52 protein-coding genes and 1 tRNA gene (1 of these 53 running past the window's edge) are annotated in these 54,963 nt (G+C 72.0%); 23 read left to right on the top strand and 30 right to left on the bottom strand.

Going from position 1 to position 54,963, the window contains the following annotated elements:
- The first annotated feature begins 95 nt into the window (after nt 1–95).
- A complete protein-coding gene (locus J3A75_RS13120; RefSeq protein ID WP_012318722.1) occupies nt 96–578 on the top strand; it encodes a GNAT family N-acetyltransferase in 483 nt (160 codons plus the stop codon).
- A 12-nt stretch (nt 579–590) separates the two neighbouring features.
- On the opposite strand, the gene J3A75_RS13115 is transcribed toward J3A75_RS13120, so the two are convergent.
- Nucleotides 591–2,225, bottom strand: coding sequence for an alpha-D-glucose phosphate-specific phosphoglucomutase (locus tag J3A75_RS13115; protein ID WP_012318721.1), 1,635 nt, complete (start codon nt 2,223–2,225; stop codon nt 591–593).
- A gap of 217 nt (nt 2,226–2,442) precedes the next feature.
- Here J3A75_RS13115 and J3A75_RS13110 point away from each other — a divergent pair, with 217 nt between their 5' ends.
- Complete coding sequence (locus tag J3A75_RS13110) at nt 2,443–3,564, top strand: alpha/beta hydrolase (RefSeq protein ID WP_012318720.1); 1,122 nt, start codon at nt 2,443–2,445, stop codon at nt 3,562–3,564.
- A 205-nt stretch (nt 3,565–3,769) separates the two neighbouring features.
- On the opposite strand, the gene scpA is transcribed toward J3A75_RS13110, so the two are convergent.
- The 9 genes from scpA to J3A75_RS13065 form a co-directional block, all read right to left on the bottom strand.
- Nucleotides 3,770–5,935 (bottom strand): methylmalonyl-CoA mutase, encoded by a 2,166-nt coding sequence (gene scpA, locus J3A75_RS13105; RefSeq protein ID WP_063111919.1) that lies wholly within the window; start codon nt 5,933–5,935, stop codon nt 3,770–3,772.
- Between the two features lie 102 nt (nt 5,936–6,037).
- Complete coding sequence (locus J3A75_RS13100) at nt 6,038–6,823, bottom strand: SURF1 family protein (RefSeq protein WP_083461133.1); 786 nt, start codon at nt 6,821–6,823, stop codon at nt 6,038–6,040.
- A 14-nt stretch (nt 6,824–6,837) separates the two neighbouring features.
- Nucleotides 6,838–7,242, bottom strand: a complete 405-nt coding sequence (gene cyoD, locus J3A75_RS13095; RefSeq protein ID WP_043073575.1) for a cytochrome o ubiquinol oxidase subunit IV — start codon at nt 7,240–7,242, stop codon at nt 6,838–6,840.
- On the bottom strand, nt 7,239–7,871 hold the full coding sequence (gene cyoC / locus J3A75_RS13090) for a cytochrome o ubiquinol oxidase subunit III (protein WP_012318716.1): 633 nt from the start codon (nt 7,869–7,871) through the stop codon (nt 7,239–7,241). The genes cyoD and cyoC overlap by 4 nt, the downstream gene beginning before the upstream one ends.
- Nucleotides 7,872–7,875: 4 nt before the next feature.
- Entirely contained in the window at nt 7,876–9,876 is a 2,001-nt protein-coding gene (gene cyoB, locus J3A75_RS13085; RefSeq protein WP_029359356.1) for a cytochrome o ubiquinol oxidase subunit I, read from the bottom strand.
- A 75-nt stretch (nt 9,877–9,951) separates the two neighbouring features.
- The gene (gene cyoA / locus J3A75_RS13080; RefSeq protein ID WP_012318714.1) at nt 9,952–11,181 is read right to left on the bottom strand and encodes a ubiquinol oxidase subunit II; all 1,230 of its coding nucleotides are present in this window, start codon (nt 11,179–11,181) and stop codon (nt 9,952–9,954) included.
- 132 nt (nt 11,182–11,313) lie between these two features.
- Nucleotides 11,314–12,645, bottom strand: a complete 1,332-nt coding sequence (locus J3A75_RS13075) for an MFS transporter (RefSeq protein WP_012318713.1) — start codon at nt 12,643–12,645, stop codon at nt 11,314–11,316.
- Between the two features lie 167 nt (nt 12,646–12,812).
- A complete protein-coding gene (locus J3A75_RS13070; RefSeq protein ID WP_012318712.1) occupies nt 12,813–14,999 on the bottom strand; it encodes a glycosyltransferase family 2 protein in 2,187 nt (728 codons plus the stop codon).
- Nucleotides 14,999–16,042: a hypothetical protein gene (locus J3A75_RS13065; protein WP_024830392.1), complete on the bottom strand. Its 1,044-nt coding sequence runs from the start codon at nt 16,040–16,042 to the stop codon at nt 14,999–15,001. Before J3A75_RS13065 ends, J3A75_RS13070 begins: the two co-directional genes overlap by 1 nt.
- Nucleotides 16,043–16,519: 477 nt before the next feature.
- Here J3A75_RS13065 and J3A75_RS13060 point away from each other — a divergent pair.
- Nucleotides 16,520–16,594, top strand: a tRNA-Val gene (locus tag J3A75_RS13060).
- Between the two features lie 761 nt (nt 16,595–17,355).
- On the opposite strand, the gene J3A75_RS13055 is transcribed toward J3A75_RS13060, so the two are convergent.
- Nucleotides 17,356–17,574 carry a hypothetical protein gene (locus tag J3A75_RS13055; RefSeq protein WP_012318710.1) on the bottom strand — a complete coding sequence of 73 codons (219 nt, stop codon included), beginning with the start codon at nt 17,572–17,574 and terminating at the stop codon, nt 17,356–17,358.
- 61 nt (nt 17,575–17,635) lie between these two features.
- On the bottom strand, nt 17,636–18,001 hold the full coding sequence (locus tag J3A75_RS13050; RefSeq protein WP_063110275.1) for a hypothetical protein: 366 nt from the start codon (nt 17,999–18,001) through the stop codon (nt 17,636–17,638).
- Nucleotides 18,002–18,294: 293 nt separating this feature from the next.
- Between J3A75_RS13050 and J3A75_RS13045 the strand changes: the two genes are divergently transcribed.
- The 7 genes from J3A75_RS13045 to J3A75_RS13015 all read left to right on the top strand — a co-directional run bounded on the left by J3A75_RS13045 (nt 18,295) and on the right by J3A75_RS13015 (nt 23,780).
- Nucleotides 18,295–18,804: a hypothetical protein gene (locus tag J3A75_RS13045; RefSeq protein WP_024830395.1), complete on the top strand. Its 510-nt coding sequence runs from the start codon at nt 18,295–18,297 to the stop codon at nt 18,802–18,804.
- Nucleotides 18,801–19,292 (top strand): hypothetical protein, encoded by a 492-nt coding sequence (locus J3A75_RS13040; RefSeq protein WP_029359354.1) that lies wholly within the window; start codon nt 18,801–18,803, stop codon nt 19,290–19,292. The genes J3A75_RS13045 and J3A75_RS13040 overlap by 4 nt, the downstream gene beginning before the upstream one ends.
- Nucleotides 19,293–19,592: 300 nt before the next feature.
- On the top strand, nt 19,593–19,730 hold the full coding sequence (locus J3A75_RS13035; protein WP_012318706.1) for a hypothetical protein: 138 nt from the start codon (nt 19,593–19,595) through the stop codon (nt 19,728–19,730).
- A 214-nt stretch (nt 19,731–19,944) separates the two neighbouring features.
- Nucleotides 19,945–20,724, top strand: a complete 780-nt coding sequence (locus tag J3A75_RS13030; RefSeq protein ID WP_012318705.1) for an SDR family oxidoreductase — start codon at nt 19,945–19,947, stop codon at nt 20,722–20,724.
- Between the two features lie 57 nt (nt 20,725–20,781).
- A complete protein-coding gene (locus tag J3A75_RS13025; RefSeq protein WP_116655523.1) occupies nt 20,782–22,065 on the top strand; it encodes an amidase in 1,284 nt (427 codons plus the stop codon).
- A 407-nt stretch (nt 22,066–22,472) separates the two neighbouring features.
- Nucleotides 22,473–22,727, top strand: a complete 255-nt coding sequence (locus J3A75_RS13020; protein ID WP_012318703.1) for a hypothetical protein — start codon at nt 22,473–22,475, stop codon at nt 22,725–22,727.
- A gap of 249 nt (nt 22,728–22,976) precedes the next feature.
- Complete coding sequence (locus J3A75_RS13015) at nt 22,977–23,780, top strand: class II aldolase/adducin family protein (RefSeq protein ID WP_012318702.1); 804 nt, start codon at nt 22,977–22,979, stop codon at nt 23,778–23,780.
- Between the two features lie 223 nt (nt 23,781–24,003).
- Here J3A75_RS13015 and J3A75_RS13010 read toward each other — a convergent pair whose 3' ends face one another.
- Nucleotides 24,004–24,903, bottom strand: a complete 900-nt coding sequence (locus tag J3A75_RS13010; protein WP_012318701.1) for a LysR family transcriptional regulator — start codon at nt 24,901–24,903, stop codon at nt 24,004–24,006.
- A gap of 142 nt (nt 24,904–25,045) precedes the next feature.
- Here J3A75_RS13010 and J3A75_RS13005 point away from each other — a divergent pair, with 142 nt between their 5' ends.
- On the top strand, nt 25,046–27,208 hold the full coding sequence (locus J3A75_RS13005; protein ID WP_070999271.1) for a malate synthase G: 2,163 nt from the start codon (nt 25,046–25,048) through the stop codon (nt 27,206–27,208).
- Nucleotides 27,209–27,485: 277 nt separating this feature from the next.
- Here J3A75_RS13005 and flhB read toward each other — a convergent pair whose 3' ends face one another.
- The 3 genes from flhB to fliN form a co-directional block, all read right to left on the bottom strand.
- Nucleotides 27,486–28,547, bottom strand: a complete 1,062-nt coding sequence (flhB, locus tag J3A75_RS13000; protein ID WP_024830398.1) for a flagellar biosynthesis protein FlhB — start codon at nt 28,545–28,547, stop codon at nt 27,486–27,488.
- 104 nt (nt 28,548–28,651) lie between these two features.
- Nucleotides 28,652–29,680, bottom strand: a complete 1,029-nt coding sequence (locus tag J3A75_RS12995; RefSeq protein ID WP_012318698.1) for a flagellar motor switch protein FliG — start codon at nt 29,678–29,680, stop codon at nt 28,652–28,654.
- Nucleotides 29,681–29,693: 13 nt separating this feature from the next.
- A complete protein-coding gene (gene fliN, locus J3A75_RS12990) occupies nt 29,694–30,086 on the bottom strand; it encodes a flagellar motor switch protein FliN (RefSeq protein WP_012318697.1) in 393 nt (130 codons plus the stop codon).
- A 12-nt stretch (nt 30,087–30,098) separates the two neighbouring features.
- On the opposite strand from fliN, the gene J3A75_RS12985 reads away from it, so the two are divergent.
- From J3A75_RS12985 to J3A75_RS12970, 4 genes are read left to right on the top strand one after another with little or no spacing between them, the layout of a single operon-like run.
- The gene (locus J3A75_RS12985) at nt 30,099–30,239 is read left to right on the top strand and encodes a hypothetical protein (RefSeq protein ID WP_164891281.1); all 141 of its coding nucleotides are present in this window, start codon (nt 30,099–30,101) and stop codon (nt 30,237–30,239) included.
- A complete protein-coding gene (locus J3A75_RS12980; protein ID WP_012318661.1) occupies nt 30,236–31,483 on the top strand; it encodes a chemotaxis protein in 1,248 nt (415 codons plus the stop codon). Before J3A75_RS12985 ends, J3A75_RS12980 begins: the two co-directional genes overlap by 4 nt.
- On the top strand, nt 31,480–32,946 hold the full coding sequence (locus J3A75_RS12975; protein ID WP_012318660.1) for a flagellar hook-length control protein FliK: 1,467 nt from the start codon (nt 31,480–31,482) through the stop codon (nt 32,944–32,946). Before J3A75_RS12980 ends, J3A75_RS12975 begins: the two co-directional genes overlap by 4 nt.
- Nucleotides 32,906–33,451 carry a transglycosylase SLT domain-containing protein gene (locus tag J3A75_RS12970; protein ID WP_012318659.1) on the top strand — a complete coding sequence of 182 codons (546 nt, stop codon included), beginning with the start codon at nt 32,906–32,908 and terminating at the stop codon, nt 33,449–33,451. Before J3A75_RS12975 ends, J3A75_RS12970 begins: the two co-directional genes overlap by 41 nt.
- Nucleotides 33,452–33,727: 276 nt before the next feature.
- Here the strand turns inward: J3A75_RS12970 and J3A75_RS12965 are convergent, their stop codons facing one another.
- Nucleotides 33,728–34,135: a hypothetical protein gene (locus tag J3A75_RS12965; RefSeq protein WP_012318657.1), complete on the bottom strand. Its 408-nt coding sequence runs from the start codon at nt 34,133–34,135 to the stop codon at nt 33,728–33,730.
- Between the two features lie 198 nt (nt 34,136–34,333).
- Entirely contained in the window at nt 34,334–34,525 is a 192-nt protein-coding gene (locus J3A75_RS12960) for a hypothetical protein (protein WP_012318656.1), read from the bottom strand.
- Between the two features lie 87 nt (nt 34,526–34,612).
- On the opposite strand from J3A75_RS12960, the gene J3A75_RS12955 reads away from it, so the two are divergent.
- Nucleotides 34,613–34,885, top strand: a complete 273-nt coding sequence (locus J3A75_RS12955) for a hypothetical protein (RefSeq protein ID WP_209650275.1) — start codon at nt 34,613–34,615, stop codon at nt 34,883–34,885.
- A gap of 54 nt (nt 34,886–34,939) precedes the next feature.
- Here the strand turns inward: J3A75_RS12955 and J3A75_RS12950 are convergent, their stop codons facing one another.
- Together J3A75_RS12950 and J3A75_RS12945 are read right to left on the bottom strand one after the other, a co-directional pair.
- Nucleotides 34,940–35,566 (bottom strand): cell wall hydrolase, encoded by a 627-nt coding sequence (locus J3A75_RS12950; RefSeq protein ID WP_012318654.1) that lies wholly within the window; start codon nt 35,564–35,566, stop codon nt 34,940–34,942.
- Between the two features lie 135 nt (nt 35,567–35,701).
- The gene (locus tag J3A75_RS12945) at nt 35,702–36,028 is read right to left on the bottom strand and encodes a DMT family transporter (RefSeq protein ID WP_012318653.1); all 327 of its coding nucleotides are present in this window, start codon (nt 36,026–36,028) and stop codon (nt 35,702–35,704) included.
- Between the two features lie 337 nt (nt 36,029–36,365).
- On the opposite strand from J3A75_RS12945, the gene J3A75_RS12940 reads away from it, so the two are divergent.
- Entirely contained in the window at nt 36,366–37,598 is a 1,233-nt protein-coding gene (locus J3A75_RS12940; protein ID WP_070999253.1) for a serine hydrolase domain-containing protein, read from the top strand.
- Nucleotides 37,599–37,692: 94 nt separating this feature from the next.
- Here J3A75_RS12940 and J3A75_RS12935 read toward each other — a convergent pair whose 3' ends face one another.
- On the bottom strand, nt 37,693–39,114 hold the full coding sequence (locus J3A75_RS12935; RefSeq protein WP_012318651.1) for a DUF4105 domain-containing protein: 1,422 nt from the start codon (nt 39,112–39,114) through the stop codon (nt 37,693–37,695).
- Between the two features lie 616 nt (nt 39,115–39,730).
- On the opposite strand from J3A75_RS12935, the gene J3A75_RS12930 reads away from it, so the two are divergent.
- On the top strand, nt 39,731–40,159 hold the full coding sequence (locus J3A75_RS12930; protein WP_012318650.1) for a MucR family transcriptional regulator: 429 nt from the start codon (nt 39,731–39,733) through the stop codon (nt 40,157–40,159).
- 213 nt (nt 40,160–40,372) lie between these two features.
- Here the strand turns inward: J3A75_RS12930 and J3A75_RS12925 are convergent, their stop codons facing one another.
- On the bottom strand, nt 40,373–41,326 hold the full coding sequence (locus J3A75_RS12925) for a PAS domain-containing protein (protein WP_274852333.1): 954 nt from the start codon (nt 41,324–41,326) through the stop codon (nt 40,373–40,375).
- Nucleotides 41,327–42,084: 758 nt separating this feature from the next.
- On the opposite strand from J3A75_RS12925, the gene J3A75_RS12920 reads away from it, so the two are divergent.
- Nucleotides 42,085–43,020, top strand: coding sequence for a sugar kinase (locus J3A75_RS12920; RefSeq protein ID WP_012318648.1), 936 nt, complete (start codon nt 42,085–42,087; stop codon nt 43,018–43,020).
- A 110-nt stretch (nt 43,021–43,130) separates the two neighbouring features.
- Nucleotides 43,131–43,928: a DUF502 domain-containing protein gene (locus J3A75_RS12915; RefSeq protein WP_012318647.1), complete on the top strand. Its 798-nt coding sequence runs from the start codon at nt 43,131–43,133 to the stop codon at nt 43,926–43,928.
- Between the two features lie 131 nt (nt 43,929–44,059).
- On the opposite strand, the gene J3A75_RS12910 is transcribed toward J3A75_RS12915, so the two are convergent.
- Nucleotides 44,060–44,383, bottom strand: coding sequence for a hypothetical protein (locus J3A75_RS12910; protein ID WP_012318646.1), 324 nt, complete (start codon nt 44,381–44,383; stop codon nt 44,060–44,062).
- A gap of 297 nt (nt 44,384–44,680) precedes the next feature.
- Nucleotides 44,681–46,894, bottom strand: a complete 2,214-nt coding sequence (gene recG, locus J3A75_RS12905; RefSeq protein WP_024830419.1) for an ATP-dependent DNA helicase RecG — start codon at nt 46,892–46,894, stop codon at nt 44,681–44,683.
- A gap of 98 nt (nt 46,895–46,992) precedes the next feature.
- Between recG and J3A75_RS12900 the strand changes: the two genes are divergently transcribed.
- Together J3A75_RS12900 and J3A75_RS12895 are read left to right on the top strand one after the other, a co-directional pair.
- Entirely contained in the window at nt 46,993–47,877 is an 885-nt protein-coding gene (locus tag J3A75_RS12900) for an alpha/beta fold hydrolase (protein ID WP_024830420.1), read from the top strand.
- 298 nt (nt 47,878–48,175) lie between these two features.
- Nucleotides 48,176–49,405, top strand: coding sequence for a UbiH/UbiF family hydroxylase (locus tag J3A75_RS12895; RefSeq protein ID WP_209650274.1), 1,230 nt, complete (start codon nt 48,176–48,178; stop codon nt 49,403–49,405).
- Nucleotides 49,406–49,738: 333 nt separating this feature from the next.
- Here the strand turns inward: J3A75_RS12895 and J3A75_RS12890 are convergent, their stop codons facing one another.
- Together J3A75_RS12890 and J3A75_RS12885 are read right to left on the bottom strand one after the other, a co-directional pair.
- Nucleotides 49,739–50,083: a hypothetical protein gene (locus tag J3A75_RS12890; protein WP_012318642.1), complete on the bottom strand. Its 345-nt coding sequence runs from the start codon at nt 50,081–50,083 to the stop codon at nt 49,739–49,741.
- Between the two features lie 161 nt (nt 50,084–50,244).
- The gene (locus J3A75_RS12885; RefSeq protein ID WP_245364325.1) at nt 50,245–51,558 is read right to left on the bottom strand and encodes an AMP-binding protein; all 1,314 of its coding nucleotides are present in this window, start codon (nt 51,556–51,558) and stop codon (nt 50,245–50,247) included.
- 465 nt (nt 51,559–52,023) lie between these two features.
- Here J3A75_RS12885 and J3A75_RS12880 point away from each other — a divergent pair, with 465 nt between their 5' ends.
- Nucleotides 52,024–52,797: an invasion associated locus B family protein gene (locus J3A75_RS12880; RefSeq protein ID WP_024830423.1), complete on the top strand. Its 774-nt coding sequence runs from the start codon at nt 52,024–52,026 to the stop codon at nt 52,795–52,797.
- A 96-nt stretch (nt 52,798–52,893) separates the two neighbouring features.
- Here J3A75_RS12880 and J3A75_RS12875 read toward each other — a convergent pair whose 3' ends face one another.
- From J3A75_RS12875 to J3A75_RS12860, 4 genes are all read right to left on the bottom strand, one after another.
- Complete coding sequence (locus tag J3A75_RS12875; RefSeq protein WP_209650273.1) at nt 52,894–53,889, bottom strand: DUF4424 domain-containing protein; 996 nt, start codon at nt 53,887–53,889, stop codon at nt 52,894–52,896.
- Between the two features lie 83 nt (nt 53,890–53,972).
- Nucleotides 53,973–54,311, bottom strand: a complete 339-nt coding sequence (hspQ, locus tag J3A75_RS12870) for a heat shock protein HspQ (RefSeq protein WP_012318638.1) — start codon at nt 54,309–54,311, stop codon at nt 53,973–53,975.
- 47 nt (nt 54,312–54,358) lie between these two features.
- Nucleotides 54,359–54,757 carry a nuclear transport factor 2 family protein gene (locus J3A75_RS12865; protein ID WP_024830425.1) on the bottom strand — a complete coding sequence of 133 codons (399 nt, stop codon included), beginning with the start codon at nt 54,755–54,757 and terminating at the stop codon, nt 54,359–54,361.
- A 9-nt stretch (nt 54,758–54,766) separates the two neighbouring features.
- Nucleotides 54,767–54,963, bottom strand: the 3' portion of a protein-coding gene (locus J3A75_RS12860; protein ID WP_012318636.1) for a DJ-1/PfpI family protein. The gene runs 526 nt beyond the window's last position; only the last 197 of its 723 coding nucleotides appear in the window; its start codon lies beyond the right edge, outside the window; the stop codon is at nt 54,767–54,769.

Raw genomic sequence — 54,963 nt, 5'->3', positions numbered from 1 at the left:
GTGCGCGTGAAAACGCGACGGGGCCCCGTGCGGGGCCCCATCGACGGGCGGGTCTTTAGGGGACGGAGACGCCGCGGTCAACCGTGAGAGGTCAGATGAACGAGTCAGTCGCGCTCCGGCGCGGTGCGCAGGCGGACGCGGAGGCGGTCCGGGCGCTGGTGGAGGCGGCCTACACCAAGTGGATCCCGGTGATCGGCCGCCTGCCGATCCCCATGCAGGCGGACTACGCGCAGGCTTTGCGCGACCACCGCTTCGACCTGCTGCTGGCCGGCCCGGATCTCGCCGGCCTGATCGAGACGCGGGCCGAGGCCGATCACCTGCTGGTCGTCAACGTCGCGGTGCACCCGGCCTTCCAGGGCCGGGGCTTCGGCAGCCGGCTGATGGGACGGGCCGACGCGGTCGCGGCCGAGGCCGGGCTCGCGCGGCTGCGCCTCTACACCAACAAGAAGTACACGGCGAACCTGCGCCTCTACGGCGCGCTCGGCTACCGGGTGGAGCGGGAGGAGCTCTACGACGGACCGGGCCGGACCCGCGACGACGACGTCACCGTGCACATGGTGAAGGACCTCGCGGCGTGACGCCCCGCTCCCTCAGGTCACCACGCTCGGCTCGGCTCGGCCGGTGCGCGGCGCGATCTCGGCGATCGCGCGGGCCGCGGCCGCGACCGGGGCCAGCATTTCGGCAACGGCCAAGTCGAGCCGGTCCGGCGCGTTCTCGTAGCGCTCCAGGTAGACCCGCAGCGTCGCCCCGGCGGTGCCGGTGCCCGAGAGCCGGAACACCGCCCGCGCGTCCTCGGCGAAGCCGATCCGGATGCCCTGGCGCTCGGTGAGCGAGCCGTCCACCGGGTCGCGGTAGGCGAACTCGTCGGCCGTCGACACCGTGAGCTCGCCGATCCGCGTGCCCGGCAGCCCGGCGAGCTTCCCGCGGAGCGCGTCCATCAGGCCGTTGGCGGCGTCCGAATCCACCTCCTCGTAGTCGTGGCGGGCGTAGTAGTCCCGCCCGTAGGTGCGCCAATGCGCCCGCACCAGCGCGTCGGCGCGCTCGCCGGTGGCCGCCAGGATGTTGAGCCAGAGCAGCACCGCCCAGAGCCCGTCCTTCTCGCGCACGTGGTTCGAGCCGGTGCCGGCGCTCTCCTCGCCGCACAGGGTGATGAGGCCCGCGTCGAGGAGATTCCCGAAGAACTTCCAGCCGGTGGGGGTCTCGTAGGCCTCGATGCCGAGGGCGGCCGCGACCCGGTCGGCGGCGCGGCTCGTGGGCATCGACCGGGCGACGCCCGCGAGCCCGCCCGCGTAGCCCGGCGCCCGGTGGGCGTGGGCGGCGAGCAGCGCGAGGCTGTCGCTCGGCGTCACGAACAGGCCCGGCGCCACGATCATGTTGCGGTCGCCGTCGCCGTCCGAGGCGGCGCCGAAATCCGGCGCGTCCGGGCCCTGCATCAGGTCGAACAGGTCGTGGCAGTGGACCGGGTTCGGGTCCGGGTGGTGGCCGCCGAAATCCTCCTTCGGGACGGCGTTGACCACCGTGCCTGCGGGGGCGCCGAGCATCCCCTCCAGGATCGCCGTCGCGTAGGGGCCGGTCACCGCGCTCATGGCGTCGAAGCGCATGCGGAAGCCGGAGGCGAACAGGCGCGACACCGCGTCGAAGTCGATCAGCGTGCGCATCAGTTCGGCGTAGTCGGCCACCGGGTCGATCACCGTGACCGTCATGGCACCGAGGCGGGTGTCGCCGAGCGTGTCGAGGTCGAGGTCCGGAGCCTCGACGAGGCGATAGTCCGTGATCGCCCTGGCGCGCGCGAAGATCGCGTCTGTGACCGACTCGGGCGCCGGGCCGCCGTTGGCGGCGTTGAACTTGATGCCGAAATCGCCCTCCGGCCCGCCGGGATTGTGGCTCGCCGAGAGGACGATGCCGCCGAGCGCCTTGGCCTTCCGGATCACGCAGGAGGCGGCGGGCGTCGAGAGCAGGCCGCCGCGCCCGACCAGGACCCGGCCGAACCCGTTGCCGGCGGCGAGGCGCAGCGTCTTCTGCACCACTTCGCGGTTGAGGAACCGGCCGTCGCCGCCGAGAACCAGGGTGGCGCCGGCCTTGTCGGGGAGGGTGTCGAAGATCGCCTGGACGAAGTTCTCGACGTAGTTCGGCTGCCGGAACACGGGCACCTTCTTGCGCAGGCCGGAGGTGCCCGGCTTCTGGTCGGGGAAGGGCGTGGTCGCGACGGTCGTCGGGGTCGTCATAAGCGGGCGTCTCCCGGGCTCTCCCGCCTCAATGCCCGCGCGGAGGCGCGGCGTCACCAGCCCCGGCGACAGGGACGGGCTTTTTTCACGCTGTTTCGCCGGATCGGGCGACGGAATCCGCCGCCTGTCCGGCCGCCCGCGCCGCCGGGCGTTGCACCGGTCGACACCCGTGGGTTGAATGACCGGAGCCGCCAGACAAGGCGGGCCGGAGGAAACCATGGCGGACAGACGCGCGCAGACAGATCCGAACCGGGCGCCCCCGGGCAAGGATCCGCCCCGGGGCCTGGCCCGGCGCCATCTGGTCGGAGCCCTCGCCGTCGGTGCGGCGGTCGCGGCGACGCCGGCGCGGGCGGCCGCCCCGCCGGGCCGGCTGGCGACGGAGGAGTTCCGCCTGCCCTGGAGCGAGCCCGGGGTCGACATCTACGTGCGCAACAAGCGCCCGGCCGGCACCGACACGTTCCCGGGCGACCGGATCCTGCTCTACGTGCACGGCTCGACCTACCCGTCCTCCACGGCGTTCGATCTGCCCCTCGGCGGGATGTCGGCCATGGACTACCTCGCGGGCCTCGGCTTCGACGTCTACTGCGTGGACCTGCCCGGCTACGGCCTGTCCGGGCGCCCGGCCGCCATGGACGCGCCGCCGGACGACAACCCGCCGCTGATGCGCACGCCCGACGCCGCCAAGGTCGTGGGACAGGTCGTCGACTTCATCAAGAAGCGGCGCAGCGTCGAGAAGATCGACCTGATGGGCTGGTCCTGGGGGACCTCCACCATGGGGCTCTACACCAGCACCCACAACGACAGCGTCAACCGTCTCGTCCTCTACGCGCCGCAATGGCTCGCGCGCACGCCGGGCCTGATCGGCGGCGGCGGCAAGGTGGGTGCCTACCGCACCGTCAGCCGGGACAGCGCCCGGGCCCGCTGGCTGACCGGGGTGCCCGAGGACAAGAAGGCCGACCTGATCCCGGCGGGCTGGTTCGACCAGTGGGCCGACGCGACCTTCGCGACCGACGCGGCCGGCGCGAAGCGGTCGCCGCCGGTCCTGCGCGCACCGAACGGCACGGTCGCCGACAAGGACGCCTACTGGGCGGCCGGCAAGCCGCTCTACGACCCGGGCGAGATCCGCGTGCCGGTGCTGATCATCCACGCCGAGTGGGACGCCGACCTGCCGAGCTATCAGGCGCAGGAGTACTTCACCAAGCTCACCCACGCCCCCTACAAGCGCTTCGTCGAGCTGGGGGAGGGCACCCACACGGTGATGATGGAGAAGAACCGCATGCAGTTCCTCCACGCCGTCGGGGCGTTCCTCACGGAGGCGGACCCGCAGGCGCTGAACTGAGCGCCCCATCCCCGGGGCCGGCCGATCCCATGCCACCGCCTCATTCTGCGGTGCCCGCGCCAGGGAGCCTCCGAGGAGGGGTCAGGGATCGCGCGACTGGCCGGAGGCCTCCTTCGAGACCTCCGCTGCGCTCCGGCATCTCCGGTTGAGGGCGGGGGCGGGAAGGATCGGGGCGGCCAAGCCCGGCCACCGCGGGAGGCTCGCCCTACTCCGCCGCCTGCCGGGCCGCGTAGCCCAGCCGCTCGTTCAGCGCGCGGATCAGCTTGGCGGCCGCCTCGGCGATCACCGTGCCGGGCGGGAAGATCGCCGCCGCGCCGGCCGCCGTCAGCGCCTCGTAGTCGCCCGGCGGGATGACGCCGCCGATGGCGATCATCACGTCGTCGCGGCCCTGCTCGGTGAGCGCCGCCTTCAGCTCCGGCACCAGGGTCAGGTGGCCGGCCGCCAGCGACGAGACGCCGACGATGTGGACGTCGTTCTCCACCGCTTGGCGGGCGGCCTCCGCCGGCGTGGCGAAGAGCGGCCCGATATCCACGTCGAAGCCGAGATCCGCGAAGGCCGAGGCGATCACCTTCTGGCCGCGGTCGTGCCCGTCCTGGCCCATCTTGGCGACCAGGATGCGCGGCCGGCGGCCGTCATTCTCCTCGAACGCCTCGACCAGCGCCCGGACTTCCTCGACCACAGGCGACATGCCCCCCACCTCGCGCTTGTAGACGCCGGAGATCGAGCGGATCTCGGCGCGGTGCCGGCCCCAGGCCTTCTCCAGGGCCTCGGAAATCTCGCCCACCGTCGCCTTGGCGCGGGCCGCGTCGACGGCGAGTTCCAGCAGGTTGCCGGCGCCGTCGGCGGCCTTCGTGAGCGCGTCGAGCCGGTCCGCGACCGTCGCCTCGTCGCGCTCGGCGCGCAGGCGCTTGAGCTTGTCGATCTGGAGCCGGCGGACGTTGCCGTTGTCGACCCGCAGCAGCTCGATCGCCATCTCGTCGTCGGCCCGGAACTTGTTCACGCCCACGATAGTCTGGCGGCCGGAATCGATCCGCGCCTGCGCCCGCGCGGCGGCCTCCTCGATGCGCAGCTTCGGGATGCCGGCCTCGATCGCCTTGGCCATGCCGCCGAGCCCGTCGACCTCGCGGATGTGCTCCCAGGCCCGGGCGACCATGTCGGCGGTGAGCTTCTCCACGTAGTAGGAGCCGCCCCAGGGATCGACGATCCGGGTGGTGCCGCTCTCCTGCTGGAGGAACAGCTGGGTGTTGCGGGCGATCCGGGCCGAGAAGTCGGTCGGCAGCGCCAGCGCCTCGTCGAGCGCGTTGGTGTGGAGCGACTGCGTGCCGCCCTGCGTCGCCGCCATCGCCTCGATGTTGGTGCGGGTGACGTTGTTGAACACGTCCTGGGCGGTGAGCGACCAGCCCGACGTCTGCGAGTGGGTGCGCAGCGCCAGCGACTTCTCCGACTTCGGATCGAAGCCCTTCACGAGCTTCGCCCAGATCAGGCGCGCGGCCCGCATCTTGGCGACCTCCATGAAGAAGTTGGTCGAGATCGCCCAGAAGAACGACAGGCGCGGGGCGAACTGGTCGATGGTCAGCCCCGCCGCCAGCCCCGCCTTGATGTACTCGACGCCGTCGGCGAGCGTGTAGGCGAGCTCCAGGTCGTTCGTGGCGCCCGCCTCCTGCATGTGGTAGCCGGAGATCGAGATCGAGTTGAACTTCGGCATATTCTTGGACGTATATGCGAAGATATCGGAGATGATCCGCATCGATCCCTTGGGGGGATAGATGTAGGTGTTGCGGACCATGAATTCTTTTAGAATGTCATTTTGAATGGTGCCCGCGAGCTTCTGCGGCGGCACGCCCTGCTCCTCGGCGGCGACGATGTAGAGGGCGAGGATCGGCAGCACGGCGCCGTTCATCGTCATCGACACGGTCATCTCGTCGAGGGGAATCCCCGAGAACAGCGTGCGCATGTCGTAGATCGAGTCGATCGCCACGCCCGCCATGCCGACATCGCCCGAGACGCGGGGATGGTCGGAATCGTAGCCGCGGTGCGTGGCGAGGTCGAAGGCCACCGACAGGCCCTTCTGTCCGGCCGCGAGGTTGCGGCGGTAGAAGGCGTTCGAATCCTCGGCCGTGGAGAAGCCGGCGTACTGCCGGATCGTCCAGGGCTGGGTGACGTACATGGTCGGGTAGGGGCCGCGCAGGAACGGCGCGAGACCCGGATAGGTGTCGAGGAACTCGATGCCCTCCCGGTCCTCCGGCCCGTAGCGGCCCTTCACCAGGATGCCCTCCGGCGTCATCCAGGGCTCGCCGAGCGCCGGGGCCGCGATCGCGAGTGATTCGCCGGCGAGCGGGATTTCGGCGAAGTTCGGGATGCGCGAGGTCATGGCGTTGACTCGTTGTGGCGTTTGTCACGCCATTATAGGGACCCGCTCGGAGCGGGCTACTCCCCTATCGGTCAAGCTTCCGCGGAGGCGCCTGAGCGCAGCTCAGCGCAGCTCGGAGTCCCGGTCGCCCGGGCCGCGCCGCAGGAGGTAGACCACGGCGCCGGCCAGCATCAGCGCCATCCCGTACCACGTGATCGCGTAGACGAGATGGTTGTTGGGGAAGGCGATCACCGTCAGCCCGCCCACCGGGAGGCCGCCGGGATTGGGCGTCGCGTCGGCGTCCACGAAGTAGGGCGCGACGTCGCCCAGGCCACGCGCGGCCGCGATGGCGGCGACGTCCCGGGAGTACCAGCGGTCATCCTTGGGATCGTTGGCGCGCAGGAACGCGCCCTTCGGTTCGGTCAGCCGCAGGAGGCCGGTCACCGTCGCCGCGCCCGCGAGCTGCCCGGCCGCCCGGGTCGCCGGATCGCGCCGGGCGCCGGGCACGAAGCCGCGATTGACCAGCACGAGGGTGCCGTCCGGACGCCGCAGGGGCGTCAGCACCCAGAAGCCGCCGCCGAGTTCCGTGACGGCCTGAACCAGGGTCTCGCGATCGTTCAGGAAGGTGCCGGAGAGCCGGACGTGCCGGTAGGCGTCGTCGGGGCCGACGCGCGGCCAGTCGGCGGGGCCGGGGGCCGGCACGGGCGGGGCGTGGACCCGAGCATCGACCCGGGCGATCAGGTCGAGCTTCCAGGCCCGCCGCTCCACCTGCCACGTGCCGAGGCCGAGCAGGACCAGGAAGACGATTCCCGCGCCGACGCCGAACACGGCGCGCCGCAGCAACGAGAGCGGGGCCGGGGAGGGGGCCGGTCCCGGATCAGCCCCCCCTCCCGGCCCCGCGGGCCTCATCTCCGGACGCGCGCTCAGCGGGCGTTGTTCATGACGTCGTGGGCATCCATCGGCATCATGTTGTGGTTGAGGTGGTACATCACCCACACCGAGCCGGCGAGCATGATCACCACCAGCGTGATGGTGAAGATCAGCGCCATGAAGGTCCAGCCGCCCTCCGACTTCGTGCTCATGTGCAGGAAGTAGATGACGTGCACGACCATCTGGACGCCGCCGAGCGCCAGGATGACCAGGGTGGTGACGAGGCTGTTGTCGAGGACGTTGCCCATCACCAGCCAGAACGGGATCACCGTCAGGATCACCGACAGGACGAAGCCCGTCATGTAGCTCTGGAAGGTACCGTGGCCGCCCTCGCTGTGGGCGTGGGCGTCGTGCGTGTCCTGACCGTGACCGGTGAGGTGGTGTGCGTCGGCGCTCATTCGAGCACTCCCATCAGGTAGACGACGGTGAAGACGCCGATCCAGATCAGGTCGAGGAAGTGCCAGAACATCGACAGGCACATCAGCCGGCGCTTGTTCTCGACGATCAGGCCGCGCTTGCCCACCTGCACCATCAGCACGACGAGCCACAGGATGCCCATCGAGACGTGCAGGCCGTGGGTCGACACCAGCGTGTAGAAGGAGGACAGGAACGCGCTGCGCCAGGGCGGCGCGCCCTCGTGGAACAGGTGGACGAACTCCCGGATCTCCAGCGCCACGAAGGCCGCGCCGAACAGGCCGGTCACCGCCAGCCAGATCTGCGTCTGCTTCACCCGGTCCCGGTCCATCTCCAGCATGGCGAAGCCGTAGGTGATGGACGAGAACAGCAGCATGGCGGTGTTCACCGCGATGCCCGGCAGGTCGAACAGCTCCTTCGGGGTGGGGCCGGCCGCGTAGCTGCGCCCGAGCACCCCGTAGGTCGCGAACAGGGTCGCGAAGATGAGGCAGTCGCTCATCAGGTAGAGCCAGAACCCGAGCATGGTCGAGCCCTCGGAATGATGGCCCTCCTCGTCGATCTGGTAGAAGACCGGCGCCGCGGCGCCGGGGGGTGCAGTCTCCGCGTGCATCATCGGATCACGCCATCTCCAGTTCGCGCGTCCGCTGACCTTCCGTCCGACTGACGACGTCGGCGGGAATGTAGTAGTCGCGATTGTAATTGAAGGTGTGGGCGATCGCCACGACGAAGATCGCCACGAAGCTGAGGATCGCCAGCCACCAGACGTACCAGACCATGGCCAGGCCGAAGATGAGGTTCAGGGCCGCCAGGATCGCGCCGGCCGCGGTGTTCTTGGGCATGTGGATCGGCTTGTAGCCCTTGAGCGGACGGTCGAAGCCGCGGTTCTTCATGTCCCACCACGCGTCGGAATCGTGGACCACCGGCGTGAAGGCGAAGTTGTAGTCCGGCGGCGGCGAGGAGGTGGACCATTCCAGCGTCCGGCCGCCCCACGGGTCGCCGCTCAGGTCGCGCAGCTTGTCGCGGTTGCGGATCGAGACCACGAACATGACGATCTGCGAGGCGATGCCGCAGGCGATGAGCGCCGCGCCGATGGCGGCGATCACGAACCAGATCTGCAGCGACGGGTCGTCGAAGTGCTGCATGCGCCGGGTCACGCCCATCAGGCCGAGCACGTAGAGCGGCATGAAGGCGACGTAGAACCCGGTCACCCAGAACCCGAGGGCCATCTTCCCCCAGAACTCGTCGAGCTTGAAGCCGAAGGCCTTGGGGAACCAGAAGGTCACGCCGGCGAACATGCCGAACAGCACGCCGCCGATGATCACGTTGTGGAAGTGCGCGATCAGGAACAGCGAGTTGTGCAGGACGAAGTCGGCCGGGGGCACCGCCAGGAGGACGCCGGTCATGCCGCCGATCACGAAGGTGACGATGAACGCCACCACCCACAGCATCGGCACCTCGAACCGGATCCGGCCGCGGTACATCGTGAACATCCAGTTGAAGATCTTCGCGCCCGTCGGGATCGAGATGATCATGGTCGTGATCCCGAAGAACGAGTTCACGTCCGCGCCCGAGCCCATCGTGAAGAAGTGGTGCAGCCACACGAGGTAGGCGAGGATGGTGATGACCACCAGCGCGTAGACCATCGAGGTGTAGCCGAACAGGCGCTTGCCGCAGAAGGTCGAGGTGATCTCCGAGAACACCCCGAAGGCGGGCAGGATCAGGATGTAGACCTCCGGGTGACCCCAGATCCAGATCAGGTTGAAGTACAGCATGGCGTTGCCGCCGAGGTCGTTCGTGAAGAAGTGCGTGCCGACGTAGCGGTCGAGCGACAGCATCGCGAGAACGGCCGTGAGGATCGGGAAGGCGGCCACGATCAGGATGTTGGTGCACAGCGCCGACCAGACGAAGATCGGCAGCTTCATCATGGTCATGCCGGGCGCCCGCATCTTCACGATGGTGGCGACCAGGTTGATGCCCGAGAGCAGCGTCCCGATACCGGCGATCTGCAGCGCCCAGATGTAGTAGTCGACGCCGACGCCGGGGCTCATCGCCGCCCCGGAGAGGGGCGGGTAGGCGAGCCAGGTGGCGCGGGAGAACTCGCCGACGAACAGCGAGACCATCACCAGCAGGCCGCCGGCGACCGTCATCCAGAAACTGAAGTTGTTCAGGAACGGGAAGGCGACGTCGCGGGCGCCGATCTGCAGCGGCACGGCGAAGTTCATGAGCCCCGTGACGAACGGCATCGCCACGAAGAAGATCATGATCATGCCGTGGGCGGTGAAGATCTGGTCGTAGTGGTGCGGCGGCAGGAAGCCCTGCTGATCGCCGAAGGCGACCGCCTGCTGGGAGCGCATCAGGATCGCGTCGGCGAAGCCGCGCAGCAGCATGATGCCCGCGAAGATGCAGTACATGATGCCGATCTTCTTGTGGTCGATCGACGTGATCCAGTCACGCCACATCGGCCCCCAGAAGCGGTAGTAGGTGATGACGCCCAGCACGGTGAGGCCGACGACGGCCACGCCGGCGAACGTCGCCTGCAGGATCGGCTCGTGATAGGGGATCTGCTCGATCGTAAATCGCCCGACGAGCAGCTGCTGTAGGTCCAGGTTTGCGAACATGGGATCGGCCCGTTCAGTGGGTTCGACGGCGACCGCCGGTTGTGTGTGTGGAGTCCGCTGTCAGCACGCGCGGCCTCACTGGTTCAGCTGCTTGGGGGCGATCTGGCCGCCCTCGCTCTGGCCCTCGCCGGAGCCCTTGCCCTGGCTGTCGGGCGACTTCTGGCCCCGGACGTCCGGGTTGCCCATGTCGGGCCGCGGCTTCATGCCCTGCGGCTGCGTCTGGCCGTGGGGCAGGGTCTCCGAGGCCGGCGCCGTCGCGCCGGGCCCCTCGACGCCGCGCTCCGCGAGGCGGTTGTCGTACTGCAGGCGCTTGTAGTTCTCGGCGGCCTCCGCGCCGTGGGCCCCGCCCTGCGCGTCGATCTTCACCATCTCGCCGACGCACATCTGGTCGGGCCGCGGGCACATGCCGATGATCCGGTCGTAGAGGCCCTTCATGTACGCCTTGTAGAACCGCGCCGGCTCGGCCTCGCTCGGCTCCTCGAGCTTCAGGTAGGCCTCCTGGGTGAGCTCGCCGCCCTCGGCCTTGGCCTTGGCGATCCACTTGTCGAAGCCCTCGTTGGTGAGGCCGTGGAACTTGAAGAACATGTTGGAGAAGCCGGCGCCGCTGTAGTGCGCCGAGCGGCCCTCGTAGGCGCCCTCGCGGTTGATCACCGCGTGGAGCTGGGTCTGCATGCCGGGCATCGCGTAGACCATGCCGGCGAGCGTGGGCACGTAGAACGTGTTCATCACGTCGGTGGCGGTGATCTTGAAGCGGATCGGCCGGTCCACCGGCGCGGCGAGCTCGTTGACCGTGGCGATCCCGTATTGCGGGTAGAGGAACAGCCACTTCCAATCCATGGCCACCGCCTCGACCTCCAGCGGCACGGTACCGGCCGGGACGTCGCGCTTCGGGTCGATCTTGCTGAGCGGCCGGAACGGATCGAGGGTGTGGGTCCCGATCCAGGTCAGGGCGCCGAGCGCGATGATGATCATCAGCGGCGCCGTCCAGATCAGCACCTCGAGCTGGGTCGAGTGGTGCCATTCGGGATCGTAGACCGCGTCCTCGTTGGTCGCGCGGTAGCGCCACGCGAAGATCAGCGTGAAGGCGATCACCGGGACGATGATCAGGAGCATCAGCCCGGTCGCCGCCAGCACGAGGTTGCGCTGCTGCTCGGCCACGTAGCCGGCCGGGTGCAGGACCACGAAGTTGCAGCCGCCGAGCAGGGTCAGGAGCGGCAGGGCGAGGAGCGGCAGGAGGCGCCGCCCGCGGCCGCCTCGGCGGGTCGCGGCGTCGGTCCTGTCCGGTCGATGGATCGTGGAGGTCACAGCACGCGTCTCGTCATCCCAGGCCGCTCGCGCGGCGCTTCTGCCATGCCGCTGCCGCGGCGCTTCAGCCGTGCCGCGCGAGGCGGCGTTCCCGTCAGCTCACGGGCGGGCCGGGCGGCCCGCGCCGCCGACTCACATCTGGCGCAGTTCCGACCGGTCGGTGAACAGGGCCACGAGGCTGCAGACGGCGCCGGAGAGGAGGTAGACGCCGATCATCGCCAGGCCGTAGCGCTGCGACAGGAACAGGGCCACCAGGGGGGCGAAACCGGCCCCGAGCAGCCACGCGAAGTCGGAGGTGAGCGCGGCGCCGGTGTAGCGGTAGTGGTTGCCGAGGCGGGCGCTCACCGCACCCGCGGTCTGGCCGTAGGCGAGGCCGAGCAGCATGAAGCCGATCGTGACGTAGATGGTCTGGCCGATGGCGCTCTCGCCGAACAGGAGCGGCGCGATGATGCTGCCGACGGCGAAGAAGGCGATCAGCGAAGAGCTCATGATCAGGCAGTTGCGGCGGCCGATCTGGTCGGCGATCAGCCCCGAGGCGGCCACCGCGCCGGCGCAGACGATGGCGCCGGAGAACTGCACGATCAGGAACTCGCCCGGCGAGCGGGTGGTGCTGTTCAGCGCGAGCCACGCGATCGGGAAGATCGTCACGAGGTGGAACAGCGCGAAGGCGGCGAGCGGCACGAAGGCGCCGCGGACCACGTCGCCGGCGTGGTGACGGAACAGCTCCAGGGCCGGGACCGGGCGCAGCCGGTCGAGGTCCATCATCCGGGCGAACTCGTCGGTGGCGACGAGGCGCAGCCGGGCGAACAGCGCGACCACGTTGATGGTGAAGGCGCAGTAGAACGGGAAGCGCCAGCCCCAGTCGATGAAGTCGGCCTCGTCGAGGTTGACGAGGAAGAACGCGAACAGGGCGCTCGCCACCATGAAGCCCAGCGGCGCGCCGAGCTGCGGGATCATCGCGTACCAGCCGCGGCGCTCGCGCGGCGCGTTCATGGCGAGCAGGGAGGCGAGACCGTCCCAGGCGCCCCCGAGGGCGAGGCCCTGCAGGATCCGCAGGCCGGCCAGGATGTAGACCGCCGAGATGCCGATGCTGTCGTAGCGCGGCAGGAAGCTCACCGCCGCCGTCGACCCGCCGAGCAGGAACAGGGCGGTGGTCAGCTTGACGCTGCGCCCGTGGCGCCGGTCGATCGCCATGAAGATCACGGTGCCGACCGGGCGGGCGATGAAGGCGAGGGCGAAGATCGAGAAGGCGTAGAGGGTGCCCTTCAGCGGGTCGACGAAGGGGAAGAACACCTTCGGGAAGACCAGCACGCAGGCGATGCCGAACACGAAGAAGTCGAAGTATTCGGACGCGCGTCCGATCACCACGCCGATGGCGATCTCGTTGGGATGGACCTTGTGGTCTCCCATCGCCTGCTGGGCGTCGCGCTCCAGGCCCGTGACCGTAGGGGTGTTCGCACTCATCTCTGATTGTCGCCCTCGCCGCGCGCCCGTGGGGGCGCCTTGGCCGGAACTGCCTCTTGCGGCATGTCCAGAGGTACCGCAACCGGCTCCGGACGCAAGTTCACCCACTGACGCACGCATAGCACCGCGTGGCCGCAGCCACCGGCGGCGTCAGGGGCGCGGACCGCTCACACGCGGTAATGCGCCGAATTCCGTGACAGGTTGATGTTGTAATAGGGGTCGGCGCGCAGCTCCGGGCCCCAGCGGTCGAGCATGGTCAGCACCTCGCCCTCGAATCGCTTCTGCTTCTCCGGCGTGTCCTCGGCCCCGCGGCTCTTCGACTCGTGATGAATCAATTTCGCGAAGGGCGTCCAGACGATCCGGTAGCCGGCCCGGCGGATCTTCAGGCAGAGATCCACGTCGTTGAAGGCGACCTTCAGGGCCTGCGCGTCGAAGCCCCCGACCTCCGCGAACACGTCCGCCCGCATGGCCAGGCACGCGCCGGTGACCGCCGAGACCTCGTGGGCGATGACCATGCGGCAGAAATAGCCCGGATCCGCGTCGGCGACGCCGAGATGGCTGTGGCCGGCCACGCCCCCGATCCCGAGGACGATGCCGCCGTGCTGGATCGTGCGGTCCGGATAGAGGAGCTTGGCCCCGACGGCCCCGATCTCCGGCCGCACCGCGTGGCGGACCAGCTCGGCGAGCCAGCCGGGCTCGAGCACCTCGATGTCGTTGTTGAGGAACAGGAGCACCGCGCCGGTGGCCGCGGCGGCGCCGCGATTCGACAGATCCGAGAAATTGAATGCCCCCGGCACCGGCACGACGCGCACCCGCGGATCGTCCCGGTAGCGGGCGAACAGGGCGGCGGTCTCGGGCTCGCGGCTGTCGTTGTCGACGATCACCACCTCGATGTCGGGGTAGTCGGTCGCGCCGAGCAGCCCGTCGAGGGTCACCGACAGGATCTCGGCCCGGTCCCGGGTCGGGATGACCGCGGAGACCCGCGGCGGCCGCGCCGGCAGCGGCCGGACCAGGCGGTTGAAGCCGCCGGGACCGCGCTCCGCCCGGCCGCCCCAGGGTGCCACGACCTCCTCCAGGGCGCGCAGGCGCGCGGCCTCCGCCCGGGCGAGTGCCCGGTCCGAGAAGGTGCCGGAGCCCTGCGCGGCGCGCCAGTGATAGAGCACCCGCGGGATGTGGCGGATGCGGGCGGGGTCGAGCCCGTCGGTCAGCCGCAGCAGCAGGTCGTGGTCCTGGCTGCCCTCGAAGCCGGGGCGCAGGCCGCCGACGGCGCGCAGCGCCTCGGTGCGCACGACCGTGAGGTGGTTGATGTAGTTCTGAGCGTAGAGCAGCTCGCGGTCGAAGCAGGACTTGAAGTGCGGGTCGAACCGCCGGCCGCGCCCGTCGATCTTGTCCTCGTCGCTGTAGATCAGCACGAGGCCCGGGTCGCGGCGGAGCGCCCGGGCGACCTCGTAGAGGGCGTCCTCGGTGAGCGCGTCGTCGTGGTCCATGAAGGCGCAGACCGCGCCCCGGGCCATGCCCAGCGCGTCGTTGGTCGCCCGGGCGATGTGGCCGTTCTCGGTCCGGGCCAGGACGCGGATGCGCGGGTCGGCCTCGGCCGCCCGGCTCAGGATCCGCGGGATCTCGGGGCGCGTGGAGGCGTCGTCGACGGCGCACAGTTCCCAGTGGGGGTAGAGCTGCGCGCGCAGCGACGCCAGGGCCGCCCGCAGCACCTTCGGATCCGGATCGTGGACCGGCATCAGCACGGAGATCAGCGGCGGATCGGTCCAGGCGGCGATCTCGGCGGCGATCCCGTCCCGCTCCGCGCGGCGCAGGGTGTGGGTGCCCAGCCAGGCCTCGTAGCCGCTCACGCGCCGGTGGCGCAGCGCCCGGCCGAGGAAGCCCCGCGCGCGCACCTTCTTGCCGAGGATCCGCCAGGTGAAGGCCTGCACGGTCAGGCCGGGATCGCGCAGGAGCCCGCGGGCGGCCAGGACCGGCCGGGCGAGGCGGCGCACGGCGATCCGGCGCAGCCGGACCGGCACCCGCCCCGCCGGATCGGCCACGCGCAGCTCGACGACGTCCTCGGGCAGGCAGCCGATCCACGCGAAGGCACCGCCGCCCCGGGCCTCCTGGGGCAGCAGCGTGCCCGGCCGCCCGTCGGGACCGACGAAGCTGATGTCGGGGAGGGTGTCGCGGGCCTCGGCCGGGTCGTTGGACAGGATGATCTCGACCCAGCGGCCCGCGAGATCCGGCAGCGCGACGCGCAGCCCGTCGGCGCCCGCCCGCGCCGGGAGGGCGCGCCGCTTGCCCCAGAGCCCCGCGACCTGCGCCGTCGGGAGGCGGAGTTCGGGCACCGCCGGCCCGGTCGAACGCACCATCAACTCCAGCTCTTGTCGACCGAGGCCTTCACGGCATCCGACATGGCCACGTCGAACACGATCATGTCCTCGACCGCCTTGACGCTCTTCAGGCGCTCGGCCAGCGCCAGCGTCTCGGCCGGCACCGGCGGCAGGGTCGGGATCGGCGTTCCGATCCCGAGGCGGTCGAACAGCGTCGACGCGAAGGCGGAGAACCGGGTCTTGTGGCCGACGATCCCGACCCGGGCGAGAATCTCGATCGCCGCGATCGAGTTGCCCGGATGCAGCCGGTCGTCCGGCATGCGGGTCCCGAGCTGGCGGGTCAGCGGGTTGTAGAGCAGCCGGTAGGCGGGCTCGGGCAGCATGCGGAAGAAGCGCTTGAGGCTCTTCACGTCGGAGAAGTCGTAGTCGTCCGCGAAGGCGGCGGCCTCGGCCAGCGGCCCCAGGCGCCAGCTGCGCCCGGGATCGGCGGCATCCGCGGCCCGGGCCTTCAGCCAGCGCATCCGGGCCGCCATCTCGATCTGCGGTTCCTGGAGCAGGATGGCCGTGACCATCAGGTCCGGCGTCATGAAGTTCTCGTAGCGCGGGATGGTCACGGCGCCCGACAGGAAGGCCGACGGCGCGGCCGGGCCGGCCAGCACGCAGCTCAGGATCTCGTCCGGCAGCTTGTGGATGCCGAAATAGCAGTGCTGGAAATACGGGAAGAGCGCCGTCTGGAGCACGATCTCGGGCTCGATGCCGGTGTTGACCAGCATCACCCGCTGCCGGATCTGCCCCTCGGCCGGCATGCGCCGGTAGACCAGCACGTTGGTGTCGGCATCGTAGAGTTCGAGCCGCGGGATGTCGGACAGGCCCGGCACCTCGGCCTCGCTGACCACGAAGGTGCATTGCCCCGTGGCGTGCCAGCCGTTGCGCTTGAAGGCCTCGTCGATGACGCTGGCCGGGACCTCGGCCACGCGTCGTCCGTCGACCGCGACCACGACCCGGCTGATGGCGAGGGGATTGTCCGGCACGATCCAGCCGCGGATCGAATCGCCCTGATCGTGGTCGATGAAGTAGCGCATGTCCTGAAGCGTGAGGCGGCGGCATGCCGGCGCCAAGTGTCCGCCATGTGTCGCGGCGCGGCCGGATGCCGAGCGGCAGGGCCATAGCGCATTTTTCCGTCGGCGTGCACCATGGCGCGTTCGGACCGGGGACGGATCCCGGCGGGTCGACCCCACCGGCTCTATGTAACCGTCTCTAAGCCACTGATGCCGAACGCGCTATCCGACCGCGGCGCGATGCGATCGGATCGGCGCGTGCCCGGGACGGACCGGCGGGGGACGCGATCGATCGGCCTCGGCATGCAGGTTCCGCTTGCGCCCTCGCCGGGCAGCCGCTATAGGCCCCGCCCACCGGAGCCCGAACGGCGCCGGGCCGGGCGCGTAGCTCAGCGGGAGGGCACTACCTTGACAGGGTGGTCGACACTCCTCATAAGCTACTGACCGATATGGACTATCTCGATGGCGTCCAGGTTCGGTGAACCTGATCGTGATCGATGAGGAGACGTAGCACAGCGGTAGTGCATTCCCTTGACATGGGAAAGGTCACAGGTTCGATCCCTGTCGTCTCCACCACTCGACGCCGTGAAGTGTCCGGCTTTCTTCAGAGCACGCGCCTCGAACGGATCCCTCGCGGGATCACCGACCCCGAAGGGGTCTGCCGAACCTGACGCGGCCTTTGGCGGCGCGCTTGCCCGCCTATCCCACAGTCGCTCGGCGGCCCGCCCCGCGCGGCGAGACGATCAGGCTCGCCCGTGCGCGTCATCGGCGCGATGGCGCCCCCTCGTCCGGGGTGAGGAGCCGCACGGGGACCCGTGAGACCCGGACCAGCCGCGCGCGACCGCGTCGGACAGGGACGGGAAGCCGCCGCGCAGGTCGACGGACGCGATCCGGTATCGGTGGTCGCCGACGAACCCGGTTCAACCGCGCCACGCGCCGCGTGCGCCTCGCCCGGCAGGGACGCGGCGATCCGCGGATCGACCTCGAAGGCGATCATGCGCCGACGCCGGATCTGCACCGTCGCGATGCCGCGCGCCGCCGTCCAGGGGATCCAGTCGGTGGAGAGCCGCCGGTCGAGGATCTCGCCCGGTCCGACCGACACCACCGGGCCGCGCCGGAGCAGCGTGCGGAGGACGCGCGCCGCGCACAGCCCGGCCGCCCTCCCGGGCGAGCGATGGATCTCGACGACGGTCAGGGCGATGCGCTCCCGGCTGCCTCCGGCCCCGCGCACGGGCACGCGGTCTCAACAGCGACGGCGCACCGGGGCGGCACCCCGCCGAAGCGGCCTCGGCCGCACTGTCCCGCGGCTACGCCGCGCCGCCGGCGAGACCGGAGTCCTACGGTGTCGCGGCGCGGGCGAGGGCCGCGCGGCGCAGCCGGCAGACGGCCTCCGAGACGCGGCGCGCCCGGTCCCGTCCCGCGTCCGGCCGCGGGCGGTCGCAGGCCTCCGCCACCGCGTCCAGCACGGCCGAGGCCGCCGCCATGACGGCCAGCGCCGTCGCCGAACCGGCCGAGACCAGGAAGAAGATCGTTGCGATGACTTGCGGGGCGGTCATGGCGCACCTCCTCGGGTGCTCCGCGGCGGTTTCGCGGTGGTTTCGCGGTGATGAGGAAGACTTATGACCGCTCCGGCGGGAATCGCGTGCGGCCGAGCACGGGCCGCGTCGCGTCGGGCGCATCGCGTGCGGGACCGGCGCCCGTCCCCGCGGCCGTCGCGCCGGCGGGCTCCGGAGGCGCGGAGAACCTCAGCTCGATCGTCCGGCCCGCGCGCGCGACGACCTCGCAGGCCTGGTTCAGCATCAGGGCGATCGAGACGAGCCGGACGGTGCGCGGCGGCACCGCCTCCGGCCGGACCTCGATCCGCGCGCCGGATGTCCGGAGCTCCCAGATGAGGCAGTCACAGCATTCCTGAGGGTGCCCGAAGAAAATCTGTCCGGTCTTGAAGGCCGGCCTCCAAGTCTCGTCCGAGCGGTACCCGGCCATCGCGATCTCCCGAACGACAAACATTTCAACCCGTAACGACGGACTGAATACACGGTCATTCGAGGCGCGAATTCTGTATCAAACAACACGTCCTGCGAGCGCGCCGGCGAACCCGCCGCCGGCAGGTGCCGGCGATCCGGCGCCTGCCGAGGGGCCGCCGCCCGTGGCCACCGCGCGCGCGCGATCCGCGGCGTTAACAGTCCGACACCTCATCGCCCGCCGTTTAATCCTTCGTTAACCATTCTAAACAGTTTAGTCGGATCAGAATTGCGTCCACAGGGAGCAGGGGATCCGTGAGCGAGCTGCAGAGGCTTCTGAGCGATCCTCGGTTTCGCTCCGCGGACAAGGTCAAGCGCGGCGCCGGTGCCGCGCCCGAGCCCGACCTCGGCAACGTCCTGCGCGCCGTCGCGTCGTTGCAAGCGCGGACCGAGTCCCCGACACCGCCGGCCGCGCCGCGGGACTGGGACGCGCTCATCAACCGGGTGCAGACCGCCGCGCGCCAGGCGCGCGTGATCGAGGCCCAGGCGCGCGAGCGGGAGGCGCGGATCGAGCAGGTGCTGGATCAGGTCCGGGAGGAGATCCACGCCTCCAACGAGCGTGCCCGGATGGCCGAGATGCAGGCGCGCGAGGTCCAGCTGCGCGCCGAGGCGCAGGTCGCCGCCGCCGAGGAGCGCGCCAAGGCGGCCGAGGCCCGCGCCCGCACCGCCGAGGATCGGGCCCGGCAGGCCGAGGAATGGCTGGACCGCGTCCAGCAGGCGATCCTGTCCGAGTTCTCGGACCTCACCGAGCAGGCCGCGGCATGAGCGCCGCCCGCGCGTGGGACGGGCCGACGGAGCCCCATCCCCTGTCCGACCCGGCCTCGCCGCGCGACGGCCGCGCCGACCCGGTCGACCGGGTCGTGGCGCTGTTCTCCGGCGCCGCCTCGGCCGCGCCGGCTTTTTCCGCGGCCGAGGATGACTGGTCGACGTCCCTGACCGCCGTGCGCGGCGCCGCGGCGCGGTTGCGCGCCCTGCAGGCGAGCGCCCGCGATTCCGTCCGGGAGGCCCAGAGTTCCGTGCGCGCGGCCGAGACGGCGCGCCGCGCCGCGGAGGAGCGGGCCCGCCACGCCGAGGCGCTCCTCGCGGCGGCGCTCGCCCGGGCCGAGCAGGCCGAGGCGCAGGCCCGCGCGTCGGACGAGCGGGCCGAACGGGCGGAGGCCCAGCGGGCGGAGGCGCGAGCGTGGCTGCGCCGGATGCACGAGTGCATGGTCAACGAGTTCGGCGCCCTGTCCGGAGCGGCGGATCGGCCCTGAGCCGGGGCGCGCCGGCCCCGGTCGGGCAAACGTCCGGCCCGGATCGCGCGGCCCGCTCCCCTTGATCCAGGAACGCGGGTATCCGGCCTATCGCCGCGCTGACCCGCCGCGCGTCGGCCCCCGCCGAGCGCGCGACGCAGCCGGCAGGGCGCACGGTGGCCGCGCCGGCGCGAGGGGCGCCGTGCAGATTTCCCCGAGCTCCCGCAATTGCGAGCACTCGCCTTAAGCCGGCGAAAACAATTCTCAGGCCATAGAATTCTGATCTCGTCGTCTCGACGCCGTCCGCTTGGCAGGATCGCCGTGACCCTCAGCCTCGTCCTCAGCACGTCCCTTCCGCTCCTCACCGGGGCGGTGGCGCTGCTGTGGGCGGGGTTCGTCGCTCCGGAGCGGGAGGAGCGTCCGGACGTGCCCGACGCCCGCGACCTGCGCACGTGGTGAGCGCCGGAAGCCGGCCGGGCGTCCGCGCCCGGTGGCGGCGCCAGCGGCACGGATCCCGGTTCCGGCCGTAAGGCATCCTCCGCCGGACGGCTCCCCACTGACGTCACCCCGGGACGCCCCGCGCCCTGTCCCGGGCCGCTTCCGGGGACGGCCCCCGGCGCGCTATGACGCGCCGGGCGCCCTCGCGGCGAGGGCCGGCTCACGGAGGCTTCCCATGGATCTCGGCTTGAGCGGGCGCCGGGCGCTCGTCTGCGCGGCGAGCAAGGGGCTCGGCAAGGGCTGCGCCCTGGCGCTCGCCCGGGAGGGCGTCGCGGTGACGATCACGGCCCGCACCGCGGAGACGCTGGAGCGGACCGCGGACGAGATCCGCGCCGCGACAGGTGCCACCGTGACCACCGTCGCGGGCGACATCGCCACCGAGGCCGGCCGGGCCGCCGCGCTCGCCGCCTGCCCCGAGCCCGACATCCTGGTCAACAATGCCGGCGGCCCGCCCCCCGGCGATTTCCGCGAGTGGGACCGCGACGCCTGGATCCGGGCGCTCGACGCCAACATGCTGGCGCCGATCGCGCTCATCAAGGCGACGGTCGACGGGATGATCGGCCGCGGGTTCGGCCGGATCGTCAACATCACCTCCGGCGCCGTGAAGGCGCCGATCGAGCATCTCGGCCTGTCGAACGGCGCCCGCTCGGGGCTGACGGGCTTCGTGGCCGGGCTCGCGCGGACGACCGTGCGGCACGGCGTGACGATCAACAACCTGCTGCCCGGCCCCTTCGACACCGACCGGATCCGCAGCAACGCGGCGGCGGGGGCCGCCAAGGCCGGCACCACCGTGGAGGCGTTCCTGGAGGCGCGGGCGCGCGACAACCCCGCCGGCCGCTTCGGCCACCCCGACGAGTTCGGCGCCGCCTGCGCGTTCCTGTGCAGCCAGCAGGCGGGCTTCATCACCGGGCAGAACCTGCTGATGGATGGCGGCGCCTATCCCGGCACGTTCTGACGCGGACCGGCCCTCCGTTTGCAGGGGCGGGCCGGATCACATCGTGCGGTGAGGACCATGAGCGTACGCGAGACCGTCGAGGAGCGTCTGGCCCGGATCGCCGAGGGGGACCCGGCGGTCTTCACCCGCCTGTACGCGGAACAGGCCCGCGCGGCGGCGGACGCCGCCGATGCGCGCCGCCGGGACGGGATCTCCCTCGGCCCCCTCGACGGCGCGATGGTCTCGATCAAGGACCTGTTCGACGTGGCGGGCGAGACGACGCGCGCCGGCTCGATCCTGCTCGCCGACGCGGCGCCCGCGCGGGCCGACGCCCCGGTGGTCGCCCGGCTGCGCCGGGCCGGCGCGGTGATCCTGGGCAAGACCAACATGTCCGAGTTCGCCTTCTCGGGGCTCGGCCTCAACCCGCATTACGGCACCCCCGGCAACGCCGCCGATCCGGCGCGCATCCCCGGGGGCTCGTCCTCCGGCGCCGGGGTCTCGGTGGGGCAGGGGACGAGCGACATCGCGATCGGGTCCGACACGGGCGGCTCCGTCCGGATCCCGGCCTCGCTGAACGGCGTCGTCGGCTTCAAGCCGACCGCAAGCCGCGTGCCGCTGGAGGGAGCGTTCCCGCTGTCCTACGCCCTCGATTCCCTGGGGCCCCTCGCCCGGACGGTCGCGGATTGCGCGGCCGCCGACGCCGTGATGGCGGGCGAGGAGCCCGCGCCGCTGGAGGCGCTCGCCGTCGCCGGCCTGCGCATCGGCGTGCCGCGGGGCCTGCTGTTCACCGAGACGGAAGGGCCTGTCGCCGAGGCCTTCGAGCGGGTGCTGTCGCGCCTGTCCCGGGCCGGCGCCCGGATCGCCGATCACCCGATCGACGACCACCTCGCCGCCATGGACGCGGCGCTCCCGGACGGCTCCCTCGCGGCGATCGAGGCCGCGGCGATCCACGCCGACTGGCTGGACAGCGCGGCCGACCGCTACGACCCGCGGGTCCATCGCCGCATCGTGGCCGGCCGGGGCGCGACGGCCGCGGGCTACATCCGGACGATGCGCCGGCGGGCCGCGCTGATCGCCGCCTTCGACCGGTACCTCGCCCCGCTCGACGTGCTGGCGCTCCCGGCGACCGCCACGACGGCGCCGCTCACCGCCCCGCTGGCGGCGGACGACGCGGCCTTCCTGGCGGCCAACCGCCTGATGCTGCGCAACACCGCGTTCGGCAACTTCTTCGATCTCACCGGCCTGTCCCTGCCGATGCCGGACCTGCCCCGGCCGGCGGGCCTGATGCTGCTGGCCCGGCACGGTCAGGATCGCCGGCTCCTGGCGATCGGGGCCGGGGTCGAGGCCGCGCTGGCGGAGTGAGCGATCATCCATCCGCCGGCGCGCCGCCTGTGCAGGTTGCGCGGGACTGCGCCGCGAGCAGTGATGGAGGGGAATACACGACGAACCTCGCGCGATGCGCGAATGCCGCCGCGCGAACGATGCAGTCATTCGTTGAATGCGCGCCATTGACATCAATCTTCGTTCATAAGCAGCGTGCCACAGGATCGGGGCGCGAAGGACGCGTCGCTCGCGGGAGGGACACGCCGCGCGCCTCATGCGGGTGATGCGGGTCGTGACCCTCGGGTTGAGCGGCCCGGACTCGGCGGGTGCCGCACGGGCGGCGGTCTAGACGGCCCGGTCCGGGCCCCCGTGCTGTCCATCTCGTGGCCCATCCGCGGCCGGCAAAGCGGCTGCCGGCCCAAGGCCGTATCCGGAGACCTGTGACAATGCGCCCCCTCATCACCCCCCTCGCCATCGTGATCGCCCTGACGACGGGGGCGGCGGCGCAATCCGTTCCGGAGCCGCCCATTCAGAGCCCGCAGGACGCCGCCTGCCGCGAGCAGGCGCGGGCCCAGATCTTCAGCTATCCCAACCCGAACAACCTCAGCCTCTACGACCTCGGCTCGCAGATCTGGCACCTGTGCATGGCGTCCTATCATAGCCGCGGCCCCAACCCCGGCCGCACCGATCAGCGCTTCTAGGAGCGCGCCGGACCGACGCGAGACCGTCGACGGCAGGGTCGGCCCCGCGCCACCGGCGCTCGCCGCCCCGACTCGGCCGCGTCCGCGCACGCGCGGCCCGGTGCATTGCCGGGCCGCGCGCCGTGGTGCACCCTGCCGGCGATTCCCGGGCCCGGTCCTCGTCCCGGACCGCCTCAGGAATCGCGGGACCGCCTGCGCCGGGCGGCGATCCCGGAGGGCCGACAGGGCCGACCGGCAGGGAGCCGTCGCATGAGCGCAGCCACACCGTCGATCGTCGCGGACCGGGATACGGACCCCGCCGATCACGCCGCGACCCGCGCGATGCGCGTCGACCTCGCGGCCGCCTACCGGCTGATCCATCGGCTGGGCCTCGACGACAGCATCTACACCCACATCTCGGCGCGGCTGCCGGGCGGCGGGCACCGGTTCCTGATCAACCCCTACGGGATGCGCTTCGAGGAGGTGACGCCGGAGAACCTCGTCACCGTCGACATCGACGGGAAGGTGCTCGAGGACCCGATGGGGCTCGGCATCAACCCGGCCGGGTTCACGATCCACAGCGCCATCCACGCCGCGCGCCACGACGCGATCTGCGTGCTGCACACCCACACGGTGGCGGGCGTCGCGGTCTCCTGCCAGGAGGAGGGGCTCCTGCCCCTGAACCAGTGGTCGATGCAGTTCACGGGGCGCGTCGCCTACCACGCCTACGAGGGCATCGCCCTCGACCTCGACGAGCGGCAGCGGCTGGTGGCCGATCTCGGCGACAAGCCCGTGATGGTGCTGCGCAATCACGGCCTGCTGACCTGCGGCCGCACGGTCGGCGAGGCGTTCCGGCTGATGCACAACATGGAGCGCTCGTGCCGGGCGCAGCTGGCGATCCAGGCGGCGGGCGCGCCGGTGATCCGGCCCTCCTCCGCCATCGCCACCAAGACCGCCGGGCAGTACGCTGCCGGCTACGACCGCGTCGTGGTCCAGGGAGCGCCCGACAACGAGTGGGCGGCGTTCAAGCGGATGCTGGCGCGGACGGATCCGGATTTCTTCGCGAATGGGTGAGGGCGGAACGGTCGCCGGCTGACCAGTTCGGTCGATGCGCCGCTCTCCGTCATCGCGAGCGCAGTGAAGTGACCCCGGGCAGCGCGATTCCGGCCAGCCGGCGCTGCTGGATTGCTTCGCTCCGCTCGCAAGGACGGCGGTGCCGCTCTCATCGACCGGAGAGGGTAGGAGACGCCTATCGGGTGCTCCCTCTCTGCAGGAGCGAGACGCCGCAGCACGCGCCTCACCCCTCCGCCCAGGCCCCGCTCGACCGGTAGGCCTGCTTGAGGAACGCGATGAAGGCCCGCGTCTTGGCCGGCACGAAGGCCCGGCTCGGGTAGACCGCGAAGATGCCCGCCGAGGCCGCCGCCGCGTAGGCCGGCAGCACCACCTCCAGCAGGCCGTCGCGGAGCTCCGCGTGCACGTCCCAGGTGGAGCGCAGCGCGATCCCGAGGCCGCCGATCACGGCCTCGCGCACCACTTCGTTGGAATGGGTGCGCAGCGGCCCCGACGCGCCGACCGTGCAGGGGCCCTCCGGCCCGACCAGCCGCCAGGGATTCTGGTTCTCGGTGGCGAGGCAGACATGGCCGCGCAGGTCCTCGAGGCTCTGCGGCCGCCCGGCCGCGTCGAGGTAGCTCGGCCGCGCGCAGAGGACCCGCTGCACCGGCGCGAGGCGCACCGCCGTCAGCCCGGAACTCTCCAGCGCGCCGACCCGGATCGCGAGATCGTAGCCGCGCTCGACGATCGACTCGAAATCGTCGCTCAGCTCCAGGTTCAGCACGATGCCGGGATGGAGGGCGAAGAAGGCCCTCAGGTGCGGGACGATGTGCAGGCGCCCGAAGGAGCTCGGCGCCGTGACCCGGAGCGTCCCCCGGGCCCGCGTCGCCGTCTGCGACACGAGGCTCTCGGCCTCCGCGATGGCGTCGACGATCGGGGCGATCCGCTCGAAGAAGGCCGCCCCGACATCCGTCGGCGCCACGCGCCGCGTGGTGCGATGCAGCAGACGCACGGCGAGGCGTTCCTCCAGCCGCTTCAGCCGCTTCGAGACCACCGCAACCGACAGGCCGAGTTCCGAACCGGCCTGAGTGAGGCTGCCGGTGCGGACCACCCGGGCAAAGATCTCGAGGTCGCTCTGGTCGCGCATTCTCAACGCTGCGGAAAAAATCAAATCCCTTTTGCCGCCTTTCTCGCGGATGCCAAGCGATCTATCGAGGGGAAATCAAAAAATTTTCACGGCGCGTTCGATTTTTTCTGACGCGCGGGCCCACGCATCCCAGAGGATCGCCATGTCGAATCTCGTCGTCGCCGAGGATCTCCGCACCTTCCTGTCCGAGGAGGCGCTGCCGGGGACCGGCCTCTCGGCCGACCAGTTCTGGTCGGGCTTCGCCGCGATCGTCCGCGATCTCGCACCGCACAACAGGGCGCTGCTCGACCGGCGGGACGGCCTCCAGGCGGACATCGATTCCTGGCACCGCGACCATCGCGGCGAGCCGCACGACCCGGTGGCCTACGCGGCCTACCTGACGCGGATCGGCTACCTGCAGCCGGAGCCCGCGACCGTGCGGGTGACCACCGAGAACGTGGACGCGGAGATCGCCGCGATCGCCGGGCCGCAGCTCGTGGTGCCGATCTCCAACGCCCGCTACGCGCTCAACGCCGCCAATGCCCGCTGGGGCAGCCTCTACGACGCCCTCTACGGCACCGACGCGATCCCGCAGGACGGCGACCGCGCGCCCGGCACCGGGTTCAACCCGGCCCGGGGCGCCGCGGTGGTGGCCCGGACCAAGGCGTTCCTCGACGCGATCGCGCCGCTCAGCGTCGGCTCCTGGGCGGATGCCGTGGGCTTCTCGGTGACGGACGGCCGCCTCGCCATCGACCTCGGCGCCGGCCGCAGCGCCGGCCTGACCGGCTCGGCCACCTTCGCGGGCTTCACCGGCGACGCCGCGGCGCCGACCGCGCTCCTGCTGCGCCACAACGGCCTGCATATCGAGATCGTCATCGACCGCGCGAGCCCGATCGGACGCACCGACCCAGCCGGCATCGCCGACGTGGTGCTGGAGGCCGCCCTCTCGACCATCATGGACATGGAGGATTCGGTGGCGGCCGTGGACTCGGCCGACAAGGTCGCGGTCTACCGGAGCTGGCTCGGCCTGATGCGCGGCGACCTCGTCGCCACCCTGTCCAAGGGCGGCCGCACGATCGAGCGGCGGCTCGCCGCGGACCGGACCTTCACGGCCCCCGACGGCGGGCGCCTGACCCTGCCGGGCCGGTCGCTGATGCTGGTCCGGCATGTCGGCCACCACATGTACACCGACGCGGTGACCCTCGACGGCGCCGAGATTCCCGAGACGATCCTCGACGCGGCGGTCACCGCGCTGATCGCCCTGCACGACCTGAAGGGCACCGGTCCGCTCCGCAACAGCCGGACCGGCTCGGTCTACATGGTCAAGCCCAAGCTGCACGGCCCCGACGAGGTCGCCTTCGCGGTCGAGCTGTTCGGCCGGGTCGAGGCACTGGTCGGACTCGCGCCGCGGACGCTCAAGATCGGCGTCATGGACGAGGAGCGGCGCACGACGCTGAACCTCAAGGCGGCGATCGCGGCGGCGGCGGACCGGCTGTTCTTCATCAACACGGGCTTCCTCGACCGGACCGGCGACGAGATCCACACCTCGCTGGAGGCCGGCCCCGTGGTCCGCAAGGACGCCATGAAGGCGACCGCCTGGATCAAGGCCTACGAGGACGGCAACGTCGATGCCGGCCTCGCCTGCGGCCTGCCGGGCCACGCCCAGATCGGCAAGGGCATGTGGGCCGCCCCCGACCGGATGGCCGCGATGCTCGACGCCAAGGGCGCCCACCCGGAGGCGGGCGCCAACACCGCCTGGGTGCCGTCGCCGACGGCCGCGACGCTCCACGCGCTCCACTACCATCAGGTGGATGTCCGCGCCCGCCAGGCGGCGCTCGCCGGCCGGGCGCCCGCGACCCGCGCCGCCATGCTGACCCTGCCGCTCGCCGCGGGCGCGCTCGCGCCGGAGGCGGTGCGGGAGGAGCTCGACAACAACTGCCAGGGAATCCTGGGCTACGTGGTCCGTTGGGTCGACCAGGGCGTCGGCTGCTCCAAGGTGCCGGACATCCACGAGGTCGGGCTGATGGAGGACCGCGCCACCCTGCGGATCTCCAGCCAGCACATCGCCAACTGGCTGCGCCACGGGATCGTGGATCGCGCGCAGGTCGCCGCCGCCCTGCGGCGGATGGCCGAAACCGTCGATCGCCAGAACGCCGGCGACCCGGCCTACCGGCCGATGGCCCCGGGCTTCGACGGGCCGGCCTTCCGCGCCGCCGAGGCCCTGGTCTTCGAGGGCGCCGGCCAGCCGAACGGCTACACCGAGTTCGTGCTGCACCGGTTCCGCCGGGAGGCGAAGCGCCTGGACGCCCCCGTTCGGGCGGCCTGAGGCCGCTCCCGGATCCCGGGCGCGCCCCGGGATCCGCCCCGGCGGGATCGCTGAGGCCTGCGCCCCGGCGGCCCGGCGAGCCAGTCGACGGCCTGCGAACTCCGCAATCCCGCGCAGCGGATCTGCGCGTGGAGCGGCATCGTGTCCGGCGCGTCGCCCTTCCGCCGCGTCCGGCCTCTGCTCCGCAGCCCTGTCGCGCAGGCCCGCCGAGGTCCGCAGCCCCTGCCGGCCGGGACGGGCCCGACCCGTCGACGACGTGCCGACACCGCCACGCCGGTCAGCGGCGTTTGCGCGTCATCACGTAGACCAGCAGGTTCGCCACCGCCCGGTAGAATTCCGCCGGGATCGCCTGGTTGATCTCGACATGGTCGTACATCGCCCGGGTGAGCGCCTTGTCGACGACGACCTCGATCCGGTGCTTCTCGGCGATCTCGCGGATGCGCAGGGCGATCAGGTCCGCCCCCTTGGCCAGCACCATCGGGGCATCGTTCTCGCTCTGGTCGTAGCGCAGCGCGATCGCGTAGTGCGTCGGGTTCGCCAGGATCATCGTGGCGCGGGGCACCGCCGCCATCATCTGCTTGCGCAGCCGGTCCTGCGCCAGCGAGCGCATCTTCGCCTTCACGAGCGGATCGCCCTCGAGCTGCTTGAACTCGTCCTTCACCTCCTGCCGCGACATCCGCAGATCGCGCTGCCAGCGCAGGCGGGTCCAGACCAGGTCGCCGGCGACCAGCGCGATCGTCGCGACGCTGACGGCCGAGACGAGGCGCACCGACAGGGTCAGCAGGAATTCGGGCAACCCGACTGGATCCACGAACATGACATTGACGATCTCGTGGCGGTCCGCGTGCAGGACCATGTAGGACATGCCGCCGATCGCGAAGAACTTGAACAGACTTTTCCCGAACTCGATGAATCCCTGCAGACTGAAGAGCCGATTCCAGCCGGTGACGGGGGAGATGCGGGACCATTTCGGCTGAATGCGATCGATCACGACGCGCGGTGCATTCTGGAAGATCGAGGCGGTGATGCCGGCCGCGAGGAGGATGATCAGGACCGGCAGCAGGAACCGGCCCATCTCCAGGGCGAGGGCGTGGACGAGGCGCATCGCGTCGTGGCGCGTCTCCACGCTGAAGTTGCGCGGCTGCTCCAGGATCAGCGCGAGCCTCTGGACGAAAGGCAGCCCCTGATCCCGCGCCAAGAAGACGAGGAAGATCAGCAATCCCAGGATGGAGGCGAAGACGGGCGCTTCCCGCGAGAACGGCGTGTTGCCCTCCGCGATCGCGTCGCTGATCTTCTTCTCGCTCGCCGCCTCGGTCTTGCTCTCCCTGTCCTCAGACATCGCGGCGGCCCGATCTCCGGCCGCCCACGGCACCGCGCCGACCGGCCCGGCGGGACGTGTCCGTCGGACCGGAACCTCGGAGCCGTCCTCGACCGGGGACGGCGCTAGCGGAAGTAGGTCTCATCCGAGTCGGCCGGGGTGAGTTCGATCTCGCCGCGCGCCGCCATCTCCAGCGCCTGGTCGGTGATCGCGCGACGCGCGTCGAGCACGTCCCGCTGCGGGGCAGGCTCGCCCCCCTCCAGCTCGTGCTCGACGAGGCGCCGGGCGCGGGCGGTCAGCGCGCTGAGCACGACGTTCCGCAACGGCCCGTTCGTGCCCTTCAGGGCGAGGATGACCTTCTCGTGCGGGACTTGGTCGAACAGCGTCGTCCGCGCCCGCGGCGTCATGTGGATGATGTCGTCGAAGGTGAAGAGCAGGCTCTTCAGGATCTCGGCCGATTTCGGCCGCGTCTGCGTGAGGTTGTCCAGGACCTCCTCCATGCTCTGGCGCTCCATCTTGTTGACGATGTCGGCCATGCGCGAATGGGTATCCGCCGCGGCATTGCGCGCCAGGTTGATCATGAAGTCCTCGTGGATCGTCTGCTCGATCATCTTCATGGTCGCGTCGACGATCGGCTTGAACGTCAGCATCCGCCGCATGATGCCGTTGCGCAGCGGGGCCGGCAGCTGCGCCATCACCTTGGCGGCGCAGGCCGGCTTGACCTTGGACAGCACCAGCGCCGCGGTCTGAGGGTGCTCCTTGATCAGGTAGCCCGCCAGGGCGGTCTCGGATCCGTTGGAGATGCGGTCCCAGATCGAGCGCTCCCCGCTGCCGAGCACGTCGGCCATGATGTCGGCGATCTGCTCGGGGGGCAGCACGCCCTCGAGCAGCTTCTCCATCTCTCGGGCGGTGCCGATCAGGTTCGCACCGTCGGCGAAGAACGCGGCCAGCTGCTCGACGATGACCTCGAGCTGCGGCCTCGGGACGGGCCCGAGCTGCGAGACCGCCCGGGTGATCTGCTTCAGCTCACCGGTGTCGAAGTACTTGACCAGTCGACTCGCCGAGCCCTTGTTCATCGCGATGAGGACGGCCGCGACTTCCTCGGCGGGCGTGAGAACCTTCCGACCAACCTTGGTCACGGAGCCTGCGGCCATGGTGTCCGCCCCGTCAGCCGTTGGCATCGGCCGCAGCGGGGCCGACGATCTCGGTCAGGGAGACGCCGAAGCGCGAGTTGTCATCCTCGACGACGACGACCTCGCCGCGGGCGATGACGCGGCCGTTGACCACGACGTCGACCGGTTCGCCGACGCGGTGATCCAGGGGTACGATCGCGCCGCGTCCCAGCTTCATCAGGTTGGAGACCGGCATCGTGGCCGAGCCGAGGACCACCTGCATCAGGACCGGGATCCGCAGGATCGAGTCGAGGTTCCGGCCGCTGCCCAGGCGCTCGTCGTGCACCCGCTGCCCTTCGGCCTGGGCCTCGATCCGCGTGAACAGGCTCTCGCTGTGACCGCCTCCCTGTCCGGACTCGGTACTCGGTTGTTCTGAGGGGGATGACATCAAGCGTCGTACATGCTCACCCGGGCCGGGATCGACGAAGCGCGGATCTGGCGCGTCGAGGGCGCCGCGGACCGGATGCCGCGCAACGCCGCGGATCCGAAGGCTCCGGAGAACCGCCGGATCGAGATCCTCCTGCAGGGATCTCCAGGATGAGCGTTTCCCGGATCGGCCGGATCGTCGCGGCCGCACTCGGCCTGCTCATCGCGGGGTCAGCCGGCCCCGTCGCCGCGGAGCCGGAGCCCGGCCCCCCGGCCGGCCCGGCCGCAGAGCCGCGGGCGCTGACCGGCGATCCGGTGCAGTGGGTGCGGACGCTCCAGTTGCTGCAGGACCGGGTCGCCGCCGGCTCCCTGGCCGCCCACGAGAGCCAGCCGCTCCTGATCGCCCGCATCAACGCGGATCTCCTGGCCGCCCCGCCCGAGATCTGGGGCCGCCGGAACAATCTCCGGTCCGCGATCACGTTCGCCCTGAGCGGCGGCGGTCCGGCGGTCCTGCGACGGCTGACGGCGCGGGACGGCCTCGGTGAGCCCGAAGCGACGCTCGCGCGCGGCGCGCTCGCCTATCTCGAGGGACGGGAGGCCGAGGCGAGGCGCCTGCTCCAGGATGTCGACACGACGGATCTGCCGCCGACGCTGGCGGGCGCCGTCGGCCTGACGCAGGCGTCGCTCGCCGTGACCGACCAGCCGGCCCGGGCGATCGGCCTGCTCGATCGCGTCCGGGTGCTGCTGCCGGGAACCCTGGCCGAGGAGGGCGCCCTGCGCCGCGAGATCTTCACCCTCGGTCAGATCGGCGACCTGAAGACGTTCGAGGCGCTGGCGATCCAGTACCTGCGCCGCTTCCCGCACTCGGTCTACGCGGGCAATTTCCGGCAGCGACTGGCCTATCAGTTGACGCAGTTCGATATCGGCCACGACGAGGGGCGCTTCGGGACCCTCAACAGGATCCTGAGCGAACTCCGGCCCGAGAGCCGGCGCGACCTGTATCTCCTGGTCGCCCAGACGGCGATCCAGGCCGGCAAGACGGCCGCGGCGCTTCGCGCCAGCGAGAAGGCTCTCGCACTCTGCGCCCCCGGAAGCGCGGAGGCGACCCAGGGCCAGCTCTACCGGGCGGCCGCCGAGATCGTGAACCTGGCGACGTTCCAGTCCGGTCTGCGAACGCTGCGGTCCCTGGACAGGGCCAAGCTCACGGCCCGCGACCAGCTCCTCCTCGAGACGGCCCTGTCGACGGCCGGGGCGATCGGACGCGGGCTCGCCGGCCGGTCCGGCCTGCCGGAGGCCGACAGCCTTTCGAAGCCGGCGCGGGCCGCGCGGGATCCCGCCGACGGGCCCGCGAGCCTGATCCCGAAGGCGCAGGCCACGATCGACCGGATCGATCTGATGCTCAGCAAGGCGACCCCGTGAACACGATCTCCGCCGCGGTCCAGAAACCCGCTCCCAGACCCGACCGGGACGTCGCACCGTCCCCGTATCCGGCGGGCGCCCTTCAGACCCTCCCGGATCCGGGGACGCAGAGCGCCTTCGATCTGGTAATGCGCGCCGCCTCGGGGCGTGCGACCGGGTCCCGCGCCGAGACCGACGCGGGCGAGCCGGGCGAGGCGGGCGAACCGGACGGCGCGACCGGGGAGGACTCGAGGGCCGAGGCAGGGGCATCACCCGGGACGCCGCAGCCTCCGGTCGATCCCGGCACCGCCGCCGCGGTGCTCGCCGAGATCCTGAGCACCGCCGTCCTGTCGACCGCTCCGGACGCTCCCCCGGGACCTGGGACCGATGCCCCGGGACCGGCCCCATCCGCCGCATCTCCCGCGGACCCCGACGCGGTCCCGGAGTTCACCCGGGTGGGGAACGGCCAGGCGGCCGGCCCGGGCAGCCTCCTCCAGGGCAGCCCCCCGAAGGTCGAGGTGCTCGACCGGGCGGTTCACTTCAGGCCCGTCCTCCCCGGTGCCGTCCGGCGCGCCCCCGCGGCCCCGGCCCCGGCAACGGTCCCGTTACCGGCCGCGGCGGACGCGCAGCTTCACCCCGGCCGCCCCGGATCGGCGGAGCCGGCCGCCGCCGCGCCCCGGACGGCGCGGATCGCGCTGGCCGACAAGGTCGCCGCCGCGGCGCCGAAGGCGATCGCGGCCCTCAAGGCCGATCCCGATCCCCGTCGCGGCGATGCGGTGACCCGCACCGCCGCGACGGGGATCGATGGGCCGGGGGACCCCGCGGCGCGCGAGGACAACCGTCCCCGCTCCGGCATCGCCGGGATTCTCCTCGCCTCGACCGGCCGCCAGGGGCCACCGAGCGGCCCCGTCCAGGGCGCGGGCAACGGGTCCGGGTCCGATCCGGGCCAACCCGCCGCCGCCCTGCCCACGATCGCGGCGGCCATCAAGGAGGAGATCGAGCGCGCGGCCGCGGCCGGGCCGGAGGGCCGCGTCAGCGCCGATCCGGCGATCCCCGCGGCTCCGGACGGGCCGCTGCGGGTTCTCAAGATCCAGCTTCGGCCGGAGAACCTCGGGATCGTCACGGTGGAATTGCGGCTCACCGACGGTCAGCTCGAGACCCATCTGCGCGCCTCGCGTCCCGAGACGGCGGCGATGCTGCATCGGGATTCGGCGATCCTCGCCGAACTGCTCAAGCAGGCCCATTACCGGGCCGAGATCACCGTCGGGCCGGTTCGCCCGACCGATGCCGGGTCTTCCGCAGGCGGATCGTCGTCACAGGGCCAACCCGCCTTCACCGACGGCGGTGCCCGGCCGGGCCACGGCGAGGACGGGCAGCGGCAGGCAGAGCGGCAGCGGGCGGAGCAGCGGCCGGCGATCAGCAGACGCGACGGGGAGCGGACGGATGAGACGGTACGTCCTCGCGACGGCGGCGTTTATCTGTAGCGCCGCCCCGGTCGCCGGGAACGTGTGCGAGGCCGAGATGGGCCGTGCCTCGGCCCGTTACGGCGTGCCCCTCGGCGTGCTCTACGCTGTCGGCCTCACGGAGACCGGCAAGCGCGGCTCCCTCCAGCCCTACGCCATGAACATCGAAGGGGCGGCCTATTTCGCGACCGGGCCCCAGGACGTGCTCGCCCACTTCACCGCGGCGCGCCGCCGGGGCGCGCGCCTGATCGATCTCGGCTGCATGCAGATCAACCACCACTATCACGGCGGCAAGTTCGCCTCGGTCGAGGCCATGATCGACCCGCGCGCGAACGTGGACTACGCGACGCAATTCCTCCGGGATCTGAAGCAGCGGGAGGGCAGCTGGACGATGGCCGTGGCGCGCTATCATGCCGGCCCGCACAACAACGCGGCGCAGAAGATCTACATCTGCCGGGTCGTGGCGAACATGGTCGCGACGGGTTTCGGCCAGTGGACGCCGGCCGCGGCGCATTTCTGCCGGTGATCGTCCAGGCCGGGCGCAGAATGCGGACCGGGGCGGGGCCAGGGAACCAACCGGAGGACCGGGGCCTTTCGGCACAGGCCCCGTCACCGGCCGGTCAGCGGACGGGGACGGCCGTCCCCGTCCGCTGACCGGCCTGGAGGAGCCGCATGTCCGACGCCTCAGACCCACCGGAGGGACCGCCCGGGAAAACGGTGCTGCTGGTCGTCCTCACCCTCACGGCCGTTGCCGCCGCCGCCTACGTCCTGATCCACATGGACTAGGTCGCCGGCGACGCCCCTACAGGGTCCGGCAATTCCCGTAACTGACCTTGACGTCGTTGCGGTCCTCGGGATTGAGCTGCGCCTCGACGAAGTTCATCTTGTTGAGATCGATCAGCAGGAAGTAGACGCCGTTCTGACACTTGATCGCGTTGCGCGGGGTGCGCTCGTTCAGCCGCGGCGAGGCCGTCTGGCACTCGTAGTAGTCGGAACGTCCGGCCGAGATCACGGTCAGCAGGCCGCCGCTGGAGACCAGCGAGAATGTCCGGGCCTTGTGGGGCTGCGGTGTCGCCCCTTCGGGTGCGGCGGCATCGAGACCGGTCGACGCCTCCACCGTACACGTCATCGGACGGCGCAGCTGGGAGACCGAGGGCGTGATGCTCAGCAGGAGGAGCGCACCAGCGAGTGCTACCCGTTTGGCGATCATCGGCGATGGATCCGTGATTCGTGGGTAGTTTCTACCCAGAAGCTAGGCCGTTATCCATCGTTGTAAATGCCGCCGGATCGGATCGATGGGCCGATCAACAGATTTGCCGCCCGCTCCATTGCACCGCCCGAAGGATTACGGATCAGGCCGGTTCAACCGTCGGGACCCGGTCCCACCGGAACGCCGGCGAAGCGGGTTCTAATCCTCCCGGACGTCCGGATTGTCGTTGGCGGCCGGGTCGGCGTCGCGCCGCGCCGCGATCTCCGTACCGATGTCCATGAGCAGCAACCGGGACAGGAGCTTCATCGTCGCCGTGCCGTGCGCGGCCACGAGTTGATGGGCCAGGATGGTCGCCTCCACCATGCGGTCAAAACCGTCGTCGTCGGACATGGCGGTGCAGTAACCTGGTTGAATGCCGAGCATACAACTTAAAGGTAAGGATCCGGTTCGACCGTCCGCGCAGAAACAGGATTCTCCATGATCCCGACCGTCCAGGCCGACGCGCTGCTGGGGAGACTGGCCGAGGCCCTGGGGCGCCCGGTCGAGATCTTCTTCACCGGGTGCGGGGACGCATCCGGGGACACATCCGGGGACGCGTCCCCGGAATGCGACGCGCTGCCGACGCTGGAGCTGCTCCGTCTGTGGGCTGCGCTGCGGGAGCCGGTGAGCCGGCAGCGGGTGCTGGCCGCCGCCCGGCAGGAGGCCCGAACCCTGCGGGCGGGCCGCGCCGAGGATGCCGCGGCCGGCTGACCGGCGCTCGCCGCCGGGATCCCGCGACGCGGCGAGCGACGCGGGCCGCCGCGATCAAGGGCTCGCGGCCGGCGGCGCGGGTACGGCCGCGAAGGTCAGGGCGGTCGCGGGAAGGGCGGGCGTGGCCGGCTTGTCCTGCTGCGCGGGCTTGTCCTGCTTCTCCAGCTTGGCCGTCCGCCTGTCGCGCTTCTCGTAGAAGGCGTTGCCGCCGGCGACGGCCACGTAGTGCATGTTCGTGTAGGGGAAGTGGTGGCCCGCGGTGTGGAAGAACATCGCCTTCCCGACCTTCGGGTGCCGCTCGCCGGCCAGGACGGCGTCGGCGGCGTCGGCGACCTTCTGGAGATCCTTCTCCTGCATCGGCTTGGTGAGGACGCCCGGCGCGAACTGTCCCGGCTGCCCGACCACCGCGCAGATGCCGCCCGGGAAGATCGCGTTCTCGAGCCGGTTCATGACCACGGTGCCGACGGCGACCAGCCCGTCGCTGTCGCTCCGGTTCGACTCGAAGTACATGGCGCGGCCGAGACAATCGCGCTCGGCGTCGCTGACGACCATCGGCGGCTTGCGGTCGGGGATCGATCCCGTCGTGAGCACCGGCGAGGCGGTGTTGCAGGCCCCCAGGCCCCCGGCCGCCGCCAGAACGATCAGTGCAGGACCGACCTTCGTCCTCTCGCTACCCTGCATGCATCCGCGCTCCGTGCTCCTCCAGCCTGACCCGCCGGGCGGTGTTCCGATCCGACCGGACGAAGGCCAAGCTTGACGGCACGTTCGCGGCGAGGATGTGGCGAGAGTGTCCCGTTTCGGGACCGACCCGGAGCCTCAGTGCTGGCCCTGGCCGGCGGCCAGGATGGTCACGCCCACGGCGATCACCCCGATGCCCACCAGCATCGTCGGGTTGATCGCCTCACCGTACAGCCACGCGCCGCCGACCGCCGCGCCGATCATGCCGATCCCCGACCAGATCGCGTAGACGACACCGATCGGCAGCATGTCCATGCTGGTCGACATCAGCCACAGGGCGGTGCCGTATCCGAGGGCCACGATCACCGTCGGCCCGGGGCGGGTGAGGCCCTCGGCGGCCTTGAGCGCCAGGGTGGCGGTCACCTCCGCGCCGATGGCGAGCCCGAGGATCAGGTACGGATTCATGGCACGGCGGACTTTCGGGCTGCGCGGGCTGGGTGAGTCGGGCGGTCGCGGCGTGTAGAACCAGGTTCGCGTCGGACGCCCGAGCGGACGGGGCGGCGCCGGGCCGGCCCGGATCCGCGTCGAAACGGCCGCGGGACGTCGGCGGCCGCCGGAGACAAGGCCACAGATCCGTGAACATTTCCGAACCGGCCCTCCGCCGCCGCGCCGGCGACCGGCCGGCCCCGTGCCAGGGCCGGTTGGGGCTTTCGTTAATGCCTCCTGATCATGGTGACCGCGCGCCGTCCCGCCCCGGGGCCGGCCGCGCGACCGCGACGATCCAGAGCGACACAGACCCAGCATGACCGCGTCCATGGCGATCCCGGATTCCCCGGCCCGCACACGCCGGGGCCGCCGCTGGGGCGCGATCACGGCAGCGGGCGGCGCGGCCGTCGTCGGCTGCGCCTGGACCGCCGCCGCGCTGATCAACGTCCCCGACCCCGTCACCCTGGCGGCGCTCGCGGTCATCGAGCCGTCGTCGGTGGGCACGTGGTTCCCGAGCCGGATCGTCCAGGCCCCGGCCCGGGCGAGCGACCTGCCGGTGCGGCCGCGCCCGATCCTCGACCGCGTCCCCTGGAAGGGGAAGACGGTCCCGCTGATGACGGTGCTGGGCGCGACCCACACCAACGCGTTCCTGGTGCTGCAGGACGGCGTCCTGATCCACGAATGGCAGCGCGCGGGCACCGGACCGGAGACGCTGTTTCCCTCGTGGTCGGTGGCGAAGTCCGTCGTCTCGCTGCTGGTCGGCGCCGCGGTGGCACGGGGCCAGCTCGCCGAGGCCGACCGGGTCTCCACGCTCCTGCCCGAGTTGCGGAACGGCGCGGTATTCGGTCAGATCACCGTGCGCAACCTCCTCGACATGGCGAGCGGGATCGCGGTGCCGGAGAACTACGATCCCCGGCACCCCCTGACCGGCACCGCCGGGATGTACCTGACGCGCGACCTCACGGCCTTCGTGCGCGACAACGCCCACCTGGCCTTCAAGCCCGGCACCAAGGGCCGCTACCGCAGCATCGACACCGAGCTGCTCGGCCTGATCCTCGCCCGGGTCGAGGGCAAGCCGCTGGCCGACATCCTCTCGGAGCGGATCTGGAAGCCGATGGGCGCCCAGGCCGACGCCACCTGGAACCTCGACCGGCCCGGCGGCATCGAGAAGGCGTTCTGCTGCATCAACGCGACGGCCCGCGACTTCGCCCGCCTCGGCCTGCTGGTGGCCGACCAGGGCCGGTCGGGCGAACACCGCATCATCCCGGGCCGCTGGATCGAGCGGATCATGACCCCGGCCCGGCGCGACGTCGACGGCTGGCAGTACTCGGCCCAGTGGTGGCACGCGCCGGGGGGCGAGGACGACGACATCTCGGCGATCGGCGTCTACGGCCAGTACATCTACGTCAATCGCGCGACCGGCACGGTGATCGTGAAGCTCAGCGACCACGGCGCCGAGCAGGACGAGGTCGACACGCTGGCGGTGATGCAGGCCATCGCGGGCGATCTCGCCGCCGGTCGCCCCGCCGCCGCCCGCAAGGACCCGTGAAGGAGCCGTGAAGGACCCGTGAAGGAGCCGTGAAGGACCCGTGAAGGACCCGTGAGCGGCGGGGGCCGCGGCCCGAGTCCCGACCGGGCCGCGCTCAGGCCTCTGTCGGACCGGCCCCCGGCACGGAGGATCGCCGGGCGATCGGGCTCAGGGACGCGAGGTCCCGCGCCCGCCAGTTGCGCAGGAGCCGCCAGCCGACCCGCTTCCAGGCGATCGACGGCACCGGCGAGGCCGGATCCACGAGGGCGCTCAGCGCCCGCGTGTAGTCGAGGACGAGACCCGGGGTCCAGGTCATGGACCGCGCCCCGTTGCGCAGGAAGGCCGCGGCCCAGAATTCCGGCGTGGTCAGCGCCGCCGCGAGCTGCCGCCAGGGATGGCCGCCGCGGCTGAACGCGCCCTCCACGGCGATGTCCAGCGCCCGCGCCACCGTGGTCGAGCAGTTGCGGCTGATGAAGTTGTAGGTGGTGTCGCGGCTGTACTGCGCCCAGAACGCCCGCAGCCGGGCGGCGTCGATGCCGTTCAGCGTCACCGCCACCGTGGCCGGGCACCAATCCGCCACCTCCGCGGCGTGCGAGGGCAGGAAGCGCCCGGGCACGTCGTTCTCCGGGCCCGCGCGCAGGCTCGAGCGCAGGTTGGCGGGGGAGCGGTCGATCTCCACGGCGGGGTAGTGGCTGACGTAGAGGTCGTCGCCCTGCTGCAGGGCCGCGTGGCCGGTGGAGAACCGCCCGGCCTTGTCGACGGAGGCGACGTAGCGCCGGATCAGCCGCTGGCCGGCCGGGGTGGTCGCCTGCCCGGTGGGCGTCCAGACATAGACCGTCAGGCTGCCGGGCTCGGTCGCGCCGGCGCCGGTCGCGGCGGCGGCCGGCTCGGCGGTGCCCAGGCGCCGGGTGCGCAGCCCGACCAGCGCGAGGTTGGCGCCGTTCAGGATCAGGAACATGCCGATGCAGTAGCCGACCGTGCCGGCGTACCAGGTCGGCCAGGGCTGGAGATGGAACAGGCCGAAGGCGATGCTGAGGCCGCCCAGGGCGACCGACATCCGCCAGCCGGCGAATTTCAGCAGGCCGGCGATCGTGATCCGGACGAGGCCGTCGACCACGAAGGCGACGCCGAAGATCATGGCGAGCAGGAAGGTGCTGTGCCGCGTGGCCATCATGATCAGCACGGCCATGACCGACAGCAGCGCGCCCTTGGCGAGGCGCAGGCGGCGCGCGGCGCCGACCGCGGACGCGCCGACGACGAGGGCGCTCACGCCCTCGGCCAGGAGGATCAGGCCGAACCACCGGTCCGGGACGTGGAGCGCGCCGTCGAGGGAATCGACCACCACCAGGAGGCCGAGCAACGACCACAGCAGGCCGGTGGCGACGATCAGGTGCCAGTGGCGGCGGACCGCGGCCCGGCCGACGAGCAGCATCCAGAGGGGCGCCATCCGGCCGCCGACCGCGTCCGCGGCGCCCGGTCCGGGCGCTTCGAGCGCGGAGAGCGCGCGCGGGATTGAGGTCGCACAGGGTCCGGACATAGGGGTCGCCCTCGAAAGCGCGCGTCGACGAGCCTCTCGCACGGATGCCGCCGTGCCGTCACGGCCGGAGAGAGGCTCCCGACACGCGAGCGTTTCGCGAAGCGCCCGGGGCGCACGATCCACGCCTTGCCTGAGAACTTTGTTAATCGCGGCCTGCTCCGGGCGCCAGCGCCCGCGGATAACCGCGACGGGGCCCGGAATCCCGCCGCGCGCCGCCCGACCGAAGGTCGGCAGGACCGCGACCCCATCGACCCGTAACGGGGCCACATCGGTGATCGGTCCCTGTCTCCGCCCCTGATTCGCGCCCCTGCAGCCTGTCATCGTGCGGCCGTTCGAAGTCATCGCCGACAGCCTGCCGGACCGGATGCCGAAACTGCGCAGAGTTTGCGACAGGCCGCGCGCGCAGCAACCTCATGTTGCCACACAAGAACAGAAAATGTTCAAAGAACATCCTAAGATAAACCGTAGACAAAATAGTCAGTTTTTGTATAGTTACGCGCCAATGTTGGCAGACTCGAAGCAGTTTGGTGCATGCTTGGGCGGTAACAGCTGATCAAGTCTCCAGCTTTATCGATGCACCGTTTTCCATGCCTCGACTCTCGGTACTGGGGGATCCATGAACACCATCGATTTGAACGAAAAGACCTCGGACCCGAACACAGACCTGATCAAGTGCACGGCATCACTGGTTGCGGCCTACGTGTCCCGGAATGCGGTGGGCGTGGGAGACCTGCCGGTTCTGATCGACCAAGTGCACACGGCGATATCGGTCCTGCAGGGCGGCGGTTCGGGATCCGGTCCGGGCTGGACCGGCCCGACGGCGGCGCAGATCGAGGCCTCGATCCAGCAGGACGGCCTGATCAGCTTCATCGACGGCCGGTCCTACAAGACTCTGAAGCGCCACCTCACCGCGCACGGCCTCACGCCGGAGCGGTACCGGGCGAAGTACGGCCTGCCGGCCGACTACCCGATGGTGGCACCGGGCTACGCCGCCAAGCGTTCGGAGATCGCCAAGGCGATCCAGCTCGGCCACAAGGCGGCCTGAGGAAGCCGGGCCGGCCCGCACCGCCCTGGATCGGCGGCCCCGTCCGGGCCGCCGCGCGACGCGGGCGCGGGATGCCCGACGGCGGATCACCCGATCCGCCGGTCCCGGTCTCCGCGCCGGAAGTGGGGGTCCCTCCGGGCCAGCGCGGAGACCGTCCTTGGCCCGGCAGGGCAGGGCGGATCCCGCGAAGCGCCCGTCGGCCGCGCGGGCCGCTCAGACCCGGGCGACCGCCACGGTCCCGTCGTCCATGGGAATGAAGCGGACGCCCGCCCGGCGCAGCGCCTCGACCGCGTGCAGGCGGGACCGGCTTCCCCGATGCTCGCTGTCCTCTTCCAGACGCCGCACCGTCGAATGCGACAGGCCGCTGGCCTGGGCGAGATCCATCATCGACCAGTCGAGGAGAGCCCGCGCGGCCCGCAGGTGGTGACCGGTCACGGAATGCGCCAGCCCCTCGTGCAGGCCGACCAGGGGCGGCGCGTGGTTGCGGACGGGGTACTTGAGCCCGCAGCGGCCCAGATAGGTCCCGTCCGGATCCCAGACCGGCATCGTGAGGATCCGGAAGTGCCAGAGCTCGCCGTTGGCGAGGCGCTCGTGGGCCGCTCCCTGGAAGAACGCCCGCCGCTCGATCTGCTCCTCGGCCGCCGCCCGGAAGGCCTCGCGCTCCTCCGGAACGATCAGGAGATACGGCTCGGCGCAGATCTCCTCCAGCGGGAGCCCGTGGACCTGGGCCACGGCGAACGGGATGTCCCGGACCCGGTCGAGCCCCATCGAGAAGGTCGCGATATGCTCGGTGAGGTAGAGCGCGCTCTGCCGGCGGCGCTCCTCCTGCCGCAGACGCGCCAGCTGCTCGCGGTCGCTCACGTCGAGCGCCGTGCCGTTGAGGGCGACGGGCCGCCCTTCCGCCGAGACGCGCACCTCCATCGTCAGCGAGAGGGTGCGCACCGTGCCGTTCGTCCGGATCACCCGGACGATGACCTCGCGCGGGACGTGCCCCTGCCGGATGTCGGCCAGCGCCGGCATCAGGTGCCGGTCCTCCGGATGGATCAGGCTCAGCAACAGGTCGTAGCGCGCCTTCGCGGCGTTCGGAACGAGCCCGAGCAGCCGGTAGAACCCGGGCGACCAGACCTGCTCCTCGCCCGCGAAGATCCAGCTCCAGGCACCGCTCACGCCTCGGCTTTCCGTGAGAGTCAGGAACTCTCCCGACGAGAAAGTCAGGGCGCTTAAAGCAGTGTGGAACATCTCGGCACCGATCGAACCGTATCACCGTTTCCGCCACTCGGCCATGAGAATTTTTCCAGCATAAAAATTCAAAATTCAGCCGAAATCTCTTACGATCAAGTCCAGATCCTCGTCGATCGGACGTGAGCTAGCCGCACGACATCTTTCGAGGACGTACGCGCCGGCGCGATCTGTTGCCGAGTCCGCGAATCTGCCGCTGCCGCGCTGTGGACCGAAGCTCCTGAGATCCTCGACCGGCCCCGCCCCGCGGCGCGTTCGGCACGCACCGCCATGACAGCAACGCGACGGTCTCCGGGTCGGCCACGACCGTTCTCGCGGCGGCCGTTCTCGGCTACATGGTGTTTCTGAAGTGTGATTTTCCGTTCCGGCTTTGAATCTATCTCCGAGAAACGCGCCGCAGGAGGCGGCTAACTTGTAAATTTCTAAAATTTGAGAATTCAATACGATTTGCATGGCGGATTATTGACATAAATACTTAAACGAATTGTCGAATTGCGGTATTTAATTCCAGAACACAGCGGAAATAAGCTATGAACATCGATCGGGCGGGCGGGCGCGCGGTTCGCAGATCGTCGAGCTCCGGAAGCCGGGCGCGCGACAGGACCGGCGAGACCGGGGCCTGTGGACGATTGACAGGTCGGTCCGAACAATGCGGGGAGACGGGGTCGCGCACCGGGAGGAACCGCATGAGGGTCGCCTGCATCGGCGAGTGCATGGTCGAACTGTCCGAACGCCCGGACGGGAATCTGGTCCGGGGCTTCGGCGGCGACACGCTGAACACCGCGCTCTATCTCGCGCGCCTCGGCGTCGCGGTGGATTACGTGACGGCGCTCGGCGACGACATCTGGAGCGACGAGATGGCGGCGGCCTGGGGCCGCGAGGGCATCGGCCTCGAGCGGGTCCGGCGCCTGCAGGGCCGGATGCCGGGCCTCTACATCATCCGCACGGATGCCGACGGCGAGCGCAGCTTCCACTACTGGCGCGACCGAGCCGCGGCCCGCGACCTCTTCACCGAGCCGGGCGCCGCCGAGACGGAGGCGGAGCTGGAGCGCTACGACCTCGTCTACCTGTCGGGCATCAGCCTCTCGCTCTACGGCGAGACCGGGCGCGCCGCCCTGTTCGAGACCCTGGCGCGCCTGCGGGACCGGGGCGGCCGGGTCGCCTTCGACACCAATTACCGCCCCCGCGGCTGGCCCGACCGGGACGAGGCCTGGGCGGCCTTCCGCGCGGCCCTGGCTCTGGCCGACGTGATCTTCGCCTCGGCGGAGGACCTGGACTGGCTCTTCGGCGCGGCGGGCGAGGACGAGGTGCTGCGCCACCGCGGCCGGGCCGAGATCGTGCTCAAGACCTCGGGCGCATCAGGCCCCGTCGCCCGGGTGCTGCACGGCCCGGCCGACACCGCCGTGCCGGCCGGGCGCGCCGCGCGGGTCGTCGACACGACGGCGGCGGGCGACAGCTTCGCGGCGGGCTACCTCGCGGCGCGCATCGCCGGGCTGGCGCCGGAAGCCGCCGCCGCCGAGGCGCACCGCCTGGCCGGGGCGGTGATCGGACATCGCGGCGCCGTGATTCCCCGGGACGCGATGCCGGCCCCGGCCGCCCGGCCGCCCGGCCCGGGCGCCTGAGGCCGTCCGGGCCGCCCTTGAGGCGGACAAGCGCAACCGCTACCTCTCTGCCAGCGGGGGACGGCCCCCGCAGCGTCATCGCCGCCCGTGGCGCGGCCGAGAGGGCACCCGTGGCGCCGATTCCCCCGCCGATCCAGGTTCCCGAGCCCGACGCCGCCGCGGCGGGCGGCGGCGCCCCGAAGACGCGGGTCAGCGCGCGCGGCCGGCTGCGCACCTATTTCCTCACCGGCATCATCGTCGCCGGCCCGCTGGCCATCACCGCCTACATCACGTGGTGGTTCATCGCGCTGATCGACTCGTTCGTGAAGCCGCTGGTGCCGGCGAGCTACCTGCCGGACCATTACCTGCCGTTCTCGATCCCGGGCCTCGGCCTCGTGATCGCGTTCCTGGCGGTGACGCTGCTGGGCTTCCTCACGGCGAACCTCGTCGGACGCTCGGTGATCGAGTTCGGCGAGGTGCTGCTGGCGCGGACTCCCGTGATCTCCGGCCTCTACAAGGGCCTGCGGCAGATCTTCGAGACGCTGTTCTCGGCCAACGGCACCTCGTTCCGCACGGTGGGGCTCGTGGAGTTCCCCGTGAAGGGCACGTGGTCGGTGGTGTTCCTGTCCGCCCCGGCGGCTCACGAGGTCGAGGGGGCGCTGCGGGCCCGGGGGGCGCCGGCGGACGACCTCGTCGGCGTCTTCCTGCCCTGCGCGCCCAATCCGACGACGGGCTTCTTCTTCTACCTGCCGCGCGCGGAGGTGGTGGAACTCGCCATCAGCGTCGACGACGCCGCCAAGCTGGTGATGTCGGCCGGGGTGATCCAGCCGGAGGACCCGCAGGGCCGCCTCAACGCCATGGCGGCCACCCTTCGGACGGCCCAGCAGGCCGGCGGTCCGGTGCCCCGGCGGGAGCCGCAGGACGCCTGAGGGCCGGGCTCGGAGCGCTCCATCGTCGCTCGCGACGCGCGGCCGGCCGCCCGGCAGCGGAGACCGACCACGAGAAAGGGCCGCCCCGCTCGCGCGGGACGGCCCCGGATGTTCAGGCTGCCTGAGCGGCTTCAGCGCTGCAGCGAGGCCGTCTGCGGCGCGATGGTCGGCGGCGTCGCCTGCGCGACCGTCACGGCGCTGCGGGGCGCCGTCGGGCCCCAGCCGGACGCGCATTGCAGGGTGAGGGCCAGCCCGAGGGCGATGCAGAGCCCGTTGGCGGCCAGCCAGAAGGGCCGGGACGCCCGGCGCACGGCGGCCTGCAGCTCGTCCGCGGTCTTGCCCGCCGCCTCGGCGGCGCGATCCGAGATCGGCAGGAGCCAGGGCTCGGTCGGCAGGGCGTGGGCACCGGCCATCTCGTGGGAGCCCGGCAGGCCTTGGAACAGTCCGTTCGACATGTCCGTCCTCCAGATTCGTCCGTGATGTCCCGGCTTACCGGGCCATTCGTTCATCTCCAGTTAAGGGAAGAATATGGCTGATGCAAGGTCACGAGGCCTGTCCGGCGCCTCCCGGACCGCCCGCCGAGCGCCGCCAAGCTTCGGCGCGATCTCGCCAAGCGTCTGAAAAAGCTCGTCTTTTCGGAACGCCTGTGACATTGCCGCATCGGAGTACGGATCCGGTCGCGCGGCGACGATTCCGGATCCGGCCGTTCAGGAAGGCCGGGCTTTCCTGAACGAAACCGTTCAGGAAGCCGTTCATCCGGCCCCGATCAGCCGGATCGCGGCCTCCCGCTCGAACAGGTAGAGCAGCACCCGCAGGGCCTGCCCCCGCGGGCTCCTGAGGCCGGGATCGCGCTCCACGATCAGCCGCGCGTCGTCGCGGGCCGCCTCCAGCAGGGCGGCGTCGCTCTCCAGCCGCGCCAGCCGGAACGCCGCCAGGCCGGATTGCCGGGTGCCGAGCACCTCGCCCTCGCCGCGCAGCTTCAGGTCGGCCTCGGCGATGCGGAAGCCGTCCTCGCTCGCGCGCATCATCTCCAGCCGGGCCCGGGACACCTGCCCGAGGGGGCCCCGGTAGAGCAGCAGGCACGAGGAGGCCTTCGAGCCGCGCCCGACCCGGCCGCGGAGCTGGTGCAGCTGCGCCAGCCCGAACCGCTCCGCGTGCTCGATCACCATGATGGTGGCTTCGGGCACGTCGACCCCGACCTCCACCACCGTGGTCGAGACCAGGAGCTTGGTCTCTCCGGCGGCGAACCGGGCCATGGCGGCATCCTTCTCGGGCCCCGGCATCTTGCCGTGGATCAGCCCGACCGCGTCGCCGAAGTGCTTCCGCAGGTCGTCGAAGCGCTCGGCCGCGGCGGCGAGGTCGACGAACTCCGATTCCTCCACCAGGGGGCAGATCCAGTAGACCCGCTCGCCGCCGGCGATCGCCCGGGCGAGGCCGGCCACGACCTCGTCGATCCGCTCAGTCGGCAGCGTGATCGTGCGGATCGGCTGCCGGCCGGCGGGCTTCTCGTCGAGGATCGAGACGTCCATGTCGCCGAAGAAGGTCAGCGCCAGGGTGCGGGGAATCGGCGTGGCGGTCATGACCAGGAAGTCCACCGCCTCGCCCTTGGCGCCGAGCGCCAGGCGCTGGTGGACGCCGAACCGGTGCTGCTCGTCGACGACCGCGAGGCCGAGGTCGCGGAACGCCACGGCCTCCTGGAACAGGGCGTGGGTGCCGACCAGGATGTCGATCTCGCCCGCGGCGAGGTCGGCGAGCGTGCTCTTGCGCTCCGCGGCCCGGTCGCGGCCGGTCATCAGGCGCAGGCGCAGGGGACCGGCCAGCGGTTTCAGCCGCTCGAAGTGCTGGCGGGCCAGGATCTCGGTGGGCGCCATCAGGGCGGCCTGACGCCCGGCCTCGACCGCCGAGGCCATGGCGAGCAAGGCCACCGCGGTCTTGCCCGAGCCGACATCGCCCTGGAGCAGGCGCAGCATCCGCCGGGGCGCCGCGAGGTCGGCGCGGATCTCCGCGACCGCCCGGGCCTGGGCGCCGGTCAGCGCGAAGGGGAGGGCGGCCTGGAGGCGGGCGCTCAGGGCCCCGTCGCCGGCATTGACGCGGCCGGCCTTGCGCCGCTGGCGGGCGCGCAGCAGGGCGAGCGCCAACTGCGAGGCGAGGAGCTCGTCGTAGGCCAGCCGCTTCCGGGACGGCGTCGCGGGCGGCGGCTGGAGGGGGTCCTCGGCCTTCGGGGGCGCCTCCTCGGGGCGGTGCTCGAGGCGGAGCGCGTCCGCGAAGGCCGGCAGGCGGTTCCGCTCCAGCCAGGCCGGGTCCTGCCATTCCGGCAGGATCGGCAGCCGGTCGAGGGCCACCACCGCGAGCTTGTTGATCGCCCGGGACGTCAGCCCCTCGGTGGCACCGTAGACCGGCTCGACGGCGGGCAGCTCGGCGAGCCCCGCCTCGTCCACGATCCGGGACGGGTGGACCATCTGGCGGGTGCCGTCCCAGAGGTCGATCCGGCCGGTGATGTAGCGGTGCGCCCCGAGCGGCAGCATCTTCTCCACCCGGGCGCGGGGCATGCCGAAGAAGACCAGCGAGATGTCGCCGGAGGCATCCTCCACCAGCACCCGGTGCGGGCGCCGGCCGGCGCCGACCTGGGCCGGGCGGTGCGCCACCACGGTGACGCCGATCGTCACCGGCTCGCCGGTGGGGGCCTCGCTGATCGAGCCCATCAGCTTCCGCGCCACGCCGCCCTGGGGCAGGTGGAACAGCAGGTCCACGACCCGGGCCTCGCGCTCGGGGGTCCCGAGCAGCCTCTCGATGAGCGGCGCCATCTTCGGCCCGATCCCCGGCAGGGCGCGGGCCGGCGCGAAGAGCGGATCGAGGATGCTCGGCCGCAGAGTCGGGGCGACGGCAGGCGCGGGGGCGGCCTCCGCCGCCTCGGCCGCGTCGGAATCCTTCAAGGCCGGGTCCTGAGTCGGGCGTGCATCTGTCATGGCGGTTCGGCGGACATGGTGCCGGAGGCGCCTTATCATCCGGTGCATCCCGGCGCGCCAGTGCGGCAGGATGGAGACCGAACCCGGAGACCGATGCCATGGCCCGCGACTTCCTGCCGGGATTCGACCGGCACCGGATCGAGACCGCGCCCGGCGTGACGATCAACGCCCGCTCGGCCGGATCCGGGCCGCCGGTGCTGCTGCTGCACGGCCATCCCCAGACCCTGTCGACGTGGCTCCACGTCGCGCCGCGCCTCGCGGAGCGGCACGCCGTGGTGGCGATGGACCTGCGCGGCTACGGCGATTCGTCGAAGCCCCCCGGGGGCGAGCGCCACGCCAACTACGCCAAGCGCGCCATGGCGGCGGACGCGGCGGCCCTGATGCGGGCGCTCGGGCACGAACGCTTCGCCGTCGTCGGGCATGACCGCGGCGGCCGCGTCGCCCACCGCCTCGCCCTCGACCACAGCCGGGCGGTGGAGCGGATCGCCGTGTTCGACATCGCGCCCACCGCGACCATGTACGCGCGCACCGACAAGGATTTCGCCACCCGCTATTTCTGGTGGTTCTTCTTCATCCAGCCCCATCCCCTGCCGGAGACGCTGATCGGGGCCGATCCGGAATATTTCCTGCGCCACCACGTCGACGGCCAGTCCAAGACCCCCGGCTCGACCCCGCCGGAACTCTTCGCCGAGTACCTGCGCTGCTACGCCGACCCGGCCTGCCGCCACGCGATCTGCGAGGATTACCGGGCCGCCGCCGGGATCGACCTGGAGCACGACGCGGCCGATGCCGAGGCCCGGATCACCGCGCCGCTGCTGGCGCTCTGGGGCGCGAAGGGCGTGGTCGGCCGGACCTACGACGTGCTGGAGACGTGGCGCGAGAAGGCGACCGACGTCTCGGGCCGGGCGCTGGATTGCGGCCACACCCTCCAGGAGGAGCGGCCGGACGCGGTTCTCTCGGAGTTGGCGGCGTTCCTGCGCTGAGCCGGCCGCCGGCCCGGAACAGATCGACCGCGCTGTCGTAGCCCGCGTCGCAGATCCGGCCGCGCGCCGGGAACAGACCGGCGGCGATCAGCCGGTCGTAGCGGGCGCGGCGACGCGCCTCCGGGATGCGGCGCTGTGGCCTGCGCGGAGCGGGCTTGGCAGACATACCCGAAAGCTCAGATACGGGCACGTGCCGCGCGGACGCGACGCGACGGCCCTGTCCCGGGCCTCCGGCGAGCGTGGTCGGGCGAGCGTGGTCGGGTCGGCACGGGAACGAGCGGAGATCGTGCGGGGCAGCATGTCCGAGGGAACCAGGGTCGAAGAAGCCGGCGCGCCGTTCGCGGTCGCGGTGGTCGGAGCCGGGGCAGCCGGCCTCGCCGCCGCGCTGGCGATCGCGCGCGACGGGATCCCCACGGCGCTGGTCGGGCGCCACGCCCCAGTCGCGGACGGGCGGACCGTCGCGCTCCTCGACGGGTCGGTGCGCTTCCTGGAGGCGCTCGGCGCCTGGGAGGCGGTGGCGCCGCACGCGAGCCCGCTCTGCACGCTGCAGATCGTCGACGACACCGGCAGCCTGTTCCGGCCGCCGCCGGCGCAGTTCCGCGCCGCCGAGATCGGCCTCGACGCCTTCGGCTGGAACGTCGAGAGCGCCCGCCTGGTGGAGAGCCTGCGCGCCCGCGCCCGGGCGCAGGACAACCTCACCCTGGTCGAGGCGGACGCCGCCGGCGCCGTGCCCGGCGAGACGGCGGCGCGCGTCGCGCTGGCGGACGGGAGCGCCGTCGAGGCCCGGCTCGTGGTGGGAGCCGACGGGGCGCGCTCGCCGCTGCGGGCCGCCAGCGGCGTCCGCGTGCGCGACTGGACCTACCCGCAGAGCGCCATCACCACGATCCTGGCCCACGCGCGCCCGCACCGCGACGTCTCCACGGAGTTCCACACCCGGTCGGGACCCTTCACCCTGGTGCCGCTGCCGGGCGGCCACCGGTCCAGCCTCGTCTGGGTGACCGGGGAGGGGGCGGCCCGGCGGCTCGCCGCCCTCGACGACGCGGCGCTGGGACAGGCGGTGGAGCGACAGGCCCGGGCGATGCTCGGCGCCATGCGGGTCGATGGCCCCCGGGGTCTCGTGCCGATGCGCGGCCTCGCGGTGGCGACCCCGGTAGCCCCGCGGCTCGCGCTGATCGGGGAGGCGGCCCACGTCTTCCCGCCGATCGGCGCGCAGGGGCTCAATCTCGGCCTGCGCGACGCCGCGACCCTGCGCGACGCGGTGCTGGCCGCCGCCCGCGACCGCCGCGATCCCGGGTCGCGCGCCGTGCTCGACGGCTACGCGCGGGCGCGCCGCGTCGACACGGCGGCGCGCACCGCCGCGGTCGATCTCCTCAACCGCAGCCTGCTCAGCGACCTGCTGCCGGTGGACGCGCTGCGCGGCCTCGGCCTGCTGGCGATGACGCAGCTCGGACCGCTGCGGCGCCTGGTGATGCGGGAGGGCGTGCTGCCCCGGATCGGCGCGCCGGAGCTGATGCGCGCGGCGCGCTAGGACCGCTCCCGATCGTCTTGCGGCCGCCTGGACGAGGGGCATCTCCGGCCGAGGCCGCCGCGCCCTGCCCCCTCTCCCGACGGGAGACGGAACCCGCGCCCCTCTCGGCACGGACCGGTTCGGCTGCAGGCTCCCCGGGCAACGGCGCACGGATACGCTGCCCCGGCCCGGGGCGCGGGAGCGCCAGCGGAGGCGACGAAGGGGGGCCGTTCGGACGGCGCTCGGTCGCCGGAGGGCGCCCTCTAGGAGCGCCGGCGGGTCCGTCCGCGTGTCCCGGGCCAGGTGGAGCGAGGTGGGGCGACCGTCCGCGCGCGTCGGAGGCCGAGACGGGCCTCAGAGATCCGGCTGGGCGGCCACGTAGGCGCCGAGGCGGGTCGCGAGATCGACCGGGCCGCCGGCGCGGGCCTCGCCCGAATCACCGATGAGGATCACCGGGATGCCGCGCTCGCGTAGTTGGCCGCGGAGGCGGGCGGCGCGGCGGGCGTAGGCAGGATCCCGGCGGGTGGGCGCCTGGAGCAGCACGGCGGCCGGGCGGGCGATCACGGTCAGAACGTCGTCCGCCGCCTCCATCGAGGCGGTCACGCTCGCGTATCCGAGGCTGGCCAGCTCGCCCGAGAGGGACCGGTCCACGGCGCGGACACCGTCGTCGACCACGAGCACTTGTTGCAGCGCACCCATAAGCTTGAGCGGTACTCCATCCGGGACGGCTTGGAAAGATAGCCGTCACGACAATCCGATGCAGAACCCGCGAACAGGCGGATCGGATCCGTCGGTTCGTGTGCAGATGCGAGATTATCCGCGCCGCCTGAGTGCCGGATGAACCGGCGATCGCCCGCCGTTCAGGCGGACGGGACGGGGGCGGCGGCGATCGCCGCGACCGTCCCGTCCGCGCGCCCGCCCGCGCGGAGCGGCCGGAAGCCCGTGCTCCGCCACGCCAGGGGCTCGGTCGCCGGGGTCTCGCCGCGGGTAAGAGGGGCCGCCGCGCAGGCCGCCCCCCGGCAGGCGAGGGCGCCGTCGGCGCCGCCGGCGAGGTCCAGGAGATCGCGGGGCAGGAAGGCCTGCTCGGGCTCGGCCAGGGTCGCAACGAGGTCGTCCGGGCCGGGGCGGGTGAGCACCAGCACCTCGCCCAGGACCAGGGAATCGAGGCGCTGCGGGCCCGCGGGCCCGGCGCTCCGCGGAATCAGCCGGGCGGGCGCGCGGTGGACCACGTCGAGGACCCGGACGGTCCAGGGCAGGGGCAGGGCGGCGAGGGCCGATTCGACCCGCGCCGGGACCACCAGCCGGGTCGGCACCGGCCGCAGCAGGGCGGCGCGGAACCCGGCCTCGTCGAAGGGCAGCACGGTCTCCAGGCCGGCACCGGCCGCCAGGGCGGTGCCCAGGCCGGTCACGAGGCCGCGCAGGTCGTGGCCGGGCAGGAGCGTCAGGACCCGCTCGTCCGCGGTCAGGGGCAGCGCGTCGAGATGGGCGGCGACCGCCGCCGCCAGCGCCGCGGCGGTGCGGTAGACCGGCCGGCCGGGATCGCCGCCCGCGAAGGTGACGAGGCCGCGACTCGGCGCGGGATCGACCACGCCCCGCTCCAGGGCCATCGCGTCGAGGCTGATCACGCCGTCCGGCACGCTCGGGCCGAAGGCCGCGAGGTAGCGCAGGCCGAAATGGCGCATGGCCGCGCGGGTGAGGTCCTCCGCGGGCCGGCGCGCGCCGCGGCGGCCCTCCGTCAACACGGCCACGAGGCCCGCCGCCTCGATCCCGGCGGAGAGCTCCGCGTCGTCCCAGAGGGCCGGCATCGCGCAGGGCAGGTGGCCCGCCGCCTCGACGGCGAGGTGGGCGAGGGCCGATTCGGCGCCCCCCGAATACCACAGCCCGATCCGGCTGCCGGCCGGGAGCCGCCACGCGCCGATCCCGCGGGCGAGCCGCCCGACGATCTCGGCGGCGGCCGCGTAGGTCCAGGTGATGTTCGGGCGCCCGCACCACGCGACCCGGTCCCCCGAATCACGCAGGACCGTGCGCTGCGGGCCCGTCAGGGCGGCGGCGAACAGGCGGGTCGCGAGACCGTCGCACGGGCCGCCGAACAGCCCGCCGGGCCCGTTCTCGGATCGCGCGGACGCGTCCGGTGCGGCGTCGACCGCCCACTCCGCCACCGCCAACGCGCTCAAACCCGCTGCCCCCGCCGATCCTGCAGAACTCCTATCATCTCGGCCCCACAGGGTTAACCGACCACTAAGAGGGCCGCGCCGCCGGGCGCCGCAGGAGGGCGGCCGGCGGCGGCCGGCGGCGCGGTCCGATCACGCGCTCGTGCCTCGCGGCCGCGCAACGTCGCGCTTGCGGCCGGGCGGGCGGGGGCCTATCGGGGGCCGGGCGCGGCCAGGACGGTTCCGACAGCCCCAAGGCCGCGGTGTCATGCCTTCGCCTCATTCGAGGGGAAAGGCAGGCCGCCCGGTCGCCGGGGTGAGGGATGCGCGCAGACGGGCGCCCGTCCCGCCCGATGGCCGGACCGATTCATCCGGAGCTCCGGGCGGTGCGCCAACGCGGCGGGCGGCCGGTCGCTCCGGCGGACCTGCCGCCAGGCCGGCTCCGCATCCTGCCAGCCACACCACGTCTCTTCCAAGGGGTCAGAGCCGATGTCCTTCACCCGCACCGCGACGCTCGCCCGCGCCGCTCTCCTCGGCCTCGCGGGCCTCGGCCTCGCGGCCGCGCCGGCCCTGGCGCAGCCGAAGAAGCCCGCCGCGCCCGCCCCGGCCGCGCCGGCGCCGACCGCCCCGGGTACCCCGGCGGCCAACACCCCGGCCGCCCAGACGGGCCCGCAGATCGTCGCGGTGAAGTCCGAGCCGAGCCAGGCCGACTGGACCAAGGTCTGCGGCAAGGACCAGGGCTCGGGCACCGACATCTGCTACACGACCCGCGACTTCGTGTCCGACCAGGGCCAGCCGGTGTTGGCCGTGGCGGTCTACGAGATGAAGAACCCCGCCCAGAAGCAGGAGGTGCGCGTGGTGCGCTACCTGCTGCCGCTGGGCCTGCTGCTGCAGCCGGGCATCCGCTTCAACGTCGACGGCCAGGCGGCGACCGCCGGCCGCTTCGCGGTCTGCTTCCCGAACGGCTGCTTCGCGGAGGCCGGCGGCGTCGATGCCGGCGTGATCGCCGCGATGAAGAAGGGCACGACCCTCAACGTCTCGGTCCAGAACCAGACCCAGCGCGAGGTCACCTTCGCGGTGCCGCTGGCCGGCTTCGGCAAGGCCTTCGACGGCCCGGCCATCGACCCGAAGGTGCTCGAGGAGCAGCAGAAGAAGCTACAGGCCGAGCTGGAGAAGCGCTCCGAGGACATGCGCAAGAAGCTCGAGCAGCAGCAGGGCGCCGCCCCGGCCGCCGGCGCGGCCCCGGCCCCCGCCGCCAAGTAACGAGTGAGCACCAGCGACCCGCCGCGCGGCGGGTCCGTATCGGGGGCCGGGCCGCGAGGTCCGGCCCTTCGCGTCTGGCCCGCCCGGCGGCGGGGTCTAGCGGATCCCCGCGGGCCCCGAGTCCGGCTGGACGATCAGCACGCGCAGGTCCTGGTCGGGCACGTAGTCCCGGGCCTCCCAGCGGAACGTGGTCGGCCCGGTCTTCCGGACATCCGTGCGGCAGAAGCTCGCCACCGCCTCCGGGCTGCCCTTGTCGACCGTCAGGGTGAAGCGCCCGATCGGCGCGGCCCAGTTGCGCGCCGTGGTGACGATGTAGGGCACCACGGTCGCCCGCAGGTGGCCGCCGGGATCCGCCGCCTTCGCGTGCAGGCGCCGGATCGCCGCGAGCCCGGCCGCGTCCGCGTCCAGGCAGTAGGTCGCCCGGTAGGCCGCGCGGGACGCCGCCTTGAGGTCGAGCAGGTGGAAGCCGGTCACCGGCGCGTAGCTGTGCGCGATGCGGACCTCCTGCCCCGTCGGGAAGGTCTGGAGCCAGTGGAATTTGGCCTCCCCGCGCCAGAGCCCCTCGGTCATCCGGTCCGGCGCGTCCGCGACGTCGGGGAACAGGCCGGCCCTGACCAGCTCGGCCCATTCGGGCGCGCCGATCCGCCCGGCCGCCGCGCTGATCGCCGCGAAGCGCAGCGGGTTCAGCAGCAGGCCGTGGCGGCGCAGCAGGTCCGTCACCTCGCGCTCGCCCACATAGGCGCGCTCCTCCAGCTCGGGCTCGAGGGGCCTGCCGTCCACCGTGACGGTGAAGCCGACGAAGTTCGGGCTGTCGGGCCGGGGCAGCGCCAGGGCCGAGAAGCTGAGTTCGCGCCCGTCGATCGGCGGCAGCGGGAAGGCGATCCGGACCGTGCGCGGCTCCTGAACCTGATTGCGGAACAGGTAGGACACGCCGATCCGGCCGCGGGCGATCGACAGGTCCTCGCTCACCAGGGCGATCCCGGGCTCGCGCCGCAGGACGAGGCCGCCGGCATCGAGCTCGGCGGCGCTGTCGTTGGCGCGGGCCGCCGTAGCGAGAAGGCCGGCGGCGAGCAGAGCGGCGGGTCGGATCATGGCGACGGGCTCGTCCGACGGCAGCGGCCGTCGCGACAGACTAGCGCCCGCCGCTTGCCAGGACCTTCACGGGCCCGACCCGCTCAGTTCGTGGCGCGGTCGCGCATCCGGTACGCGCCGGCGGCGTCGCGCTCGAACATCTCGGCGATGCCGGCGTGGCGCAGGGCCTCGCCCGACGTGTCGGGCAGGAGGTTCTGCTCCGACACGTAGGCCACGTACTCGGTCTCGGCGTTCTCGGCGAGCAGGTGGTAGAACGGCTGGTCCTTGCGCGGCCGGACCTCCTCGGGGATCGACAGCCACCATTCCTCGGTGTTGTCGAACACCGGGTCGACGTCGAACACGACGCCCCGGAACGGGTAGATCCGGTGGCGCACCACGGCGCCGATCGCGAATTTCGCGGTTCTCAGTGTCACGTCCGACATGGTTCAACCCGTCCAGATCGGACAGATAGGTCCGATGACGGATCGTGTCACCCGGTCGCCGCGGAAGTCGGCGTCTCGGCGGCGCGGGCCAGGCGATCCCGGACGGCGATCGCCTCCGGCAGCGGCCGCCACAGGACGGTCATCTCGGCGATGCGCCCGGCCGCGTCGAGGCGCCAGTAATCCATCCCGTCGAGCCGGTGCGGGCCGGCCGTCGCGCCGAAGAAGGCGGCGGCGTGCGCGGGGCCTTCCAGGATCTCGCGGATCTCGAAGGCGTCGACCGCCGCCAGCAGGGCGTCGACCACTGGCCGGATCGCCGCCTTCCCGCGCACGGGCTCGGCGGCGAGCGGCGTGTTGAGCACCACCGCCTCGGTCATCTGCGCCAGCATGGCGTCCCGGTCCTTCGCCGCCAGGGCGGCCGCGAAGGCGCGAACGTGGCTGAGGTCCATCGGAGTCTCCTACGAAATCCGGATGCCGAGGTCGGCCGCGATCGCCCGGGCGGTGGCCTCGCGCCGGGCCGTGATGTCGGCCGCCGCCGCCCGCGCCCGCGCCACGGTGGCCGGGGAGGCCGTTCGGGGTGTGCCGCTGTCGAAGGGCGGCTCGGGGGCGTACTGCATGCCGAGCTGGATCGTCCGGGCGGCCTCGTCGCCGCGCA

It is taken from the genome of Methylobacterium sp. PvP105, assembly GCF_017876975.1.
In the GTDB taxonomy this organism is placed as follows: Bacteria; Pseudomonadota; Alphaproteobacteria; order Rhizobiales; family Beijerinckiaceae; genus Methylobacterium; species Methylobacterium radiotolerans.
Note: the sequence above shows the minus strand (reverse complement) of the source record. Positions and strands in the feature narration are given on the sequence as shown.

Excerpts from the sequence above, each read along its gene's own strand:
- J3A75_RS13120 (WP_012318722.1), top strand. The coding sequence starts at position 96 with ATGAACGAGTCAGTCGCGCTCCGGCGCGGTGCGCAGGCGGACGCGGAG.
- J3A75_RS13115 (WP_012318721.1), bottom strand. The coding sequence starts at position 2,225 with ATGACGACCCCGACGACCGTCGCGACCACGCCCTTCCCCGACCAGAAG.
- J3A75_RS13110 (WP_012318720.1), top strand. The coding sequence starts at position 2,443 with ATGGCGGACAGACGCGCGCAGACAGATCCGAACCGGGCGCCCCCGGGC.
- scpA (WP_063111919.1), bottom strand. The coding sequence starts at position 5,935 with ATGACCTCGCGCATCCCGAACTTCGCCGAAATCCCGCTCGCCGGCGAA.
- J3A75_RS13100 (WP_083461133.1), bottom strand. The coding sequence starts at position 6,823 with ATGAGGCCCGCGGGGCCGGGAGGGGGGGCTGATCCGGGACCGGCCCCC.
- cyoD (WP_043073575.1), bottom strand. The coding sequence starts at position 7,242 with ATGAGCGCCGACGCACACCACCTCACCGGTCACGGTCAGGACACGCAC.
- cyoC (WP_012318716.1), bottom strand. The coding sequence starts at position 7,871 with ATGATGCACGCGGAGACTGCACCCCCCGGCGCCGCGGCGCCGGTCTTC.
- cyoB (WP_029359356.1), bottom strand. The coding sequence starts at position 9,876 with ATGTTCGCAAACCTGGACCTACAGCAGCTGCTCGTCGGGCGATTTACG.
- J3A75_RS13075 (WP_012318713.1), bottom strand. The coding sequence starts at position 12,645 with ATGAGTGCGAACACCCCTACGGTCACGGGCCTGGAGCGCGACGCCCAG.
- J3A75_RS13070 (WP_012318712.1), bottom strand. The coding sequence starts at position 14,999 with ATGGTGCGTTCGACCGGGCCGGCGGTGCCCGAACTCCGCCTCCCGACG.
- J3A75_RS13065 (WP_024830392.1), bottom strand. The coding sequence starts at position 16,042 with ATGCGCTACTTCATCGACCACGATCAGGGCGATTCGATCCGCGGCTGG.
- J3A75_RS13055 (WP_012318710.1), bottom strand. The coding sequence starts at position 17,574 with ATGACCGCCCCGCAAGTCATCGCAACGATCTTCTTCCTGGTCTCGGCC.
- J3A75_RS13050 (WP_063110275.1), bottom strand. The coding sequence starts at position 18,001 with ATGGCCGGGTACCGCTCGGACGAGACTTGGAGGCCGGCCTTCAAGACC.
- J3A75_RS13040 (WP_029359354.1), top strand. The coding sequence starts at position 18,801 with ATGAGCGCCGCCCGCGCGTGGGACGGGCCGACGGAGCCCCATCCCCTG.
- J3A75_RS13030 (WP_012318705.1), top strand. The coding sequence starts at position 19,945 with ATGGATCTCGGCTTGAGCGGGCGCCGGGCGCTCGTCTGCGCGGCGAGC.
- J3A75_RS13025 (WP_116655523.1), top strand. The coding sequence starts at position 20,782 with ATGAGCGTACGCGAGACCGTCGAGGAGCGTCTGGCCCGGATCGCCGAG.
- J3A75_RS13020 (WP_012318703.1), top strand. The coding sequence starts at position 22,473 with ATGCGCCCCCTCATCACCCCCCTCGCCATCGTGATCGCCCTGACGACG.
- J3A75_RS13015 (WP_012318702.1), top strand. The coding sequence starts at position 22,977 with ATGAGCGCAGCCACACCGTCGATCGTCGCGGACCGGGATACGGACCCC.
- J3A75_RS13010 (WP_012318701.1), bottom strand. The coding sequence starts at position 24,903 with ATGCGCGACCAGAGCGACCTCGAGATCTTTGCCCGGGTGGTCCGCACC.
- J3A75_RS13005 (WP_070999271.1), top strand. The coding sequence starts at position 25,046 with ATGTCGAATCTCGTCGTCGCCGAGGATCTCCGCACCTTCCTGTCCGAG.
- flhB (WP_024830398.1), bottom strand. The coding sequence starts at position 28,547 with ATGTCTGAGGACAGGGAGAGCAAGACCGAGGCGGCGAGCGAGAAGAAG.
- J3A75_RS12995 (WP_012318698.1), bottom strand. The coding sequence starts at position 29,680 with ATGGCCGCAGGCTCCGTGACCAAGGTTGGTCGGAAGGTTCTCACGCCC.
- fliN (WP_012318697.1), bottom strand. The coding sequence starts at position 30,086 with ATGTCATCCCCCTCAGAACAACCGAGTACCGAGTCCGGACAGGGAGGC.
- J3A75_RS12985 (WP_164891281.1), top strand. The coding sequence starts at position 30,099 with ATGCTCACCCGGGCCGGGATCGACGAAGCGCGGATCTGGCGCGTCGAG.
- J3A75_RS12980 (WP_012318661.1), top strand. The coding sequence starts at position 30,236 with ATGAGCGTTTCCCGGATCGGCCGGATCGTCGCGGCCGCACTCGGCCTG.
- J3A75_RS12970 (WP_012318659.1), top strand. The coding sequence starts at position 32,906 with ATGAGACGGTACGTCCTCGCGACGGCGGCGTTTATCTGTAGCGCCGCC.
- J3A75_RS12965 (WP_012318657.1), bottom strand. The coding sequence starts at position 34,135 with ATGATCGCCAAACGGGTAGCACTCGCTGGTGCGCTCCTCCTGCTGAGC.
- J3A75_RS12960 (WP_012318656.1), bottom strand. The coding sequence starts at position 34,525 with ATGTCCGACGACGACGGTTTTGACCGCATGGTGGAGGCGACCATCCTG.
- J3A75_RS12955 (WP_209650275.1), top strand. The coding sequence starts at position 34,613 with ATGATCCCGACCGTCCAGGCCGACGCGCTGCTGGGGAGACTGGCCGAG.
- J3A75_RS12950 (WP_012318654.1), bottom strand. The coding sequence starts at position 35,566 with ATGCAGGGTAGCGAGAGGACGAAGGTCGGTCCTGCACTGATCGTTCTG.
- J3A75_RS12945 (WP_012318653.1), bottom strand. The coding sequence starts at position 36,028 with ATGAATCCGTACCTGATCCTCGGGCTCGCCATCGGCGCGGAGGTGACC.
- J3A75_RS12940 (WP_070999253.1), top strand. The coding sequence starts at position 36,366 with ATGACCGCGTCCATGGCGATCCCGGATTCCCCGGCCCGCACACGCCGG.
- J3A75_RS12935 (WP_012318651.1), bottom strand. The coding sequence starts at position 39,114 with ATGTCCGGACCCTGTGCGACCTCAATCCCGCGCGCGCTCTCCGCGCTC.
- J3A75_RS12930 (WP_012318650.1), top strand. The coding sequence starts at position 39,731 with ATGAACACCATCGATTTGAACGAAAAGACCTCGGACCCGAACACAGAC.
- J3A75_RS12920 (WP_012318648.1), top strand. The coding sequence starts at position 42,085 with ATGAGGGTCGCCTGCATCGGCGAGTGCATGGTCGAACTGTCCGAACGC.
- J3A75_RS12910 (WP_012318646.1), bottom strand. The coding sequence starts at position 44,383 with ATGTCGAACGGACTGTTCCAAGGCCTGCCGGGCTCCCACGAGATGGCC.
- recG (WP_024830419.1), bottom strand. The coding sequence starts at position 46,894 with ATGACAGATGCACGCCCGACTCAGGACCCGGCCTTGAAGGATTCCGAC.
- J3A75_RS12900 (WP_024830420.1), top strand. The coding sequence starts at position 46,993 with ATGGCCCGCGACTTCCTGCCGGGATTCGACCGGCACCGGATCGAGACC.
- J3A75_RS12895 (WP_209650274.1), top strand. The coding sequence starts at position 48,176 with ATGTCCGAGGGAACCAGGGTCGAAGAAGCCGGCGCGCCGTTCGCGGTC.
- J3A75_RS12890 (WP_012318642.1), bottom strand. The coding sequence starts at position 50,083 with ATGGGTGCGCTGCAACAAGTGCTCGTGGTCGACGACGGTGTCCGCGCC.
- J3A75_RS12880 (WP_024830423.1), top strand. The coding sequence starts at position 52,024 with ATGTCCTTCACCCGCACCGCGACGCTCGCCCGCGCCGCTCTCCTCGGC.
- J3A75_RS12875 (WP_209650273.1), bottom strand. The coding sequence starts at position 53,889 with ATGATCCGACCCGCCGCTCTGCTCGCCGCCGGCCTTCTCGCTACGGCG.
- hspQ (WP_012318638.1), bottom strand. The coding sequence starts at position 54,311 with ATGTCGGACGTGACACTGAGAACCGCGAAATTCGCGATCGGCGCCGTG.
- J3A75_RS12865 (WP_024830425.1), bottom strand. The coding sequence starts at position 54,757 with ATGGACCTCAGCCACGTTCGCGCCTTCGCGGCCGCCCTGGCGGCGAAG.